General features: G+C 53.2%; 46 protein-coding genes (2 of these 46 only partly in view). 26 read left to right on the top strand and 20 right to left on the bottom strand.

Annotated features, from left to right (window positions below):
• Positions 1-5,370 carry the 5' portion of a family 43 glycosylhydrolase gene (locus tag ACY1JZ_RS13820; RefSeq protein ID WP_462629664.1) on the bottom strand. Its footprint begins 861 nt before the window's first position, so only the first 5,370 of its 6,231 coding nucleotides appear in the window; its start codon is at positions 5,368-5,370; its stop codon lies off the left edge, out of view.
• A 434-nt stretch (positions 5,371-5,804) separates the two neighbouring features.
• On the opposite strand from ACY1JZ_RS13820, the gene ACY1JZ_RS13815 reads away from it, so the two are divergent.
• Both ACY1JZ_RS13815 and ACY1JZ_RS13810 read left to right on the top strand, forming a co-directional pair.
• Complete coding sequence (locus ACY1JZ_RS13815; protein ID WP_462629663.1) at positions 5,805-7,868, top strand: methyl-accepting chemotaxis protein; 2,064 nt, start codon at positions 5,805-5,807, stop codon at positions 7,866-7,868.
• A 330-nt stretch (positions 7,869-8,198) separates the two neighbouring features.
• Positions 8,199-8,390 (top strand): sporulation protein Cse60, encoded by a 192-nt coding sequence (locus ACY1JZ_RS13810; RefSeq protein WP_270165679.1) that lies wholly within the window; start codon positions 8,199-8,201, stop codon positions 8,388-8,390.
• 204 nt (positions 8,391-8,594) lie between these two features.
• On the opposite strand, the gene ACY1JZ_RS13805 is transcribed toward ACY1JZ_RS13810, so the two are convergent.
• Entirely contained in the window at positions 8,595-9,074 is a 480-nt protein-coding gene (locus ACY1JZ_RS13805; RefSeq protein ID WP_462629662.1) for a DUF4188 domain-containing protein, read from the bottom strand.
• Positions 9,075-9,113: 39 nt separating this feature from the next.
• On the bottom strand, positions 9,114-9,746 hold the full coding sequence (locus tag ACY1JZ_RS13800; protein WP_462629693.1) for a TetR/AcrR family transcriptional regulator: 633 nt from the start codon (positions 9,744-9,746) through the stop codon (positions 9,114-9,116).
• 232 nt (positions 9,747-9,978) lie between these two features.
• Here ACY1JZ_RS13800 and ACY1JZ_RS13795 point away from each other — a divergent pair, with 232 nt between their 5' ends.
• The gene (locus tag ACY1JZ_RS13795; RefSeq protein ID WP_462629661.1) at positions 9,979-11,103 is read left to right on the top strand and encodes a GGDEF domain-containing protein; all 1,125 of its coding nucleotides are present in this window, start codon (positions 9,979-9,981) and stop codon (positions 11,101-11,103) included.
• A gap of 79 nt (positions 11,104-11,182) precedes the next feature.
• Here the strand turns inward: ACY1JZ_RS13795 and ACY1JZ_RS13790 are convergent, their stop codons facing one another.
• The 5 genes from ACY1JZ_RS13790 to ACY1JZ_RS13770 form a co-directional block, all read right to left on the bottom strand.
• Positions 11,183-12,277: a glycoside hydrolase family 88/105 protein gene (locus tag ACY1JZ_RS13790; RefSeq protein ID WP_462629660.1), complete on the bottom strand. Its 1,095-nt coding sequence runs from the start codon at positions 12,275-12,277 to the stop codon at positions 11,183-11,185.
• A gap of 22 nt (positions 12,278-12,299) precedes the next feature.
• Entirely contained in the window at positions 12,300-13,175 is an 876-nt protein-coding gene (locus tag ACY1JZ_RS13785; protein ID WP_270165699.1) for a carbohydrate ABC transporter permease, read from the bottom strand.
• Positions 13,176-13,242: 67 nt separating this feature from the next.
• The gene (locus ACY1JZ_RS13780; RefSeq protein WP_270165701.1) at positions 13,243-14,205 is read right to left on the bottom strand and encodes an ABC transporter permease; all 963 of its coding nucleotides are present in this window, start codon (positions 14,203-14,205) and stop codon (positions 13,243-13,245) included.
• Between the two features lie 94 nt (positions 14,206-14,299).
• Positions 14,300-15,862: an extracellular solute-binding protein gene (locus ACY1JZ_RS13775; protein WP_462629659.1), complete on the bottom strand. Its 1,563-nt coding sequence runs from the start codon at positions 15,860-15,862 to the stop codon at positions 14,300-14,302.
• A gap of 245 nt (positions 15,863-16,107) precedes the next feature.
• A complete protein-coding gene (locus tag ACY1JZ_RS13770) occupies positions 16,108-17,646 on the bottom strand; it encodes an extracellular solute-binding protein (RefSeq protein WP_462629658.1) in 1,539 nt (512 codons plus the stop codon).
• Between the two features lie 139 nt (positions 17,647-17,785).
• Here ACY1JZ_RS13770 and ACY1JZ_RS13765 point away from each other — a divergent pair, with 139 nt between their 5' ends.
• The 14 genes from ACY1JZ_RS13765 to ACY1JZ_RS13700 all read left to right on the top strand — a co-directional run bounded on the left by ACY1JZ_RS13765 (position 17,786) and on the right by ACY1JZ_RS13700 (position 33,160).
• A complete protein-coding gene (locus ACY1JZ_RS13765; RefSeq protein WP_462629657.1) occupies positions 17,786-20,107 on the top strand; it encodes a helix-turn-helix domain-containing protein in 2,322 nt (773 codons plus the stop codon).
• A gap of 322 nt (positions 20,108-20,429) precedes the next feature.
• Positions 20,430-21,026 carry a TerD family protein gene (locus ACY1JZ_RS13760; protein WP_462629656.1) on the top strand — a complete coding sequence of 199 codons (597 nt, stop codon included), beginning with the start codon at positions 20,430-20,432 and terminating at the stop codon, positions 21,024-21,026.
• A gap of 22 nt (positions 21,027-21,048) precedes the next feature.
• Positions 21,049-21,630, top strand: a complete 582-nt coding sequence (locus tag ACY1JZ_RS13755) for a TerD family protein (RefSeq protein ID WP_270165711.1) — start codon at positions 21,049-21,051, stop codon at positions 21,628-21,630.
• A gap of 27 nt (positions 21,631-21,657) precedes the next feature.
• A complete protein-coding gene (locus ACY1JZ_RS13750; protein WP_270165713.1) occupies positions 21,658-22,239 on the top strand; it encodes a TerD family protein in 582 nt (193 codons plus the stop codon).
• Positions 22,240-22,378: 139 nt separating this feature from the next.
• Positions 22,379-23,662 carry a TerD family protein gene (locus tag ACY1JZ_RS13745; RefSeq protein WP_462629655.1) on the top strand — a complete coding sequence of 428 codons (1,284 nt, stop codon included), beginning with the start codon at positions 22,379-22,381 and terminating at the stop codon, positions 23,660-23,662.
• Between the two features lie 39 nt (positions 23,663-23,701).
• Complete coding sequence (locus ACY1JZ_RS13740; RefSeq protein WP_462629654.1) at positions 23,702-24,505, top strand: TerC family protein; 804 nt, start codon at positions 23,702-23,704, stop codon at positions 24,503-24,505.
• An 83-nt stretch (positions 24,506-24,588) separates the two neighbouring features.
• Positions 24,589-25,752 carry an HpcH/HpaI aldolase/citrate lyase family protein gene (locus ACY1JZ_RS13735; protein WP_462629653.1) on the top strand — a complete coding sequence of 388 codons (1,164 nt, stop codon included), beginning with the start codon at positions 24,589-24,591 and terminating at the stop codon, positions 25,750-25,752.
• Entirely contained in the window at positions 25,661-27,142 is a 1,482-nt protein-coding gene (locus tag ACY1JZ_RS13730) for a phosphoribosyltransferase family protein (RefSeq protein WP_462629652.1), read from the top strand. The genes ACY1JZ_RS13735 and ACY1JZ_RS13730 overlap by 92 nt, the downstream gene beginning before the upstream one ends.
• A 47-nt stretch (positions 27,143-27,189) precedes the next feature.
• Positions 27,190-28,314, top strand: a complete 1,125-nt coding sequence (locus tag ACY1JZ_RS13725) for a cysteine protease StiP family protein (protein WP_462629692.1) — start codon at positions 27,190-27,192, stop codon at positions 28,312-28,314.
• Positions 28,311-29,123, top strand: a complete 813-nt coding sequence (locus ACY1JZ_RS13720) for an HAD family hydrolase (protein WP_462629651.1) — start codon at positions 28,311-28,313, stop codon at positions 29,121-29,123. Before ACY1JZ_RS13725 ends, ACY1JZ_RS13720 begins: the two co-directional genes overlap by 4 nt.
• Entirely contained in the window at positions 29,110-30,135 is a 1,026-nt protein-coding gene (locus ACY1JZ_RS13715; protein ID WP_462629650.1) for an ATP-grasp domain-containing protein, read from the top strand. The genes ACY1JZ_RS13720 and ACY1JZ_RS13715 overlap by 14 nt, the downstream gene beginning before the upstream one ends.
• Before the next feature lie 340 nt (positions 30,136-30,475).
• On the top strand, positions 30,476-31,195 hold the full coding sequence (locus tag ACY1JZ_RS13710; protein WP_462629649.1) for a hypothetical protein: 720 nt from the start codon (positions 30,476-30,478) through the stop codon (positions 31,193-31,195).
• A 16-nt stretch (positions 31,196-31,211) separates the two neighbouring features.
• Positions 31,212-32,306, top strand: coding sequence for a toxic anion resistance protein (locus ACY1JZ_RS13705; protein WP_462629648.1), 1,095 nt, complete (start codon positions 31,212-31,214; stop codon positions 32,304-32,306).
• 293 nt (positions 32,307-32,599) lie between these two features.
• Positions 32,600-33,160, top strand: a complete 561-nt coding sequence (locus ACY1JZ_RS13700) for a hypothetical protein (protein WP_462629646.1) — start codon at positions 32,600-32,602, stop codon at positions 33,158-33,160.
• A gap of 64 nt (positions 33,161-33,224) precedes the next feature.
• Here the strand turns inward: ACY1JZ_RS13700 and ACY1JZ_RS13695 are convergent, their stop codons facing one another.
• The gene (locus tag ACY1JZ_RS13695) at positions 33,225-33,533 is read right to left on the bottom strand and encodes a Dabb family protein (protein WP_462629645.1); all 309 of its coding nucleotides are present in this window, start codon (positions 33,531-33,533) and stop codon (positions 33,225-33,227) included.
• Positions 33,534-33,724: 191 nt separating this feature from the next.
• Between ACY1JZ_RS13695 and ACY1JZ_RS13690 the strand changes: the two genes are divergently transcribed.
• A complete protein-coding gene (locus ACY1JZ_RS13690) occupies positions 33,725-34,054 on the top strand; it encodes a hypothetical protein (RefSeq protein WP_500862385.1) in 330 nt (109 codons plus the stop codon).
• Between the two features lie 709 nt (positions 34,055-34,763).
• Here ACY1JZ_RS13690 and ACY1JZ_RS13685 read toward each other — a convergent pair.
• The 6 genes from ACY1JZ_RS13685 to ACY1JZ_RS13660 form a co-directional block, all read right to left on the bottom strand.
• Positions 34,764-35,591: a carbohydrate ABC transporter permease gene (locus ACY1JZ_RS13685; protein ID WP_462629644.1), complete on the bottom strand. Its 828-nt coding sequence runs from the start codon at positions 35,589-35,591 to the stop codon at positions 34,764-34,766.
• Entirely contained in the window at positions 35,588-36,472 is an 885-nt protein-coding gene (locus ACY1JZ_RS13680; protein ID WP_270165737.1) for a carbohydrate ABC transporter permease, read from the bottom strand. Before ACY1JZ_RS13680 ends, ACY1JZ_RS13685 begins: the two co-directional genes overlap by 4 nt.
• A gap of 85 nt (positions 36,473-36,557) precedes the next feature.
• The gene (locus ACY1JZ_RS13675) at positions 36,558-37,862 is read right to left on the bottom strand and encodes an ABC transporter substrate-binding protein (RefSeq protein WP_462629643.1); all 1,305 of its coding nucleotides are present in this window, start codon (positions 37,860-37,862) and stop codon (positions 36,558-36,560) included.
• 144 nt (positions 37,863-38,006) lie between these two features.
• On the bottom strand, positions 38,007-39,152 hold the full coding sequence (locus tag ACY1JZ_RS13670) for a response regulator (protein ID WP_462629642.1): 1,146 nt from the start codon (positions 39,150-39,152) through the stop codon (positions 38,007-38,009).
• 22 nt (positions 39,153-39,174) lie between these two features.
• A complete protein-coding gene (locus ACY1JZ_RS13665; protein WP_462629641.1) occupies positions 39,175-40,983 on the bottom strand; it encodes a sensor histidine kinase in 1,809 nt (602 codons plus the stop codon).
• Between the two features lie 228 nt (positions 40,984-41,211).
• Complete coding sequence (locus ACY1JZ_RS13660) at positions 41,212-42,183, bottom strand: SDR family oxidoreductase (RefSeq protein WP_462629640.1); 972 nt, start codon at positions 42,181-42,183, stop codon at positions 41,212-41,214.
• A gap of 149 nt (positions 42,184-42,332) precedes the next feature.
• Here ACY1JZ_RS13660 and ACY1JZ_RS13655 point away from each other — a divergent pair, with 149 nt between their 5' ends.
• Positions 42,333-42,506: a hypothetical protein gene (locus ACY1JZ_RS13655; RefSeq protein WP_462629639.1), complete on the top strand. Its 174-nt coding sequence runs from the start codon at positions 42,333-42,335 to the stop codon at positions 42,504-42,506.
• A gap of 131 nt (positions 42,507-42,637) precedes the next feature.
• On the opposite strand, the gene ACY1JZ_RS13650 is transcribed toward ACY1JZ_RS13655, so the two are convergent.
• Positions 42,638-43,177, bottom strand: coding sequence for a dihydrofolate reductase family protein (locus tag ACY1JZ_RS13650; protein WP_462629637.1), 540 nt, complete (start codon positions 43,175-43,177; stop codon positions 42,638-42,640).
• A 103-nt stretch (positions 43,178-43,280) separates the two neighbouring features.
• Here ACY1JZ_RS13650 and ACY1JZ_RS13645 point away from each other — a divergent pair, with 103 nt between their 5' ends.
• A complete protein-coding gene (locus tag ACY1JZ_RS13645; protein ID WP_462629636.1) occupies positions 43,281-44,183 on the top strand; it encodes a helix-turn-helix transcriptional regulator in 903 nt (300 codons plus the stop codon).
• An 11-nt stretch (positions 44,184-44,194) separates the two neighbouring features.
• On the opposite strand, the gene ACY1JZ_RS13640 is transcribed toward ACY1JZ_RS13645, so the two are convergent.
• The 3 genes from ACY1JZ_RS13640 to ACY1JZ_RS13630 form a co-directional block, all read right to left on the bottom strand.
• Positions 44,195-46,153 carry an LTA synthase family protein gene (locus tag ACY1JZ_RS13640; protein WP_462629635.1) on the bottom strand — a complete coding sequence of 653 codons (1,959 nt, stop codon included), beginning with the start codon at positions 46,151-46,153 and terminating at the stop codon, positions 44,195-44,197.
• The gene (locus ACY1JZ_RS13635; protein ID WP_462629634.1) at positions 46,143-48,122 is read right to left on the bottom strand and encodes an FAD-dependent oxidoreductase; all 1,980 of its coding nucleotides are present in this window, start codon (positions 48,120-48,122) and stop codon (positions 46,143-46,145) included. The genes ACY1JZ_RS13640 and ACY1JZ_RS13635 overlap by 11 nt, the downstream gene beginning before the upstream one ends.
• A gap of 165 nt (positions 48,123-48,287) precedes the next feature.
• The gene (locus ACY1JZ_RS13630) at positions 48,288-49,124 is read right to left on the bottom strand and encodes an AraC family transcriptional regulator (protein WP_462629633.1); all 837 of its coding nucleotides are present in this window, start codon (positions 49,122-49,124) and stop codon (positions 48,288-48,290) included.
• A gap of 144 nt (positions 49,125-49,268) precedes the next feature.
• On the opposite strand from ACY1JZ_RS13630, the gene ACY1JZ_RS13625 reads away from it, so the two are divergent.
• From ACY1JZ_RS13625 to ACY1JZ_RS13600, 6 genes are all read left to right on the top strand, one after another.
• Complete coding sequence (locus ACY1JZ_RS13625; RefSeq protein ID WP_462629632.1) at positions 49,269-51,293, top strand: beta-galactosidase; 2,025 nt, start codon at positions 49,269-49,271, stop codon at positions 51,291-51,293.
• Between the two features lie 14 nt (positions 51,294-51,307).
• Entirely contained in the window at positions 51,308-52,276 is a 969-nt protein-coding gene (locus ACY1JZ_RS13620; protein ID WP_462629631.1) for a phosphotransferase family protein, read from the top strand.
• 301 nt (positions 52,277-52,577) lie between these two features.
• Positions 52,578-52,976: a hypothetical protein gene (locus tag ACY1JZ_RS13615; protein WP_462629630.1), complete on the top strand. Its 399-nt coding sequence runs from the start codon at positions 52,578-52,580 to the stop codon at positions 52,974-52,976.
• A gap of 21 nt (positions 52,977-52,997) precedes the next feature.
• A complete protein-coding gene (locus ACY1JZ_RS13610; RefSeq protein ID WP_462629629.1) occupies positions 52,998-53,909 on the top strand; it encodes an RNA polymerase sigma factor in 912 nt (303 codons plus the stop codon).
• Between the two features lie 81 nt (positions 53,910-53,990).
• On the top strand, positions 53,991-54,578 hold the full coding sequence (gene clpP, locus ACY1JZ_RS13605) for an ATP-dependent Clp endopeptidase proteolytic subunit ClpP (RefSeq protein WP_462629628.1): 588 nt from the start codon (positions 53,991-53,993) through the stop codon (positions 54,576-54,578).
• A 301-nt stretch (positions 54,579-54,879) separates the two neighbouring features.
• Positions 54,880-55,656, top strand: a complete 777-nt coding sequence (locus ACY1JZ_RS13600; RefSeq protein ID WP_462629627.1) for a TspO-related membrane protein — start codon at positions 54,880-54,882, stop codon at positions 55,654-55,656.
• A gap of 327 nt (positions 55,657-55,983) precedes the next feature.
• Here ACY1JZ_RS13600 and ACY1JZ_RS13595 read toward each other — a convergent pair whose 3' ends face one another.
• A protein-coding gene (locus ACY1JZ_RS13595; RefSeq protein WP_462629626.1) for a methyl-accepting chemotaxis protein crosses the window boundary here: on the bottom strand, positions 55,984-57,671 show its 3' portion. 433 nt of this gene lie beyond the right edge of the window; only the last 1,688 of its 2,121 coding nucleotides appear in the window; its start codon lies off the right edge, out of view — the gene reads right to left on this strand; it ends in the stop codon at positions 55,984-55,986.

Below are 57,671 nucleotides of genomic sequence, written 5' to 3'. Positions count from 1 at the left end.
TGCTTCGGATAAGCTAGCCATCTCCAGTTGAATTTGAAGCTCCTGCAGCCCTTCCGCTGCACCAAGCTGCTTGGCCAGCGCGTCCAGCGCTAACCGCGCGGCTGGCAGGCGATAGCTACCCTTGGCAGTACGAAGCTCCAATGTTGCTCCGCTATCAGCCATTTTCTGCAGCAATTGACCGTCAAGCTGGCCTACAATGCTATGGCTGTCATCTGCCACTGGGATCGCAATGATCGCTTGCTTGCCATACTTGGCGAGTAATGACGTTACCTTCTCTGTATCCAGTTCAACTTTCGTGACCGTCAGGCCATCTTGTGTGTACGTCGTTGCCTTCCCTGCCTGTTCCGCGACACCATTGATCTGCAGGGCAGCCTCTTGGGTCTGCGGTGTAGCTGGCGTCGATGGTGTCGACGGTGTCGACGGTGTCGACGGATTCGATGGTGTCGATGGGTTCGATGGGTAGTAGCTTCCGCCTCCAGCTCGAACCGTTAACGCCAGCTCGGCTTTCCGCTCGCTGCCGCCGGCCTGCACCGTCAAGATCAGCTTGCCTTCGCCCGCTGCATCTCCTTTGATGGTAACCGTGCTGCTGTCGCCACCCTTCACGATGCTGATTGCACCCTCGGCTGTCCAACGATAGACAGGAGATGTCGCATCCGCAGGGGTCATTGTCGAGCTTACAGTCAACTGCTCATTCACCATCAGCGCTGCTGCCCCGCTTGTGATGGTGACCGATTCCACCGGTACCACGACAGGACCCGTATCCGCCTCGGTGAAGGTCCAGTAATCGAACTTCATCAGATGGGCTGAGCCTGTACCCTTGAATAACATAAATACGTTATGAACCCCTGTTACCCTGCTCACCTCGGTTCGCAGCAGCTCCCAGTCCTCGCCGCTTCCCGCCGGAACCTGCAATGTCCCGATCACTTCTCCAAGCGGGCTGTCCAGCCGCAGCTCGATCGTGCCGCCTGCTGCTCCAGCGATATTCGCTTCGAAGGCAGCGGCGCCTTGGTCGCCAAAGTCGACGCCAGATACCGCCAGCCAATCTCCTGGTTGAATATCGGTCACCTGCAGATTGGTGCTGCCTGACGGATGTCCCGGCTGGCTGGAGACTTCCGTGGCCACGCCTGCATGCCATGCGATGGTCTCCGCCTCAACTCGCTTATATGGATTCAGACTGGCGATCTGTGCGATGCCCTCCATATCCGCCTTGATGTTCTTCATATCGCCGTTGCTATAGAACTCTACCTTGTTAATATGAGTCGAACGATACCCCTTGCCATCACCCAATGCCGCCTTTGCTACAGTCTGGGCATGGTATGTGATGTACCACTGGTTATTGAACTCGAAGATCGCATGATGATTATTACCGCCCACACCGAAGAAAACAGACGGGTTCTTCAGGACTGGAGCAACATAAGTGAACGGCCCCATCGGATTGTCACTGACCATATACGCGATCTCTCCAGGCGGCGGCGTCCCTTCTGGATGCACACCAGAGAAGTTGGAGCAATAGGTATAATAATATTTCCCGTTAAATTTATGAATGCCTGAATCCTCGAACATATACGGTGCATCGATCGTACTTGCCGTCCCTACAGTCTCGATCATATTGTCAGCAAGCTTAATTACTCTTGTCGTATTCGGATGCGCGATCTGCTCAGGCGTTGGACTGTTGCCTCCTGGCAAACCGCCGCCGAAGTAGAGATAGCCTGTGCCGTCATCATCCACCAGCACCGCCGGGTCAAACAGCCACACTACGCCAGCGACCCCTGGGGTCTGGTGAGTGATGAGCGGCTTGCCGATTGGATCTACCCATGGCCCGGTCGGGCTGTCCGCAGTCAGGACGCCGATGCCTCCAGCGCCATTGGCGAAGTACAGGAAGAATTTATCCTGGCCGTTAATGACCTTGTGCGCCGCTGCTGGAGCCCAGGACAGGCTCGCCCACTTGGCGGCTCCATTAGGCCCGGCCATCGGGATCGCGCCGTGATCCGTCCAGTTGACCATATCGGCGGAGGAAATCACGGTAAGTGTATTGATTTTGCCATACGTATTGCCGATGATATTGCCAGCGCTGTCATACTCATAAGCATCGCTGGTCATATAGATGTAGACCCGTCCGTCATACACCATTGCATACGGATCAGCCCCGTATTTATGGGTAATGAGCGGATTGGAATAACCCGGCAGCTTGGCAAGCGCACCTGTCTCCAGCTTCTTCAATTCGATGCTGGACACCGCGCTATGGACATTGTAGACCACATTGCCGCCCTCGACCTGAATATAGTCGGTACGCAGCGTAACCGTCTTGTCCTCCGGCACGAAGCCGTTCACCTTCAGCTTGATGACCGCCAACTGATCCGAGCCATTATGGCTGAAGCCGACACCGTCGCCTGCGATTCGCAGCAGAAGCTGATTACCGGTTACGCTGTAGGTTGCTTCCCCGGCGATATTCTTGCCGTTAAACTCCACGCCCGCAACAGTCAGATGCTTCGGAATATGGAAGGAGGCCTCAACCGACTTGTACGTTCCAGCCGGGAGTGCATCCATACTCACAGGCACCTCCACTGGAGCATTGTGCACGCCGATGATGTTCTTCGCATCACCCAGCTTCGCTTGCAGCGTCGCAGGTGAAGCATCACCCGTCAGCTTATCGCCAATGCGGAAATAATCGACATCCACATAACCGCCCGTCGTAATCGTAGCGTAGTTGAACAAGGCGAAGCGGTAGCCCATAAAATGCGGCAGTGTATAGTGCATCTGCAAAGTATTGCCGATGCGCGTCCAATCTGTACCGTTCAGACTATAGTAGAAATAGCCCTTGTCCGTCCGGTTCTTGAAGTCCGCCTCAGCCTTGAAGTAGACCCGATCCTGTGTCAGCGGGATCGTCGCGGCTTCCACTGCCGTTCCCGAGCTGCCATCTACCATCACGATCGCTTTGGCGTTGCCGGACATCTTGACGCCGACATAACCATATTCCTTCTGGAGCAGAGCCAGACCAACATAATCGCCATTCTTCATGCTGCTGACCTCAACAGCCACGCTCGCAGAGCTTTCCGGGCCGAAGGTTCGTTGGCTCAGCGTATTTCTCGCGTCCAGCAGATTCGTGCTCTTTCTGCCTGTAGTCAGTCGCAGATAACCGGAGCGATCCGTCAAGGACCAGTTGCGATTATCCGGGTTATGATTCCACTGCCAGACAAGCGCTAGATTGGAGCCGTTGTAGTCATACTCTCCCACGGCTGTCTTGTCAGTTCCGCCAGGAGGCGTAGCATCCTCGAACACGACATCATCGACATAGAAATCCATCCAGTCCTTCTCTGGTGTCTGAGCAGACGCCCATGGTGTCTCGATGAAGATCAGCGGTTGATTCAGCACCAGATCCTCTGGAATTGTGTACTTGCCCTCAATTGTGCCCCATTGCCCCTTGGTCATCGTTCCCGAGCCCATGACCTTGATCGTTGTCCAATCACCGTCCTGGAAGGCAATGTTGAATGGCTTCGTGGCTGGCAGCTCATCCCCGCCCGTGTATTTCACCTTCGCCGAGAATTTGTAGACGCCCCCGGCCTTCACCTTGCCGGCGATCACCTGCTGCGGCCCTGCACCGGTTGCTTTGCGGTTACGAACGAGCAGGCTGCTCGTACCGCTATACGCCTCAGCCGATGTCACCTCTACTGTCGCGCCCTCATGCCCTGTCCATGGCTCCGCTCCGTTCTCGAAGTCGCCATTGACCAGCAGGTTCGAGTCAGGCGTCATGTCCGTCAGCGATACCTCGTCCACATAGAAGTCCATCCAGTCCTGCTCCGGTGTCTGATTGGACACCCATGGCGTCTCGATGAAGATCAGAGGCTGATTCAGCACCGCATCCTCCGGGATGGTATACGTGCCCTCAATCGTGCCCCACTCGCCCTTGGTGACGGTACCGGAGCCCATAACCTTGATCGTTGTCCAATCACCATCCTGGAAGGCGATGTTGAATGGCTTCGTGGCTGGCAGTTCATCCCCGCCCGTGTATTTCACCTTCGCCGAAAATTTGTAGACGCCGCCCGCCTTCACTTTTCCGGCAATCACCTGCTGCGGCCCTGCACCGGTTGCCTTGCGGTTATGCACGAGCAGGCTGCTCGTACCGCTATATGCCTCAGTCGATGTCACCTCCACCGCTGCGCCCTCATGCCCTGTCCACGGCTCCGCTCCGTTCTCGAAGCCGCCGTTAACCAGCAGTTCCTTTCCTTGTATCGCTGCCGCAGCCATCAGGCCGGCATCCAGCTCCATCTGCATGGTGTCTGCCTGCACTGACTCCTCCATCGCTCTAGCAACGGTTGGAGGAGATGCCTCAAGAGCGTTCCCGGACGTTCCTATCCGTTGACTCTGCTGATAGAACTCGTCCGAAGCGACATAGAGGCTCTTGGAAGCCGTTCCGATCACAGGCATTTCCAAGGATGTCGGCACCTTGCCATCCACACCGAACACCGGCCAGTTGTCCTCCCATTTCACCGGCACCAGATAAGGGATACGCCCGACCGCTCCGCGGTCGCCGAACAGCAAGCCATACCATTTGCCGTCCTCGGTATCGATCAGACCGCCCTGTGCGATGCCCTCATGCGCCAGTGCAACCTTCCCTGTGTATTCGCCATCGATCGTCGATGCCCGGTGAACGAGCTGGGTGCGCATTCCGCCAGTCGGCCAAGTAATCGTGAACACATAATAGAAGCCATTGATTTTGTGAATATGCGCGCCTTCAGCCTTCAATCCAACATTAGGCCCCGCCACCAGGCTCGCATCAGGAATGATGACTTTATTCATTCCGCCCGGCTTGATCGCGGTTGCATCTGAATTCAGCTCAATGATCTTAATATCGCCACCGCCGTACACCATATAGACTCGCCCGTCATCGTCGAACAAGAGCGACATATCATGATAGACGCCATCCAGCGTAGAGGATCTCCATGGTCCCTGTTCTATATTTTCTGTCTGATAAATATACGTCTTGCCCGTATCATAGGAGGCGAAGGCGACATAATATGTCCCGTCGTGATACCTCAGGCTGCTTGCCCAGGAGCCTTGCCCATAGTTGCTCTTGCCGTTGCGGAGCGTCTGCTCATCGTTATCCGCCAGCAGATCATACACATAGTTGACGATTTCCCAGTTGACCAGATCATAAGACTTCATGATGGGAACACCTGGATTCATGTGCATCGTTGTGCTGGACATGTAATAGGCCTGTCCCACTCTGATAATATCCGGGTCAGGCACATCCGCCCAGATGAGCGGATTCTCCAAGGCTTCGGCCGTCTGCTGCGCAGTCAGCACAGCGCTGGGGATCAAGCCTATAATGAGCGTCCATGCCAGCAATGTAATGGCCATTTTTTTCAACATCCTGTTCCATTCCTCCCTAAACTTCCTTTGGTATATGGGCTTGCATGGATCATTCTATTGAAAACGCAATCATTACTCCATATGATTTTTTATCAGAAAAGTTCTTTATTTTATTTAAAAATATGATAATTATGAAAATTATGTAACTTTAAATTAGCAGACCCATTTAGCCTGCATGTCAAATTTATTGTAGCAAGCGCTTTCTAATTAACAACCTGTCAGATTATAGCTCTTCACATCCTGTTGAACACGCTACTACCAACGGCCATGCGAAGTAGAATCTCTCGTTTGCAGAAAAATAATTCAAAAGACCTATATTTTTAGAGCGTTTACAATGAACTTCGACAAAAAAATACATGTTATAGTATTAATGTACCATTATACTTATCGTTTTTATGAGCTTGTCCATCATTTTTACCTAAAGGAGATGACGTATGAAGAAGAAAAAAATGAAGTTCCCCCAATTGAGAATTTTCAGTATCGCGAACACATTGGCTGTTGTGCTGCTGGTCAACATCATCGTTGTCTTCTCTCTTCTAGGAACGATTCTGTACACCTTCACCTCACAAATGATCAAGTCGCAGCAAGAGACACTGCTGCTGACGAAGACACAAGCTACCGTAGGCGAATTCGACGCCTTCTTCAAGGAAAAGGGCAGCTTAGTCCAGCAGATGGCTACGAATCAGTTGTTCCGCCGCTACATTGAAACCACCGCTTCACCCGAACTTGCACTATCCTCCCCTTACGCAGCAGAGACGCACGCTACACTGGCTGCCATTGTGAAGGCGGAGCCATCTTTTGCTGATGCATGGGTGCTCAGCATCGAGGGCAAGGGCTTCTGGCTCCTGCATAATGGCACGGCATCCAACGCAAAGTTTGATGTCGCCTCACGCCCGTATTATGAACCGATCATGGCTGCCAAGGGACTGTACTTTGCCGAGCCCTACGCTGATGTGAATACGGGGGAGCTGCTCATGGGCATTTTCTACCCCATCACGGGCGATGATGAACAAGTCATTGGCTTTGTCGCTGTCGACATCGCATTTAAAGACATTCCCTCCATCATGAAGAGCTACTCGCTCGGGAGCAGCGGTTATTCGATGCTCGTATCCAGAACGGGGGACATATTGTATCATCCCGATGAGAGCAAGGTGATGAAGGAAAACCTGATGACAATGACTGGCGATCTCGGCGAGCTTGGCACAAAGATTATGGCCGGAGAAACAGGCGTCAGCATGATCGAGGAGCAGGGGGAACGACGCTACATTGGCTACGGTACCAGCGCAGATACCGGTTGGGTGGTCGCCTTGACAGTCAGCGAGCGCGAAGCTTTGGCCGCTCTTGACACCTTTGGCTGGATTGCCAAGGTAGGGTTCATCGCCGCAGCGCTGCTTCTCGTATTGGCCTGCTATATTACACTGCGCTACATATTAAGAGGTATTCCTCAGTTGCTCTCCAGGATCAAGCAGATTGAGGAGGGTGATCTGACCGTTCAATTCGATAGCCGCTCACACAATGAGATCGGACAAATCGGACGCGGGGTCGGCAGTATGGTGCAGCGGCTGTACGGGATGATTCAGATGATAGGCAGTACAGCCCACACGCTGGATCGTTCATCGGAGGAACTGAAATCCATCTCCTCTGCTACAGCATCGACCATGAACGATACAGTCATCGCCATTCATGAGATTGCGAACGCGACCAACTATCAGTCGGGTGAAACCGAGCACATCTACCGCAAGACGGCCGAGCTGTCTGCTCAGATCGACGGCATCGCCCAAGAGGCGCAGTCGATGGTAGAGCGCATGCAGCAGTCCGCGCAGCAGAATGATCAAGCTCTGGCTGTCGTTGAGGCGCTGTCTCAGCGAGCAGAGAGCAACAAGGGGGCGACGCAGGCCATCTCCGCGATTATTCATGAGATAGATCAAAGCCGCACCGAAATATCGGGATTCGTAGAGACGGTGCAGCAGATCGCACAGCAGACCAACCTGCTGGCGCTCAATGCTTCTATTGAAGCGGCACGCGCGGGAGAGCATGGCCGAGGCTTTGCCGTCGTAGCAGCAGAGGTGCGCAAGCTTGCAGAACAGGCCGCTGCAGCGACAGAAGAGATCAGCCGGAAGGTTCGCTTCATCGAAGAGAAGACCAGGCTATCGGTTGAGCACACGGCCACGGGCCTCCATATTGCCGAAGAGAACGCTCAGGCAGCAGAGCACACCCGACAATCCTTCTTCCAATTCAGCAGCGACATCGAGGAGTTGGCCTTGCGCATCCGCCAAATTAGCAGCAGCACATCCGTTATTCATCAGCATAAGGATGAGATCATGCAAGCGCTGGAGGTCATCTCCTCTACGACGGAGGAAAACTCTGCCTCTACAGAGGAGGTAAGCGCCAGCACGCAGGAGCAATTGGACAGTATCGAGAAGGTGGCCGAGCTGTCTGGGCAGCTTAGCGGCATCTCGAAGCAGTTGCAGCAGGAGCTTGGCCGCTTCAGAATCTAGCCAACGGACCGCCCGCCGATTATGCATCCGCTAAGGCGCAAGGAGCGGGCTTGCCCGTCACATTCATAGCGGCTGGCCGCACAGCGGAATCAACAGCGCGGCTCCCGTCAGTCCGGTCCGTCGCCTTGCTGCCTTTCTCACCTCCTGAAATGGTCATTGCACAGCAAAAAAATCGCCCAATTGCCACGTCCGACGGGCATCGGCAGGGAATCCAGCATCCCGGTGCGGCAAACAATATTTAGAGTTTGTACAAATCGCTTTTATGTGCTAGAGTTGCATTGATGAAGTAGCTGTAAACTGCTTCCTTTAGCACGATGGGGTGGTGATAAAATGATTCAGGTGAAAGAATTTGTGGACACAGACTCACGTCTGGCAGAGAAGTCTGCAAATGAGTTTCTGGCTACGCTGGATGAGCATCAGGTAGTTGAAGTTTGCTATGGCAGCTTTATTAAGCAAAATCCGAACCAGCTCAGCTCACAACGCAGCTCGATTCTGGTCGTGTATAGAACGGGCAAAGCATAGCACTATTTTCTCCCCATCATCCGTGAACAGCGAAGATCGTCCCACGACGGTACTGCTGCTCTACGGGGGTGCACTCATGGGATGCTTAGGGTGACGCTTCGCTTACAGACAAACACCGCAGACGGGTCGGCCGCTGCGGTGTTTGTTGTATAGGATCGGTTGGGCCCTGCAACTGGGAGCACTCGCCTTCGAGTCCAGCAGCGCCTACTGTCTGCCCAAGCGCCCGGCTGCCGTCCGCAGCCTGCCCCCGGCGGGCACATGCTCTGCATCTGTAGCTCCAGCAAGGCCAATCACTGGCATATTATTGTACACACACTCATATTGCCCTTCAGGAACAAGATAGGTCTCATGATAGATGCCGACCGCGCCGCTCCCTCTAGATCGCTTATTGAAGCTATGCCACGCGCTTGTATGGAGCATGCTGTTGCGTGCATAGTGCTCCAGCGCTTCAAACGACCGCCAGTACTGTACCACCGTCACTCCCCTCCATGACAGATGAACCGTCGCATGCATAAAGCCCGACTCCGGTTGCTCATACAGCTCCTTGATCATCGGCCCCATCGCCTGTGCGACTGGCAGCCACTTATGAATCGCCCACAGCTTGTTCACCCGCATGCCGATGATAAATACGGCGAAATCTCCCTTGATCTGTGCCGTATAACGCCCGGCAATGACTTCCCCCATCGCGTCCTGCCTCCCCTTCTCTCCCATCGCGTAACGAAGCTATTCCTTCAAGAGCCGCAGATGAGCATCATAGCATGCCTTCACATCGTTTCCCTCATACATGCGGAGCGTCAGGAAGGAGCCATAGAAGATAGTAAACAGCACTTGCACGGCTACCTCCACCTCGATCCCCCTTCTCAGCTCACCTGCCCGCTGCGCCTCGTCCATGGCCTGCCAGAACGCCTCATACATGCTGGGCACAGCAGCGGCCTCCCCCTCCTGCTTGGGAAAGAGCAGCCGAATCTCTGCCCGCTCCAGCGGCGGCATCGCAGGATGTCCCTGCATCCCTGCCAAAAAGGAAATCAAGCTGGGCATGATGCCGGCATGGCTGGCGCTCTCGATGGCTACCTGGTCAAACAGATGCTCAATGGCGGCAAAGCCCTCCAGCCGCTGCGCTCGGATGTCCAGCAGTCGCCGTGTCAGCCAGATGCGCATATAATAGACCAGCACATCATTTTTTTGCGAGAAAAATTTGAAGAAGGTGACACGCGACACCTCGGCCTCCCGGCAAATATCCTCTACCATAACCTCGCTAAAGAGCCGATGCTCAATCAGCTTCAGACTGGCCTCGTAGATCGCTAGCTTGCTGCGCGCCTTCTTCAGCTCTCGCAACGAAATCTCTGCTTCTGGCATCAAACCTTCACCCTCCACAAAAATGAACTTATGTACATATATTAACTCAAGTTAATTATTTTCGCAAACCGAATATAATACTCACTTGGCAATTCGATACTTGTACCCGTTATGTATATTCAAATATTTGAAATGGTAACAATCTTAACTTCATGTTTCAAGCAAACTCGCCTATAATCATAGAGATGAGAAATGCGACAAGCGACTCTACTAAGTCAGTGTGGTGAACAAGATGTCCAAGAGCACCTTCAGCTCAGATGAGCACATTGCCAAACAATATATATGGGTGCGCAAAATACTCGTTGCCTATTGGGTCATTATTGCTGTACATGGGGGAGCACAGTTGCTGTCTTATTGGTTTCTGTCCTATAATGCAACTCCCTGGCATTTTTATATCCATATTCTGCTCCTGCCGACATTGGCAATGGGGGGCATTACCCTGCTTGCTCAGTTTCTTCATCGTCGCTACCACCTCCTCGGCTTCTACAGCCTGTTTATTGCCGGAAGCATCATCTCGCTTACTATCATCTGGCTGAACTACGACATTCGTATCATCACCGGGACGCTGCTGCTCCCTGTCTTCACTTCAGTGATCTTCTTTAACAAACGGCTTACCTTGTTCTCGGCTACTCTTCAACTGCTCGGATTGGGAGTGCTCATGCTGGATTCGAGCTTCAGAGGCTATCTGAGCGGGTTCGACATGGTTGCTATTCCACTCTTTCTGTTGCTCGGCACGTTGCTCACCAATATCATCCGCATCAGCGGTCAGGAGCTGCTGTCGGATCTCCAGTCGACACTGCTAGCCAAGCAGGACCTGATTATCCAAAATGCATTGATGGTCAAGCTCGCCACAACAGATGCGCTGACCCATCTGTACAACCATATCTCCTTTCATGAATATTATCAAAAAGCGATTGAATATGCCGATTCGGTTCCGTTCCATCTGGCTCTGATTGACATTGATAATTTCAAATCCATTAACGATACATACGGGCACCGCACAGGGGACATCATTCTGGCACGCGTAGCCCATATGATTCGGGATCACATCGGCCCCCATGATATTGCTGCCCGTTATGGCGGCGAGGAATTTGCACTGCTGCTGTTCGAGAAATCGTTCGAGGAGGCACATCAGACGGTGGAGCACATTCGCGAGCAGCTCTCGCAGCTTCATCATCACGAGCTGCTTGGCGGGGTCGTTACGGTTAGTATTGGACTTCACAGCTACACTACGCCGCTGAACAAGGAGCAGCTATTTGAGATCGTGGACGGCTATCTGTATGCAGCGAAGCGATCCGGCAAGAACCGCACCGTCACCTCTAATGCTGCCAGCCCGTTGGAAGCCAAGGCGCCTTAATGCACACAATAAAGAGTGCCTCGGGCGCGCACACTCACGCACCCGAGACACTCTGGCTTCCACGCGATATAAACTTCCTTTATTGGCTCCTCGCGCGATCAAGCTCCACACAAGCCATGACGAAGGCTCCCACACCGTGCAGGTCATTCTCGCTGGTCGGGCGCGTCACATAATTCTGATAGTCCCCTGCCGACGTGCCGATACAGATCTTCGGCAGCACAAACTGCCCGTCAGCATCGAACTGCACCGTCTGAATCAGTCCTTCATAGCCCTTGATCGCCGCAGCCAGCGCCTCTTCCCCGGCAACCCCGTACTGCACGGCCTTGGCGATGCCGTACACGAACAAGCTAGAGCCCGAGGTTTCCAGCCAGTTGTCCGGCTGTTCCCCCTTGTCTACGACCTGGTACCATAGCCCGCTCTCTTGATCCTGATAGCGAACCAGCGCCTTCACGAGCGCTCCCAGCTCTGTCAGCAGCGCAGCACGCCCCGGCTCCTCCTGTGGCAGCAGCTCGATGAAGCGAGCCAGCGACAGCACATACCAGCCGAGCGAGCGCGCCCAGAACTCGGGCGAGCAGCCCGTCTGCGGGTTGGCCCACGGCGTCTGCCGCTTCTCATCCCATGCATGATAGAGCAGCCCTGTCGCTTCGTCCTTCATATACTTGCGCATGAGCGACTCCTGATGCAGCACCATCTGCCGCAGGCTGTCGTCGCCGTATGCATTGGCATACTGGAGGGCGAATACACCGCCCATGTACAGCCCATCCAGCCACATCTGATAGGGGTACTTATCCTTATGCCAGTAGCCGCCCTCCGAGGTCATGTTCAGCGTATCGAACAGCCGGCGCAGCTTATCCGCGGCGATCCGATAGCGCATATCGCCTGTGCGCTCCTCCAGCCGGAACAGTAGCAGTCCCGGCTGGATGGCGTCCAGCTCATCGCGTGCATAGTAGAAATTCCCTTGCTCATCGATCAAGCTGTCTACGTAGCCTTGGATATATTCATCATACCTTGTCTTCCATACTTCTCCGGTCAGCAATTCCATGCCGCATAGGAATACCCCTTGATGATAATGCCATCGTCCTGCCGGGGGCAGCTCCTGCGGCATATAGGCCGCCATAATCGCGTCACACGCGGCCTTCGCCCATTCGATGGGTGTTTTTACAGCCGTTTGCATCGTTTACTTCTCTCCTTCCCCATTACCCTTTGATGGAACCGAGCAACGCTCCCTTGGCGAAATGCTTCTGCAGGAACGGATACACGCACAAGATCGGCAAGGTCGCCACGACGATAACGGCCATCTTCACACTCTGGTCGGGAGGAGGCACTTCGCCGTCGAAGGAGGCGCCGGAATCCATACCGCTCGCCAATACAACGATTTGCCGCAGCAGCACCTGAATCGGCCATTTGTAGCTGCTGTCCAAATACAGAATGGCGTGCATATACGTATTCCAGTAAGTAACCGCGTAGAACAGCGACACGGTCGCAATCGCCGGAAGCGATAGCGGCAGTACGATACGGAACAAAATGCCGAAATCATTGCAGCCGTCAATCTTGGCCGACTCCTCCAGCCCTTCAGGGATATTCTGGAAGAAGTTGCGCAAAATGATCAGGTTGAACGCGCTGATCGTCACTGGCAGCACGAGAGAGGCATACGTATCAATCAGCCCCAGCTCCTTGACGACCAGGAAGGTCGGAATCAGACCGCCGCTGAACAGCATCGTGAAGACAACCATGAACATAAAGAATCTTCGTCCATCGAGGTCCTTGCGCGACAATCCATAGGCCATCAGCGAGGTGATGAACATGCTGAACAGTGTCCCGAACAGCGTCACCCCGATTGATACTGTCATCGCTCGAAAGAGCGTATCTGTAGAGAAAATAAATCGGTATGCATCCAAACTCCATTCAGTGGGAATCAGGACGAACTTCTTAATGGCCATCTCGGCGCTGGTCGTGAATGAGCCGGCCAGCACATGCACGAATGGTAGCATGGTGACGATCCCGATGATCGCCAGCAATACATAATTGACTATAGAAAAAGTGCGTCCGGATAAACTGCGATCCTCTACCATTTGCTTTGTTCTCCTTTCGTATGGCGGCTAGGGTGTGTCTTCAAACTCCGACGCTAAAGCTAAAGCCCTAGTACACGCCGTCCTCTCCCATTTTCTTCGCGAGCTTGTTGGCCAGCATGACCAGCACAAGACCGATGAACGATTTGAAGAAGCCGACCGCGGCACTATAGCTGAATTGTCCTTGCTGGAGACCTGCCGTGTACACATACGTATCGATAATTTCCGCCACACTACGGTTCATGGAATTAAGCAATAGGTAGACGTGCTCGAAGCCCAGCTCCAGAACATCACCAATTTTCAGAATCAGCAAAATAATTATGACACTGCGAATCGCAGGCAGCGTAATATGCCACACCTGCCGTAAACGTCCGGCGCCGTCGATGCGCGCCGCCTCATATTGGGTCGGGTCAATCGATGCGATTGCCGCCAAATAAATGATCGTGCCCCAGCCTGCTTCTCTCCAGATCACCTGCATAATATACGTTGGCCTGAACCACTCCGGGCTCAGCAGGAAATTGATTTTATTCATTCCAAGCATACTGACCAGTTCATTAATGATACCGCCGTCCATCGTAAGCATGACATAGCTGATCGAGACAATGATTACCCAGGACATAAAATGGGGAATGTACACCATCGTCTGAATCGTTCTCTTGAAGGCAGATGACCGCACCTCATTCAGCATCAGTGCCAATACAATCGGGATTGGGAAAAAGAAGAGCAGGTTCATCCCGAACAAGATGAGCGTATTGGACAAAATATTCAAAAAGTCCGGCTCGGTAAACAACCGCTTGAAATGCTCGAAGCCCACCCAGTCGCTGCCGCTGATCCCTTTATACGGCTTATAGTTTTGAAAGGATATAATCAAGCCGTACATCGGCAAATATTTAAACACAACGAAATAGAGCAGCCCCGGCAAAATCATAATATAGAGCAGCTTATTTTTCCAAAGCCGTCTTTTTAACTCGCTAGATGATTTGGGAGACCTCGCCGATTGCAGCTTCTTCTCAAGAACGACAGCTTCTTCCATACCCATACTTCCTTTCTGCACCAAAATCTTCGCACATGCTGCAAGCATCACGCGGCCGGAGAACCCGACCCGGCCACGGCCTGCTTGCGTTCATTTATTTTTTGTAAGCTGCGTTGAACTCCTCGATAATCTGGCTTCCGCCGCGGCTCTTCCACGTCTCAATCGCTTGATCGAAGCCGGCCTTATCAATCTGACCATAGATATATTTGTAGGTTGCGTCAGTAATGATGTCTTGCAGTTGCAGCCCCTTCTCGGTATACGTAGCCGAGTCCAGCGGCGCAGTCGGGTCATGAATGGCATGCTGCTCATTGGTGATGATCAGCTCTTCCGCTTTGATCCGCGAAGGCAGGGAATAGTAGCCGTCATATCGACCGTTGGTCTCGACCTCACCGATTACACTATCCTTGAAGCCTTTGACCTCGCGCTCGATCTTATCCTTGTCATCCATTTCCTTGGCCTTGCCGTCGATGACCTCATAGTGCGTGCCCTCGATCCCCCAGAACATCAGGTTGGACGCTTCTGGCGTCATCTGCTTGTCGAAGAAGGCCAGCACCTTTTTCAGCTCCGCTTCATCCTTGATGGCGGATTTAGGGAAGACTACGACATTGTTATAGCCAGGCAGTGCCCAGATTCCGTATTTGCCCGATGGACCTGTGATCAAGCTATTGACATCCGTTACGGCTGTCGGTACGTTCTTGGTCAGATCCTTGTCCAGCGTGCTGACATCCTGCATCGAGCCAATATAGACGCCTGCCTTGCCGCTGGTGAACAGACTAATCTGGTCGGTCTTGCTCGTTGCCGCGAAGTCCTGGTTCATGTAACCAGCCTCGCGAATCTTCTTCATGTAGTCCATCGTCTGGACGTACTCATCGAACATGAACTCTGGCAGCAGTTGTCCATCCTTCTCGCCCCAGTTGTTCGGCGTCTGGAAGTACGAGGACAACGTCTTGAAGGCGCCATAGACGAGATCATTGCGATCCGCCAGCCCTACCGTATTTTTCTGTCCATCGCCATCCGGGTCGTTCTCGGTGAATTGCTTCATCATCTCGAACAGCTCTTCGGTCGTCTTCGGCTCAGGCAAGCCCAGCTTATCTGCCCAGTCCTTGCGGTAGATGACTCCCTGACGCGCCAGCGGGCGACCAATATATAGGGTATACAGCTTGCCATCCACCTTGGTATTGTTCAGCACCTGCTCCTTCAGCTTGCTCAGGTTCTCATACTCGGACAGATACGGTCCAATCTCCCAGAACTCCCCATCACGGATCGCTTCCTTCAAGTTCAGGAAGGTCGCCTGGTTCTTCAGATAGGTCACCTGCGGCAGCGAGCCCGTGGCGAAGGAAGCGTTCAGCTTCTCCTCATAGGTATCAGCCGGGAAGAAGTTGTAGGTCAGCTTCGTATTGGTCAGCTTCTCCAGCTCATTCTTTATCGTATCCGGTGGCGTCTCCGCAATATTTAACGGCAGCATGATCGTAATCTCGGCTGGCGCCTCATTCTCCGAAGCTTCCTCCTTAGTTCCCTCGGAAGCAGCAGGCTTGTTTCCTTCCGTTCCCGTACTTCCAGTATTCGTTGTCTTGCCGCCATCCGAAGAGCATGCTGCCAGCATTAATGTACTGATCATCATGACACTCAGCAGCAGCGGTACCGATTTCTTTTTCATACAGCGTTGACCTCCATTTTTGTAAATTTAAACGCTTGCAAAAGACTGAGGTGCCGAACTGTGCGGCTTCGGCACTCGCGGCTCCATATTCACATCGTAAGGCCGGCTATTCGTTACGTATACAATCATTTGCTCATTCTCACAGGTTAGGAAGCCAATGATCATCTATATCGCGCCCATCTGAGGTGATGATTATTGCCAGACTGTCCAAGTGGGCAACGATGAGCGCAAAAAAGCCCTCCCCATCATCTAGGGGAAGGCTCTGTGGCTGTGCTGTTGCGATAGTAGGCCTCTGTCAGCTCATTAATAATCTGCTCGCCGCCTTGGCGGCGCCATTTCTCCACTTCCTTCTGGAACCCCTCCTCATCGAGCTGGCCCAGAATATAATTGTACGTCGCATCTGTAATGATCTTGTAGAGCACAGCCCCCTTCTCATCCGAGGTCGCCGATTCCAGATTGACAGTCGGGTCTTTGACAATGAACTTTTCATTGTCCTGACTCAACTGCTCCGCCAGCTCCATCAACTGCTCTCCCTCCTGAATCGGCAGCACATTGGGATTGCGCAGATCGGCGATCATCAGCGGACGCAGCGGATTGACCTCATTAACCCTGAGCTGAGCCGCACGCTCGGGCAGGATGACCCCGCTATCTCTAAGCTCATAGTGCCTGCCTTCGTATCCGTAGCGCATCAGATTGCTAATGTCCTTGTCCATCGTCCGGTCAAAAAAAGCCAGGATGGCAAGCAGCTCCTCCTCTGTCTTGATCGCCCGCTTGGAGAACAGATACAGGCCATTATAATTCGGTATCGACCAGACCCTGTACCCCTCCGGCCCTGCTATGCGGTTGACGATAATCAGTTCTGCGTCTGGATGGACGCTCTTCGCCTCCTCCGACAGCCGCTGCGCATCCGTCATACTGCCAATATAGATGCCTGCCTTGCCCGAGATAATCATATTGCGCTGAAGCTGCTTGCTCGTCACAGCAAAATCCTGATTCACCAGCTTCTCTGTGTAGAGGCGCCGCATGAAATTCATCGTCTCTCTGTAAGGCTGTGTCTCAAACTCTGGAATGAGCTCGTTGTTCTCGATCTTCCAGTTATTCGGCGTGCCGAAGTAAGAGCTTAGCGTCTTGAAGGAGCCATAGATGAGATCATTGCGGTCAGCCAGTCCGAACGTGTCGTCCTGCCCGTTGCCATCAGGATCGTCATACGTGAAGCGGCGCATCACCTCGTACAGCTCCTCCAGGTTTTGCGGCACACCCAGTCCAAGCCGATCGAGCCAATCCTTGCGCAGGATGATGCCTTGCCTGGAGGAAGGGCGCTCCGTGTACAACCCGTACAGCTTGCCATTCACCGTCGTCTGATCCAGTATATTCATGTCCAGATGCTTCAGGTTATCGAAATCCTTCAGGTAAGGACCAATCTCCCAAAATTCGCCGGCACGAATTGCGCTCTTCAGCGACAAAAAGTCTGTATGCTTGACAAATGTCGCCTTCTTGAGCGAGTTGGTGGCGAGTGACATGGTCATCTTATCACTGTAAATCTCGTCAGGCACCCACTCAATCTGTAATCTCGTTTCCGTCAGCTCCTCGATGTCGCTCACCAGCTTGCGATCTGGCTGATTCGGAAAATGCAGTGGTGCCATAATGGTGATGAGCGGTCGATCCTGATCAGCGATCGCTGCTGACTTATGCTGATTACTGCAAGCTCCGAGCACGAGCAGCAGTCCAATCAACAGTAATAGTAAAGCAGGTAATCTACGAGCATGTGTCGAAATGAAGTTCATAGTGTTCCTCCCTGGCATAGCTAAAATATCGTCAAAGATCGTCATGATCTGAGCTGATGATTATTGTGGTGCGAGATGATTATTGTACGGATGGAGCCGATTTGAATATAATAGGCAGTACTATCTGCAGAAGGTTGTGATGCTGTCCATGCGCTCTCTAAGCTTCCTAAGCAAAATGACCATATTTGGCTTCATATTAAGTATTATACCAGTAATTTCAATCGGTGTATTTTCCTACGTCACTTCCTCTGAGCAGATTCAAGAGCATGTCAACAAGGGCAAGCTCCAACTGCTCGTGCAAATTAATGCAAATGTAGAGCAAATCCTGCGAACCGTCAATCATACATTGAACCAGGTTGTCAATTCATCCGTGATGAAGCGTGCGTGGAATGAACAGCTTACCGTCAACGACTTCATCTTGTATGACGATCTGCGCAAGGAAATTCGCAACATGCAATCCTTCGACACACGGGTCGAAGATGTTGTGCTGTTGAACCAGGAGCAGGATTGGCTGATCAAAAACTCCGGTATCTATCGCAGCGATACGTACCCGTACCTGGAGCAGCTTCAGCAGCTATCCGAGACAGTCGAGGATTCCTCCTGGGTACTAACGCCCAGTTATTGGTTTTACACGGAAGAAAGCGCTAACAATGCTAACTGTGATTATACTGTGAGTCTCGTAAAAAAGCTACCCACCACCGGGTTTGAAAAACGCGGGCTAGCGCTCGCAAATATACCCACCTGCAACCTGCAGGATATGATTCAGTTCGATACGGACGAGACATCGCTGGTCATGCTGCTGGATGAGCAACAGCGCATCCTCCTCCATCCTGACCGCCTGATGATCGGCAAGCCTGCGAGCGCCGCAGGCCTGGCAAGCAGCGAGGAGCTGAGCGGCAATTCCGGCCAGTTCACAACGATGCTATCCGGGCATATGTATGCTGTTACCTATTATAAGTCTGAGTTCAATGGGTGGATCTATCTTTCTACGATCTCCATCGACAGCCTGACGAAGGAGACGCACAAGATCGGCCGCTACACGCTCTATGTATGCATGGCGCTGCTGCTGGTCTCCATCCTGCTGGCCTGGATCGGGTCACGCCGAATGTACGATCCGATTCAGAAGCTGGTGACGCAAATCACCGAGCTGCTGCCGGAGCAGCATCGCAAGCGCAATAATGAATTTCAGATTATCGGCGATCATGTTCAACAGCTATTCCAGTCCAAATCTCAGTTGGAGCAGGAGGTAAGCCGCCATCTCATGCAGGTGCGGGCCTTCTATCTGATCAAGGCGTATCAAGGGCATGCACGCAAGCGAGAGCTGCGCGAGCAACTGGAGCAGTATGGCTTTGCCCAGCAGTTGCAGCAATGGAGGACGATGGCAGTCATGACGCTGCAGATCGATACGCTGGAGCATACCCACTACGAACAGCAGGATCTGGAGCTGCTGCTGTTTGCCATCCACAATATCATTGAAGAGATGGTCGATAATAGCAAGCGGCTGGTTCCTGTACTCATCGACACGACGATCGTCACGTTGATCGGCAGCTCGGACAGTGAACTGGATTCCTTCAACACGCAGCTCTATAGTATGACAGAGCAGCTTCAGCAGAAGATCATGTCTTATCTGCACCTGCAGGTGAGCATCGGGCTGAGCTTGCCATTTGACTCGATCGAGAACGTGGCGGTTGCCTATCGGGAAGGGCTGGAGGCCTTGAAGCATCGCCTGAAGCTGGGTGAGGGCATTATTATTCAGTATGAGCAGCTTGATTCCGGCAATCATTACTTTCACCTGAGCTATCCGCATCAGATCGAGCTGGAGCTTGTGGATGCCATCAAGCTGGCGGAGGCTGGCAAGGCGCGTGAAGATCTGCACCGCTTCCTTAATTCGATGTTCAAGACGGAGCTGGCGCCACAGGAGTACCAGATTCCGCTGATGCGGCTGCTCAACAACCTGCTGGTTGTCGCGCAGGAATCGCGGATTCATCTGAGCCCGTCGCAGCAAGGCGAGCGCACATTATTCGAGGAGCTGCTGCGGCTGACTACAGGCAGCGAGATTGAAGAATGGTTCTGGGCGCGCATCATCCAGCCGATGGTGTCTATCTTCAGCAACCGGCAAAATGAACAGTATCATAATATTTCAGAGAAAATCATTGAGTGGATTCACCAGCATTATGATACAGACCTGACGCTGGAGGAATGCGCCTCGCGCCTGCATTACAATGCGAACTATCTTAGCAGCGTATTCCGCAAGGAAACCAACTACTCCTTCAGCGAATATTTGTCCGCCTACCGGTTCAATATGGCGAAGAAATGGCTGACCGAGACCGATATGCCAATCAAGGACATCGCCTCGCGCCTGAGATACAACAATTCGCAGAACTTTATCCGCTCCTTCCGCAAGCAGGAGGGCATAACGCCGGGTCAATACCGCGAGAGCCAGAACGCCAAGCTGCGTTAAGTCCCCTCTCCCGCTGCCTCCCGATTCACTATGGGACAGCGGGAATTTTATTCCAATCGATAATTTGCATAATTTCGTTGAAACTTTGCGACAGCAACCATCGTAAATATAGGCATGAGCGACATGCTGTGCCAAACTTCGATAAAAAGACAGTGTTCCGAACGAAATATCCGTTGCTGCAGCCGGATACGCGCGCTGTTTTCATTTATTGTTGATACTGCGCTCACAAAAGAATGCGATAATTGTAGAATAATTGCGGATTTTGCTAGAAATCAATATAATAAATGAGAAGTATAAATTTGGAAAGGAGGAGTATACATCCATGACAATCTCATTGGTAAAAGGTCAAAAGGTTGATCTCACCAAAGGAAATGCCGGATTGACCAAGGTTGTGGTAGGACTGGGCTGGGACCCGGCTGATGCTGGACGAAGCTTCTTCGGCTTCAAGAAGGCCAAGGCCAATATTGACTGCGATGCTTCAGCACTCATGCTCGATGCTCATGGCAAGCTGGTTAGCGACAAGCATCTGATCTGCTTCTATAATCTCAAGAGCCCCTGTCGATCGGTGGTACATACTGGAGACAACATTACAGGGGATGGAGACGGAGACGACGAGCAAATTATTGTCGATCTGAACCGAGTGCCTGCCGAGGTAGAGCGTATTTTGGTTGTTGTCAATATCTATAACTGTGAAGCGCGCCGCCAGGATTTTGGCATGATACAATCCGCTTTTATTCGTGTGTTTGACCCTTCCTCCAATAACGAATTAGTACGCTTCAATCTGACGGATAACTACGCCGGCAAGACGGCCCTGATCACTGGCGAGCTGTACCGCCATCAGGGAGAATGGAAGTTCAATGCAATCGGCGAGGGCACTCACGCCCCGCATATTGATATACTCGCCAGACAATACACCTAATCCTAGAAAAGAGGGACTCACTATGGCAATTAGCTTGCAAAAAGGACAAAAAGTAGACCTGACCAAAACCAACCCCGGCTTGACCAAGGTCGTTATCGGACTGGGCTGGGACACCAACAAGTATGATGGCGGAAAAGACTTCGATCTGGACGCCTCGGCCTTCTTGCTGAACGGCGGAGGGACGGTTGTCTCCGATAACGCATTCGTATTCTATAACAACACCAAGAACGATAACGGCTCTGTCCTGCACACCGGCGACAACCGGACAGGCGAGGGCGAGGGCGATGATGAGCAGATCGTTGTTGATCTGCCGAATGTGCCTGCCAATATCGAGAAAATCTCGATCTGCATTACCATCCATGAAGGCAAGGAACGCGCTCAGAACTTCGGCCAAGTATCCAACGCCTTCGTGCGGATCGTCAATGAGGCAAGCGGCACAGAGCTGATCCGCTACGATCTGGGCGAGGACTTCTCCGTCGAGACGGCGATTGTTGTTGCAGAGTTGTACCGTCATAGCGGCGAATGGAAGTTCAGCGCTGTCGGCAGCGGTTACCAGGACGGACTGGCGGGACTGTGCCGCGACTTTGGCCTGCAAGTCTCTTAATCTGGATATAGAAGGAGAGGAAAGTCTATGACTATCAGTCTTGCCAAGGGCCAGCGCATCGATCTGACCAAGACCAATCCGGGTCTGAAGAAGGTCGTCATCGGGCTGGGCTGGGACATTAACAAGTACAGCAGCGGAGAAGACTATGATCTCGACGCCTCGGCCTTCCTGCTTCATCAGGATGGACGAGCCAAGGGTGCTGAGGATTTCGTCTTCTACAATAATCCCAAGACACCTAACGGCTCTGTCGTTCATACCGGCGACAACCGGACGGGCGAAGGCGAAGGCGACGATGAGCAGATCATCATTGACTTCTCGCTGATCCCGGACTCTATCCAGCGCATCGGCATCACGGTTACCATCCATGATGCGGCAGCGCGCGAGCAGAACTTCGGCCAAGTATCCAATGCTTTCGTTCGGGTGCTGGACGAGCTGTCCGGCCGTGAAATATTGCGTTATGATCTGGGCGAGGATTTCTCCGTAGAGACAGCAGTTGTCATCTGCGAGCTGTATCGCCAAGGGACAGAATGGAAGTTCCAGGCGGTAGGCTCCGGCTTCTCGGGCGGACTTGCGGCGTTATGCCGCAATTATGGCCTGGACGCCAGCTAATATCTCTTTCGCTCCGGTTGCTGCCGCGTGCTCTTGAACAGAAGGCATGGCAGTAACTGGAGCTTTGTATAAGCCTGCAGGTATGGGAGGCCGCCCACCAGCGGCACCAGCCGGCAACACTTGAGAGGTGTGGAACAACATGACAGTATCGTTGATCAAAGGGCAAAAAGCCGATGTAACCAAGGGCAAGCCTGATCTGCACAGCATTATCGTCGGCATGGGCTGGAACAGCGGCGCATCCATCGATATTGATTTTTCCGCGTTCCTCCTGGGCGCTGGCGGCAAGGTCACTCAAGATGAGGATCTGATCTTCTACGGCAATCCGGCAGGCGGAGGCAGCTCCGTCAGACTCTCCACCAGTGAGAAGCGCTGGGGCGGCTCGGATAAGGAGCAGGTCACACTGGAGCATAGAGCGATCCCCCAGCAATACGAGCGCATCGCCTTTACACTAACCATCTATGATGCCGATGCTCGCCGCCAAAGCTTCTCCCAGGTGGATGGGACGTATATTCGCATCATGGACGCCGCCACCGGCGCTGAGCTGCTTCGATTTGAGCTGGGACAGTCCGGTTCCGTGGAGACGGCGATTGTGGTCGGCGAGTTATACCGCTATAACAACGAATGGAAATTTAACGCGATCGGCTCCGGATATACCGGAGGGCTGGGAGCATTATGCAATAGCTTCGGCATTGAGGTGAAGGATGATGCGAGCTCGGCTTCATCGAAGCCACAGCCTGGACAACCACCAGCTCCGCCCGTTCCGCAAGCAGATGCTCCCCCTCCAGCTCCTCCGGTCAGGCAGGAGGCTTCCCCTCCCCCACAGCCTGTCCAGCTTCAGAAGATTGAGCTGAAGAAGCGCGGCGATACGATCAATCTGCAAAAAAATTCAGGCTCGCTGGGAGAATTACTCATTAATCTGAACTGGAATCAGAAGAAATCCTCCGGCTTCTTCGGAAGCAAGCGCATTGATCTCGATCTCGGCTGCTTGTTCGAGATGAAGGATGGACAGAAGGCTGTCATCCAGGCGCTGGGCAATGCCTTCGGCTCGCTTCGCAACCCGCCTTATATTGCGCTAGACGGCGATGACCGCACTGGTTCTGTCTCTACAGGAGAGAATCTGAGGATTAACGGGAGCCATATTTCAGAGATCAAACGAATTCTTGTATTCGCCTTTATCTATGAAGGAGTATCCAAATGGACCGAGGCGGACGGTGTCGTAACGATCAAGCAGAGCCACGGACCGGATATTGTCATTCGACTGGATGAGCCAGACAACCGCAAGCGCATGTGTGGCATCGCCATGATTACCAATGTCCGCGATGAAACCTTCAGCGTGGAGAAGCTCGTCCATTATGTGGAAGGCCATAGACAGCTTGACCAAGCCTACAATTGGGGGCTTAAATGGGTCGCTGGCTCCAAATAGAAGATATACATGGGAAGTTAATTTAGAGGAGGAAGCACCTTGTCGGATTTTTTCCGCAGTTTTATTGAAAACTTCAGCAATTTCTTTGACTGGAACACGATCGTCACGACGTTAAGCGATCCGGTTAGCTGGGGGATTATCGGTACGCTCATTATTCTGGAAGGATTGCTCTCGGCAGATAACGCGCTCGTGCTCGCCGTGATGGTCAAGCATCTTCCAAAAGAGCAGCAGAAGAAGGCATTATTTTACGGTATTTTGGGTGCTTACGTCTTCCGTTTCCTAGCCATCGGTGTCGGAACCTTCCTGGTAAAGATCACCTGGGTGAAGGTCGCTGGCGGACTCTATCTGCTATGGATCGCGCTTAGCAATCTGTTCGACCTTCAGTTCAAGCTGGCGCGAGTCGGCGGCATTCCTCTCCTTCCCTATATCGGCAAGAAGCCTAGTGAGGACGATGAAGTGGTCAACAAGGGCATGGGCTTCTGGCGGACTGTGCTCGCTGTGGAGATGATGGACATCGCATTCAGCATCGACAGCGTATTGGCTGCATTTGGTGTAAGCGAGCAGCTATGGGTACTGTTCCTGGGCGGCATTCTGGGCGTCCTGATGATGCGCGGCGTTGCTCAAGTATTCCTGAGGCTGATTGAGAAGTTCCCTGAGCTGGAGAAAGCAGCCTTCATTCTGATCGTCATTATCGGTGTGAAGATGATCGCTGAGGCGCTGGGCGCGCACATCCCTCATTATCTGTTCTTCTCGCTGCTGATTATCGTGTTTGTCGGCACGATGATTCTGAGCGTAATGAAAAAGAAAAAATCCGAAGACCATACCAAGGGCCATTCGATGTAAACTGCATAACTCTCCTGCACGGAGAGTTATTTTAAATTCGGATCTATCTTTCGCTGCACAACTGATAGACAGGGGATAGCATAATGCGCTACTTTAATTATTTATCCAGGGATGAAGAGGCCGATATTTTTCATTTGCCGCCACAAACCTTTAACAACACCACAGACAAGGAGCATCTGGCGCTGGCTGTCGGTGCCGCGCTGTACATGCCCGCTACGCGCCAGACCATCGCAGAGGATCTGGCCTCCTCCAAGCTGAAGGGGGTCGCCTCGGTCGTGCTTGATCTGGAGGATGCGATAGGCGACGAGCAGGCTGCCGAGGCAGAGCATTCTCTAGTCCTGCAGCTTCATCGACTCGCACTGTTGCTGGAGACCGGCAAGCTGGATAACGAGCATCTGCCGCTCTTATTCATCCGTGTCCGCTCCCCCGAGCAATTGGATCGAATGATAGAGAGCATCGGCTCTTGCATGAAATGGTTGACCGGACTCGTATTTCCCAAATTCAATGCAGAAATCGGTGAGCGCTATCTCCTGAAATTGCAGCGTTATAACGAGCTTAGGCCATTACCGTCGCCTGTGCTCTACGGGATGCCGATTCTGGAAACCTCTGAGGTGCTATACCGCGAATCGCGTCCAGAGACATTGCGCGCCATTAAGCTGCTGCTTGACCGTTATCGGGACTATATACTGAATGTGCGGATTGGAGCGACCGATTTTTCCAGCCTGTTCGGCCTCAGACGAAGCCCGGACATGACCATCTATGATATTCATGTCGTTCGCGATTGCATCACGGATATTGTGAACCAATTCGGCCGAATGGCAGATAATTATGTGCTCTCCGGTGCGGTATGGGAATATTTCTCCCCTACCGGAGCGTCCGATGCCTTCACCGAGGGGCTGATTCGGGAAGTGAAGCTGGACAAGGAGAACGGGCTGGTCGGCAAGACCATCATTCACCCTACCCATATCGGCCCGGTACAGGCCTTGTATGTGGTCACCTTTGAGGAATACGCCGATGCCACAGCGATTATTGCGGGCAATACGGGCTGCCAGGGCGTGCTCAAGAGCCAGCACAACAACAAAATGAATGAAATCAAGCCCCATCTCAATTGGGCAGAACGAATAATGAAGCGATCAACAATATATGGGGTGCTGAATGAACGACAAAACTTCACGGCTCTCCTCGGCACTGCCGGACAGGAGCCGCCACATTTACAACGTATTAGAGGAGTTGGAGGTCACTATTGACGTCCATAGCAATCCGTGCGGCCTGCCGCTCGATGCGTTGTTCCGCATGGCAGCACGCTTGAACAAGAAGCGCAGCTTCCTGTTCGTCAGCCGGGTTCTGGGCAAGCATATCCCCGTGCCGCCAAGTCTGTCTCTGCTCGCTGGAGCGGCACTGGCCTGTCTGTATGGACAACAGCATCGCCAGGTTGAAGAGATTGCCGCAGCGTTCATCGACCCGCATCAAGCGGGCGCGGTCTACCGCCGGATACGGCAGCACAAGCTGACCGTGAAGGAGCCGCTGTTGTTTATCGGCTTTGCCGAGACAGCTACCGCGCTCGGACATAGCATGTATGACATGTTTGACGGGTCGGTACGCTACCTGCATACGACGCGCGAGATGCTAACAAGCCGCGAGCCGGTGATCAGCTTTGAGGAGGAGCATTCCCATGCCACCTCGCATCGCTGCTACCCGCTGGATGCCCAGTTTCTATCCGGTGGGGAGACGGTGGTGCTGGTCGATGACGAGCTCACTACCGGCAAGACCGCATGCAATATCATCTCCAGCCTGCACCAGCGCTGTCCGCGCTCTCGTTATGTCGTCGCAAGTCTGCTCGACTGGCGCTCGGAGGCGGACAAGCAACGCTTTCGCGAGCTGGAGCGCACACTTGGCATCACCATCGAGTGCGTAGCGCTCGTTCAGGGCGAGCTGACTATATCCGGGGCACTCAGCGAGGAACAACTGAAGGCCTTGCTGCCGACTACGCTCAACAGCCTGCCGGACGCTCCGCTAGCCGGACAGGTGCAGCGACATGACATTGGACGCTTCTTCACTCATGCTGAAGCGGATTCCCCCCGTGCTCTCGCTTACTCTATCGGTGCAGCCTTGAATCATCATGAGGCTGGCGCGGCACCCGCCCACAGTTCCCTGCCTCCACAATCGCCCGCTCCCTATCTGCAATGGACAGGCCGATTCGGCCTCGATGCCACCGGTCAGCAGGAGCTGGACGAGCAGTTGGAAGCAGCCGCTGCCTGGCTGCGAGGCTTGCGCCGCGGGGAGCGGCTGCTCTGTATGGGAACGGGAGAGTTTATGTACATTCCGATGCGGATCGCAGCGCTGCTGGGCCAAGGTACGATGTACCAATCCAGTACCCGCAGCCCGGTTCACCCGCTAGCGCACAAGGACTATGCGATTCAGAATGCCTATCGCTATCTGTCCCCTGATGATCCACAAACATTGAATTATATGTACAATATCAGCCCTGGGCAATATGATGAGCTGTTCGTCTTCATGGAGCGAAGCATCGGGGAAGCTCAGGAGGCTCCATTCGTGGAGGCGCTGCGGGCTACACGCATCCCTATGATCCATATCATCTATTGCAGCCGGGAGCCTGACGCGGAGGTGAGCGCATGAACAAGTCGTTGAATGAAGACCGTCCCACTCCCCTCGCCCTTGCACACATGACAGCAAAGACGGCTCCGCTCACTGGCAGCTATTCGGCCGAGGATGTGGAGTTTCTGCTCAAGGATCTGAGCGAGGTCAAGCTGGAGCGACCCACGGAGGATCGCGAGGAGGCATTGCAGTCCGGGGTTCATTATTCCGAGATGCTGCCGGTGGAATATCAGCCATCGGAGTCCTATATCCAGCTCTTTCACCAGACGCTTGCGGCCACGTCGCGCAAGGTCGCGCTCGCCGCGGCTGCCTGCGCTGAGCTGATTATCGCCAAGCGCGGATACAATACGACCATCGCCTCGCTGGCCCGCGCCGGCACACCGATCGGCATCCTGATCAAGCGGTATATCCGGCAGTTGCATGGCCGGGAGCTGCCGCATTATAGCATCTCGATCATCCGTGGCAAGGGAATCGACGAGAATGCCGTCCATTACATGCTGGGCCGCCATCCCGACCATTCGATTCAGTTCGTTGACGGCTGGACTGGCAAGGGTGCCATTCGTCAGGTGCTTACCCGCGCTTGTGCAGATTTCCAGGCGCGCTACGGCATCAGCCTGAACGATGACCTGGCTGTACTCGCTGATCCAGGCTGCTGTGCGGAGACGTATGGAACCCGGGAAGACTTCCTGATCCCGAGCGCTTGCCTCAACTCCACCGTATCCGGTCTGATGAGCCGCACGGTCCTGCGAGCCGACCTCATCGGGCCACAGGACTTCCACGGCGCCAAGTTCTATAAGGAATGGCTGGAGCAGGATGTATCGAATCTGTTCGTTGACCGGATCGCGGCTCACTTCGAGGAGGTGGCGCAGGAGGCTCGGGAGCTGGCTGCCGCCAGACTAGGCGATCCCGCGCAGATGGCGGTGACCTGGCAAGGCATAACCTCTATAAGGCGGCTTCAGGAGGCTTACGGCATCGATGATATGAACCTGGTCAAGCCGGGTGTAGGCGAGACGACACGGGTGCTGCTGCGGCGGGTACCATGGAAGATTCTGATCGATAGAGCCGATAATCCCAATCTGGAGCACATCATGCTGCTGGCTCAGGATCGCGGCGTCGCTGTGGAGATTGACCCGCAGTTGGAATATTCATGCTGTGGCCTGATCAAGAAGCTGAAGGGAGCGGCGAACGAATGATCTTTGCCAGCGATCTCGACCGCACCCTGCTCTACTCGCTCCATGCGCTGGGAGGCTCACTTCCCTCCTACCCGGTCATCGTGGCCGAGCAGGCCGAGGGGCGCGCCATTTCCTATATTAGCCGAACGACGGCTGAGCTGCTCCGTGACCTGGAACGGCAAGCGATAGTATTCATTCCTGTAACGACCCGAACCATCGCGCAATACAGCCGCATTCAATTTTTCGCGACAGAGATGGTTCCCAAGTATGCCATCGTGAGCAACGGCGGCAATGTGCTGATCGAAGGCACGCCCCGGCAGGAATGGACGGAGCATATTCATCAGCAGTTGGCTAACTGCGCCCCTGCTGCGGAAGTGGACAACCTGTTCGAGCGCAGCTTCGCCTCGCCGGACTGGACCGTGAAGCGGACGCATTCCGACGAGCTGTTCTACACCGTGCAGTTGGTACGCGAGCGCTTGCCGGATGGGCTAGACCGTGAGCTGCAGACCGCGCTGCAGCCGTTGAACTGGACGGTGTCGCTGCAAGGACGCAAGCTGTATCTGGTTCCTTCCTGTGTGAACAAAGGGGCTGCACTTCGTTACATTAAGACGCTTACGAGCAGACCGCGAGTGGCAGCGGCTGGCGATTCCCTGCTCGATGAATCACTGTTGGCGGAGGCCAGCTTCGCCCTAGTCCCCAGGCATGGTGAGTTCAAGCAATATTATGGAGATCATTCTCCCTACCCTTATACCGAAGCAGCGGGCATGGATGCCGCTCATGAATTGATTACACGGGCAATGGAGTGGTTCAATACGTATGCATACAATTAACATCTGGTTTAACCGCTGGTTTTCGGTAGCTTATCATTATATGAACATGCTGCGGGACAATCCGGACGGACGACCTGTCCGCCTGTTCGGTACTCATCCTGATCTGGAGCATATGTCCCTTCAGGCCTGCGATGTCAAGGAGGCAGAGCCGGAGGTAACAGGCGAGGCTTACATTGAGTTCTGCCTTGACTTCTGCCGAAGACATCATATTCATGTCTTTATTCCCCGTCTGCATCTGCTCGACATTGCCCGCCATGCGGAGCGGTTCGCTGCGATCGGAACTTCGGTGATGGCTTGTCGTAATATTGACCTGCTGGAGCGCATGATGCATAAGGATCAATTCTACGAGCTGGTGCAGCGCACCGGTGCGGTTCCAGTTCCCGATTATGAGATCGTCAGGGATGCCGCCGGATTCAAGGCCGCCTACACGAAGCTGCAGGAGAAGGGACATCGTGTGTGCATCAAGCCGACCTTGGCTGAGGGAGGCAAGGGCTTCCGCGTGATCGTCGATCACAAGCAGCCGCTCACCGAGCTGTACGATTGGGTCAATCACCGGATGACGTTGGACGAAGCGATGCAGACCTTGTCCTCGGCGGAGCAATTCGAGCCGCTGATGGTTATGGAGCTGCTGCCAGGAGACGAGGTCAGTATTGACTGTGTCGCAACCGCCGAGGGCGAGCTGCTTACGGCGATTCCGCGCCGCAAGCTGCCTGGTCGCGTCTATCTGCTAGAGGATAAGGATGAACTGCTCGCTATCGCGTCACAGGTAGCTGCCAGTTGCCGCATTCCCTATGCGTATAACATTCAAGTAAAGTATAATCAAGCTACAGCCAAGCTGCTAGAGATTAATCCGCGTCTTTCTGGAGGCGCCTATCTGTCCTGTCTGTCTGGTGTCAACCTGCCTTATCTGGCTGTACAAGCCGTGCTCGGCCATGAAGTCGCCAAGCCCTCGCCAGAGCTGGGCATCCGTGTCAGCTATGTGGAGCAGCCTGTGCGACTGCGCAACGTCTAGTCTAGCCAAGCGCCGAGCCTTCCAGCGACGGCCTGTATGGCTGACCTAGGGGGCAGGGGGCAGCATGAGACGAGCAGCATACTCACAGCCAATCTGTGCAACAGTGTATGTCAGGTCACCCGAAGCGGATGGCGGATGGGAGCTTGCGTCGCTCAGATAGCGCGGTCAGGCATGGCAAGCACGGCCGCGAATGAGAGACATCAAGCAGGCAAGCATGTACAGGTGCGACCTCAGCAGAGTAGCCGCAGCCAGCAGGCCGTAACCGGAAGGAGTATTGCGGCCCAAAGGATGCGGCCCAGAGGATGCAGGCAGTGGCTTGGTTGAACGGGAGGTGAACAGAATGCAGCAATACCGAATTCCATTAATCGTCTCGGCAGCAGGCTACCCTGTCTCCTTGCTGCTGCTCCTATGGCTGCCTGTGCCGCTCGTGCTGCTGGCACCCGTGCTATTATCGCTCGTCAGTCTAGGCATAGCGGGCTATATTCACCGTCAGGAGCTTAGAGCCGTGCGGCTTGAGGCGGGAGTGCTTCCGCCAGTGCCCGCATCCGCAAGCTCCTCTGCCCCGCCGCGGGGAACCAGCGAGGCTGCCGGGGCCATCCCGCCCGTAACGGAGGGACACTCCCCCGCTGCGGAACGATCGGCATATGATTCGCCTGCTCCTTCCGCAGAGTGGGAGCCTGCGCTCGAATATATCGCCGTTATCGAGGAGAGCATCATCTCGGAGGGGCAGAAGAACACGCTCGATAACGAGATTGTCGAGAAGACGCTGACACTGCTGGCACGAATCGCAAGGCTGGTGCCTCAACTGCAGGAGCTGAACGACAGCAGCATCAATCATAATATTCAAAGGCTCATATTCAAGGATTTGAACGGAGCTATCAATCCTTTTTTGAAGCTGAGCGGTGAAGCAAAGCGCCGCAACCGCCGTCTGCTGCTCGATGGCATTAAGGATATTAATTCCAAGCTATCCTTGTATGTAGAAACGATGGAGCAGAAGGATCTGCTGGAGCTACAGACTCGAATGGAGCTGATCTCCGAGCGGTACCGGACAACAGATTAACAAGGAGGTTTTATAGATGGCAGCAAATCCTTTGGTTCGCATCAAGGAGGAAGATACGGCCAAGATGGAACACGAGGCGATACAGCTCATGCAGAGAGTATCCGCCGCGGACAGTATGGAGCTTGAACCACTGATGGATCAGATTGGCCGAATGGGTCAAAAAACGATGGAAAAAGCCGGGCAATCGCTGGCGATGCTCGATCGACCGGTCAAGGAGCTGATGTCGGGCAAGCGTGACGAGATTCCTAATAATATATTAAAGCTGCGCAGCGAGATCGAATCGCTCAGCAAGAGCAAGCAGCTTGGCTTCCTGGATCGTATGCTGCGTAAAACAGCGCTCAAAAACTATGTATATAAGTATCAGTCCGTCAGAACGAACGTTGACGCTATCATTCAATCCTTGCGCCACGGGCGCGATACACTGCAAGAGAATGTCGTCTACATGAAGAATCTGAAGAAGTCGTCCATTCAAGAGGTATACAACCTGGAGCTGCGTATTGCTATGGGCAACAAGCTGAAGGCGCTATTCGAGCAGGAGATGGCCAAGCCTGAAAATGCCGACCGCATCACTCATCTGGAGAAAGGGCTCCGCAAGGTCGTTACCCGTGTTCAATCGTTCACCGAGATGATCATGCTATACCAGCAAGCCATTGCGGGCGCCGATATTATTAATGACAATAACGATAAACTCATCGACTCTGTCGATGCCACCATCGATAAGACGCAGCATCTGTTGACCGTATCCGCGATGATTTCCATGGCGCTTGACGACCAGCTCAAGACAATTGATGCCGTCAATTCAGCTAATGCGACACTACAGCATATGTTTGAAGAGAATTCTCGTCTGCTGAAGGAAACGACGCAGAAAACGACCGAGCTGATGGGCAAACCGGGGATGCAGATGGAATCGGTTGACCGCGCGATGAGCGATCTATATACAGCGCTGGATCTGTACGAGCAGTCCAACCGCAGCATTATTCAATCGGCTAACGAGCATACGAAGCGCATGACGGACATTAACCAACAGCTTAGCCAGCGGCTCGGCCTGTCCCAGGGCAATACGGCATCCTTGCCTTCAGCCGAGCAGCCGCTGTCCAGCTTTTTGGAATAATCTGCGCCCCCTCGCATACGAATGATAACGCGAGGCTTGAAGCTCATCCCACCTGAAGGCAGCAGCAAGCTTCGCGTAAGCCGTTCTTGCGGAGGTGCGTATGCTTGGGGGAAATTGCAGCAGCACTGCTCATTGTAACACTGCTGATTATTGCCGCCTCAGAGCGGGCGGATAGCATCATCTGCCCACGCTCAGAGCGTGCGCCCGATTCGGATGGCGAATAGCCCCCGCCGGGCCACTGGCATGGAGGCTTGCTGGATGATCGGGATAATCGAAGCCTGGGAGTGAGGACCTTGCAAGAATTTGAATACGAGCTAAAGACGGACAACTCCATTAATCTGCGATACTATTATGGGGACGAGTGGTTTACCTTCACGCTCTACCACAGCGAGCAGCACTGGATTCTCCATCCTTTTGAGGGCATGCTGATCCGTAATGCCGATATTTGCCGCCTAGTCATGACAGAGCTATTCCAGAACAAACGATTCCAGGTCATGCTCGCCCGCGAGAATATTACCCTGGCTTCCATCCGTTCCTCCGTGGATCTGGAGCGAGAGGACGGCTACATGGGGGTGGATGACCGCTCAGGGGGATCGGAGCATGATGGTGATGAGCTGGATCAGTGGATTCAGTACCATACATGGGATGAGATGGTGCAATTCGAGAAGGACTTGATCGAGGAGCGGCTGACCGTGTACAAGGAGATTCTACGCCGTATGTTCATGCAGGACATGTCCCCTGCCGACGAGGAATTTCGCAATGTCCAGCAGATGATTCGCACCTATGAGGAGGCTCATCAGCAACTGTCCTCTCCAGGAGACTCCTTCTTCGACTTCAACAAGCGCAGATTCTAGGCTGGAGCCACCTGCTCCAGCCTTTCCTATGACGACAGCAATCCTCCCTGAGCATTTTCCGTACTCAAGCATGATGACGATAGTCAATCTCCAGGAAGCGCTCAACTTCTGTCTCCCATCTATCCTGCACGAACTTTACATGAATCGGATGCGCATTATAGGCGTCGTATTCTTCCTGATTGGCAAACTCCATAGCAAACCCGTAATCATAATCATTCTTGGGGCTGACCTGACGGTATACTCGAAAGTGCTTGACAACGGGAATCGCTGTTAGCGCCGCCTCCCCATCTTGCAAGAAGCACTGCTCTTCCTCCGATCCTGCAGGATGCTTCAATGTAAATATAACGGAATGCAATATCCATTCTGCTGACATCGCCTATCCTCTCCTATCTTCGATCTGTGTTCTTTTCCTTAAAAATTATACCAGAGCAAATTCGGATTGTATTCCTTCACTTCCTAAATTCGCCTTCCCCTCATTTATCCAATCGAGGAATGAAATATAAACCTTGGGTAGATACTAAGCCCGTACCATCACAATATGACAACAAAGGAGCACGCTAACCAGTGAATCAGAATCTTTCAAGCCAAATTCAACAATGCGAGCAAATCCTGCACCAACTGATGAACCAGACGCAGCAAGCGAGCCAAAACTATCAGCAATTGCTGCAGCAAGAACAGCAAAATGCCGCTCGCTTGGACGAGCTGGCTGCGCGCGAGCGTCAAGCAGCACAGATCATCCAGCAAGCGCTGCAAGGACACCAGGTAGCTATGCAGCAGATGCAGCAGGCTGTCCAAATCTGCAATCAACTGGAGCGCATCGAGCAATCCCAGATGAGCTATGGCGCGATGAATGCCACCAACCAGAACAGCTATCAGCCAAGAAGCTTCCAATAAAGAGCGACTAATCACTCCTCTTGCGCCCTGTCCCTACAACACCGCATTCAAGGGAGAGGTTCAGCCCGTAGACGGCTCGAAGAGCCAGTGACCCTATCACTGGCTCTTCGTCATACCGGGTGCGCATAGCTGTCTGGGGACATTCTGGATAGCCCCTCACAATCTAATCATCGTAGCGACTTTAATCCTGAAGTCTCCTATGTCGAGCAACCATTGAGGAGTAAAGAATCAGCATTAATACCATTGTGAAAGGAATGGAGCTGGGCTGATAAAGTATCCAGCTCATAGCAACTCCAATAATTAGAATGGATAAAACGAATATGCTGCTCACATAGTTTGGCCTTTTGGAGCGTTTGAAGATATAACGAATAATGAGTACAGCGATAACTGCGTAAAATGATATAAGGGCAAAAATACCTAGTAGTGCAATTGCCATGGGGGGCATATTTGACACACTCCTTCAATAGCTCATTTGACATTAAATAAAAAAATTAATTAATCATAGCTATGCTTACTATAATATACGATAGTATAGCAGCTCTAACAACCAATCTTCATGAATCGTATCCCTCAATCAAAAGGTAACCCCCTGCGTTTCAGATGTAAAACTCAATAATACAGTCTATTGTAGCTGGGCACGCCGCCCGCAAAAAAAACGCCTGATTATAAAAATCAGACGTTCCTCATTAAGCTATGAATCATCAACCTATCAGCCCTTGACAGCACCAGCAGCGATTCCCTTGACGATATGCTTTTGCATAATGATAAAGAAGATGAAGATCGGCACCAATGTAACAATCGTAAGTGTCATGAACATCGGCCAATCAACGGTAAATTCGCCTTTGGCTTTATAAATTTGCAGAACGAGCGTCGACTTGGAGGTGGAGTTCAAAAACAGCATCGGCGCCAAAAAGTCATTCCATATCCACATCGTCTGAAAGATGATACTTGTAATCGTAATGGGTTTAAGCAGCGGAAAGATGATCCGCCAGAAGATGCCCCCTATACTACAACCATCAATGACAGCCGCTTCGGGCAGCTCCCGCGGGATCGACTTCATATAGCCCATCATGAGGAAGAAGACGAACACCGAGCCGCTCATATACAGAATGATCAAGCCATATATTTTGTCGATCAATTGCAGACCACTCATTAGTTGGAATAACGGAATGAGAGTCGCCTGGAACGGAATCATGAATCCGGCGAGCAGATAGAGCATAGCAAACCGTGTGAATCGATTCGTATTGAATACAACCGGGTAGGCCGCCATCGCACCAATCAGTACAATCAACAAGACAGAACAGACGGTGATGGTCAAGCTGTTCCAGAAGCTGAGCAAGATCGAGGTCTCCTCGAACACCTGAACATAGTTGCTAAAGATCCACTTCGAAGGGAGCGCCATCGGGCTCTTCGCGGCATCCTGCATCGTCTTGAACGTGTTGACAATAATCAGATAAAACGGGAAGAATGCAATCAATCCGGCAGGGAGCATGAGCAGGTCTAGAATCCATAACCGTTTATTATAGCTTTTCGTCATTGTAGCCCCTGCTCCCTTCGCTGCATAACTGTAACCTGGAAGATCGCAATCGCTAACACGATGAGGAAAAAGACGATCGACATCGCCGATGCTAGTCCATACTGTGTCTCCGATATTCCCCTTAATACGATAACCTGGGTGATCGAGTACGTCTCATAGCCAGGCCCGCCCTTGGTCAAGGCAAATGGAATCTCGAATACCTTGAGTCCTCCGGTAAGCAGCAGCATCACGCTGACCGTCATCGCAGGCGCGAGGAGTGGAATCGTGATATATCGGATCTGCTGAAAACGGCTCGCCCCATCGATAGAGGCCGCTTCATAATAATCCTTCGGAATGGATTGCAGAAAGGCCAGGTATAACACGGCATGCCACCCTGTTATCGCCCATGTGGCCACAACGATCGTAGACAGCTTCGCCAGTAACGGATCGGACAGCCATGGCTGCGGACCGATGTTAAACAGCTCTCTAAGCACCGTATTCAGTACGCCCGACCCAATCGGCGCCAGGATAAATCCCCAAATATAGGCAAGCAGCAGACCGCTTGGGATGGACGGGAAGAAAAAGATCGCGCGATGAATGTTTCTTGTCAGAAACTTCTGGTCCAAGATCATCGCGAGCGGAATAGCTAACAGCGTAACCAGGATCGCCTTGCCAAACGTAAAAAATAACGTATAGGAAATGGCGGATGTAATCGCATCATCACTAAAAATCCGCGCATAGTTTTTCAAGCCTATAAAGTCATACGCTTCCGTATATCCGTCAAAATTTGTAAAGCTCAAAAAAAACGATTTGATCAGCGGATAGATCGTAAACACGGAGTATATAACCAGAATCGGAAGCAAAAACATTTGAAACTGTAGTTGACGAGCAAATTTAGTCATTATTTGCCTCCTTTGAGACTTTGATTACATCGTTGAGGAGGGAGGGTAGCCGATTTCTATCCCCTCCCCTGTTCATCATTGCCGATTATTTATTTTCCATTTCCTGCAGCTTCTTATCCAATGAAGCCGTTGCTTGCTCCGGTGTGATTTTGTTTACTGCGATATCCTGGATGGAGACAAGGAACTGGTTGCGCAGCGCTTCTTGATGTCTCTCCCACGATACCATCGGCAAGTAAATCTTTCCTGCCATCAGCCCGTCGTTATAGGCCGGGGCATACGCCGGGTGGACTTTGGTTTCATAGCCGTGGGCAGTAATGATGCCGCCTGTACCTTCCTCGAATTTCTTCAGCCCTTCTTGCGTGGACATATACTCCAGGAACAGCAGTGCTGCTTCCTTGTTTTTCGCTTTGCTGTTAACAGCGAAGCCTACACCAGGAGCACCGTTGTAATATTTATTGCCGGGCTCTTTTCCTGGGATCGCCATAATTTCGAACTCAATGTCGGGATTCGTCTTCTCTATGGTGGAGATATTCCAAGGGCCGCCAGGGAACATCGCCACGTTGCCCAGGGAGAACTCGTTCATCACCTGATCGCTTGTCAGACCGATCATGTCTGGCGTCAAAATTTTATTATCGATCAGCCCTTCCTTCCACATCGTTAACACTTCTGTCCAGCCCTCAGCAAATGTTGCCTCGCCCTTGAACAGCTTCTCGTCGAACGCCGGGTCCTTCGACAGGACATTGCTGCCGAACATAGCGGAATGAATAATCGTAATATCATGCATTCTGTCATAGAGTGGAATGATGCCCGCTTCTTTCAGCTTCAAGCAGATTTGGATGAACTCATCCCATGTTTCTGGCAGTTGATTGATGCCGGCCTGTTGGAACAATTGCTTGTTATAGAACAAGCCGCCTGCCCATCCGCTCTGCGTGAAGGCATACGTTCTGCCAGCTTTACTCAGCATCGGTTTGTTGCTGTCCAGCATCACGGACATGAAGGGTTCGTCCGTCAGATCCAGTGCGTAACCGCCATCGATAACCTCATTACGATTCTCTGCGGCGATGATGAAAATATCAGGTGCCGTATTCGACAGCAGCATCGTCTGAAGCTTGGCAATATAATCTTTTACTGGTGGTGCGAATTGAAAGTCGAATGTAATATGCGGATACTTCTCTGTGAAGCCGTCGATGACAGGCTTCATCTCTTTTTCATTGTTCCAGGAAAGAATGCTTAGCTTGACCGGTTTATCTGCACCGTTACCCTTTGTCGCACTGTTGGTCTTGCCTTCATTACCGCCTGTTTGGCCCGTATTGCTGTTACTGCCGCATGCAGCGAGCACTGAAGATAAACAAAGGATCGTGATCAAAAGCATCAGAGACGTTTTCTTCATGTTTGACTAACCCCCATGTAATCTTTTTGTCATAAGCACTTGGTTGTAAGCACTTACATGTAGAGTATAATATGGACTCCATTCAATCTGAATTCATATTGTTGCATCATTTATTGTCAAATGTTGCACGGACAGCCTATCCCATTAATGAGGACGAATTGAGGATGCCCGGTACTCTTTCGGCGTCACGCCGAAATGCTTTTTGAACGCGCGGCTGAAGTGGCTCTCATCCACAAAACCGATTTGCTCCGCAATGTGATTGTTTCTCCAATTGGTGCCGACGAGTAGCTCGGCGGCTTTGTTCATCCGCACCTGGACTACATACGCCCAATAATTCACCCCGAATTCCTGCTTGAACGCACGACTTAGTTGATACTTGTCTATATCGAAGCGGTCTGCCACGGATTGCAAGGATAGATCCTCCCGATAACAGTCTTCTACATACGGCTTCACCCGTCGTACAGCCTCCCGAAGCTTGGAGCCATTCTCCGAAGCAGGTGCTCTTAGCTCTAGCATACTCTCGGTAATTAACTGTGGCAGGAATGCAGCATCCTGGGCAATGGAGCTGATGCCGACAGACAAGGCGTGGGAAGGTGTTAACTCCGCCACCCTTCCCATTACAGCTTCACTACCTTCTCGCAACTGCTCGCTAGACAGATCGTCTCCTCCCCCGACTAGCACCACTTGCTCCTTGCGGCTCTTACAAGACATCATGCAGTAGATGTTGATGTTCGATCGTTCCTGCAGCAGGCCGGAATAATCATACTCCGCTGGTTGACCGTCCTCGAATGTCACAATAGCATACCGTTCAATGGCCAGAAATTCCATGCAGTCTCGCAAGGTCGTGAGCGAATCTGCTTCGATCTGTCCAGCGTATATCGTCCGCTCGAGTTCACTGCGAATCATTTTCTGGGCATCTGATATGCACTCTTGGATCAACTCGCGCAAGGCCTCCCTGAGCAATCCAGCGTCGACTGGCTTTAACAGGTACTGGGAAACATGAAGTCGAAGCGCTTCCCTGGCATATTCGAATTGATCATACGCACTTAAAATAATGGTCCGCGGTATTTTGTCCCTATGTTGTATCCGCTTTAGCGAGTCGATCCCGTTAAGCAGCGGCATATGAATATCCATGATCATCAGATCAGGGCGGAAGGTTTCGATCATGCTGACGGCTTCCTCTCCGTTATATGCATGCTGCACCTTCGTAAATCCTAGCTCCTTCCAATCCATCACTTTATCTAAATATCGATGCAAAGATAATTGATCGTCCACAATAAGCAATTTCACGCTCGCTACCTCCCCATAGCTGTTACATTCTGGGTAATACGACATACACGGTTGTAAATTCCCCTTGCCTGCTCCTGATTTTCAGCCCGTAATCTGGCCCGAATTTCAGACGGATGCGCTGATTGACATTGAATAGACCGATCCCATCCGGCTGAAAGCCTTGCTGGCTCAATTGTCTCGTCAAGTGACGGGTCCTGCTTCTCGATATTCCTTTTCCATTGTCCTGAATAACGATCAGGATTCCTTTCTTGACGCTCATTACCCTAATCGTCATCCTGGCTGACTGCGGATTCTCGCCAAACCCGTGAATCACGACGTTTTCTATGAGGGGCTGCAGGATCAGCTTGATTGTTCTGTACCTGAGGATGGACTCGTCCGGGATCAGAAACTCGATGTCTATGCGATCGTCATATTTTTTGTTCACAATATAGAGATAATCTCTCACATTCTGAATCTCTTGCTCGAGCTCCACCATCTCTTCCGATTGCTTCATGGAATACCTGAGCAGACTGCTCAAGGACAATACCAAATGGTTGGAATCCTCCGTGCTGCCGCAGACGATTTCCGTTTGCAGCAGTTGCAGTGTGTTGAATAGAAAGTGCGGATTGATCTGGGACTGCAGCGTCTTGAGCTCTACCTCCTTCAGTGCAATGTCCGATTGATAATTTTGTTTGACCAGCGTTTCGATCCGAATAACGAGTTCCCTGAATTTGTCGCTTATCACATCCAGCTCGCGATACCTATATTTATTCCTGATGATATAAATATTGTCTTCGCCAATCTTGTCCAATGTGGAGAGCAGTCGTCCAAATGGGCGGGATATTCGGGCGGTGTTCAAGATGGAGATGAGGAGGTTGAGCAGCAAACAAAGATAAATGAAACCGGTTAAATTGGACTTCAGTGATTCGGATTGCCCTCTGATGACGGACATCGGAATCGTCGAGATCATTCTCCAGCCCTGAACGGCGGTCGGGTGGAAGATAACCAGCGTCTCGTTCCCGCCCAGCTCGGTAACGAAGCTTCCTGAATCGCTGTCATAGATAAGCTGGATACCTGAGAAGTCGAGCCTGGTCCCGATGGCACTACGATCCTTGTGGGCGATGATGGTCTGCTCATTATCGATCATGAAGATGCTCTCGTTGTTTTGATAGGAGCTGAATTCAAACATGCCGTTGATCTTGGCCAGGTCCAGGTTAGCAATGACCGCTCCGATCGTTCTATAGGTATAATCTTTAACCGGCAGAGCAATCGATAACGTCGGCTGATTATATCTTGAAATATTATTTTCCAAGTAGTAATCCTGCTTATGGAGACCCAGCGTAATGAATCCTTTGTTGGGCGTATCCGAGATGGCCTGCCTGAACCAGGATTGTTCGGTGAAAGGATAATCCCATCGAAGGGATTGCCTGCCATCCAGGTTGTTGACGTAGCCATTTTTGCCCAATATCAGCACATCACTGACCATCGACTGCAAGGAAGATACGTTAAATGCAACCTCAGCGATATTCCTCTCATGCTGGATGCGCGCCTCGACATCCATTTCCCTGCCTGGATTCATCATGCCGACAACCGAGTAATGGCCCGTTAACAGAACGAGCGGACGGGTCGCTTCTTCCAGATTAAAGCTCAGTCCGCGCGCGGCTTGCTCCATGACCTTGTAGCTGGATTGCGTGACTTCCTTGGTCAGACTCTTCGTTGAGTCCCGGACGGACAGCAATCCCAATAACAATAACAGGAGGATGTTCACAATTAAATAGGAGAACATGATCGTTCGAATGATCGTTTTTTTCGTTAAGGAACTGATCAAGAATCTGACGGCATTGTTCATCATTCTGTCCCTCTTTCAAGCTAATGGTTGGGCTCATCTCTAGAAAAAGAATACCTCCCCCTATCTCCACGTGTTGAGTGCGCCACCAACACCGCAAGATATGGGAAGGTCTTGTTTTGGTTTTATAATATAAAACCATGTTTTAAAATATCGTTGAATCAATGATAGCAAATCCTAATTACGAAGTCCACCCTCTGTGATCACCGCAACTCAACGACTTGTGTCCCTCTATCACGAACTGGTTACCTGTCCTCCGTTGACATGAAGCACCTGCCCCGTTACATAACGCGAGTCGTCAGAGGCCAGATATACAAACGTCGGAGCGACCTCAAATGGCTGGCCTGGCCTGTTAAGTGGCGTATTTGTACCGAAGATGGCATTCTCGTCAGCGGAGAAGCTGGCAGGAATCAAGGGGGTCCAGATCGGCCCAGGCGCAATAGCATTGACGCGTATTCCTTGCCCGGCCAGACTATTCGCCAAAGCGCGTGTAAATCCGACATTGGCCGCCTTGGTCGCCGTATAGTCGATCAGCTTCTTCTCGCCCGCATAAGCAACGACAGATGCCGTGTTGATAATCGAGCTGCCGGCCTGAAGATGAGGCAACGCCGCCCTTGTTGTATAGAAATGAGAATAAATGTTCACCTTGAAGGTGTCGTCAAATTGCTCATCAGTAATATCCAGCAGACTGTTCTGCTGGAACTGGATGCCAACATGATTGCATAGCACATCCAGCCTCCCAAACCGCTCTACGGTGAGGCCAACAATGTCTGCACAGTGCTGCTTGTCGCGCAGATCGCCGGGCAACAGCAGACAGTTGTGCCCCAACTGCTCGATTCTCGCTCGGGTTCTGTTCGCATCTTCATCCTCATCCAGGTAGGCAATCGCAACATCTGCCCCTTCCTTTGCAAATGCGATGGCCGCCGCTGCCCCCATGCCGCTGTCTCCACCCGTTATCAGCGCTACCTTCGACGTTAGTTTTCCGCTCCCCACATAATTCGGATTTTCAACAATAGGCCGCGGAGCCATCAGACGCTCAACGCCTGGCTGGCGCAATTGCCGCTGCTCAGGCACCACGAGCGGAATATCCTCATAGCGCGTAATTTGACCATAATAGGGGACTTGGGGATATGGGGTTAGCACCGAATGCCGCTCGAATTGCTCTTGACAAGCTTCAAGCTCAGCAGCTTGGTCCTTCCTGTTCATAGCTGGCCTCCTGCTCCATTTTTTTCACTATATGGAGATTGGGCTCCAGCCGTGCCTGATCTCTTCCCACTCCGCTTTTTTTCTGTCGGACTGTCTCGCGCCGGGCCGAAGGGACGTAGGCTATGAAAAAGCAAAGGAGAATCCACTACATGCACAATCTGCAATTTTATCCTGAAACACAACTGCTGCTGCTGCCCTCCTCGGACGAGAAGGTTCACTTGCTCTACGATGACAATCGCTATTCCTTCCCTCTTCCGCTCATCGGCCCGCGCCCTCCCTTCTATTACAATCCGCGCTATCGCTTCGAGCTGCCGAGATTGTAGATGGCATAAGGAAACAGGGGGCCCCGCTTTATAAGCGGTAGCCCCCTGTCCCTTCCTGGCACCACGCTGCCAAGCGGCGCTTGGCAGCGATACGTCCATCATTCATCCCACGCCCTATTCAATCGATCACTTCAATCCTTGCCGTTATCCACACTGTAGCGAAGCATCACAATCTGACCCATCTGCTCCATATCGCGCAGGCGGAAGCTGGTCGGGACGGTGCCTTGCGGGAACAGCGGAATACCGCCGCCCAGAACCTTGGGAATCACCGCCAGATGCAGCTCATCCAGCAGCCCCCTCTCCATAACCGAGCGGACAAGCTCACCACCCCCGACGATCCACACATCGCCTCTCGTTGTTGCAGCAAGACTAGGAATCAATCTGTCGAGCGCCTCGTCGGTAAACACGGCATGCTCCGTCCTCTCCCGCCTGGTTGTGGACAACACATAACAGGGCTTGCCTGCATAAGGGAAGGTCTCAGACAATCCGAGCACCGATTCATAGGTTTTGCGCCCCATGACCAGCGCGCCTATCGTCTCGTAAAAATTCGCATAGCCGTTATCCCCGCCGTCTCCCTCAGCCTCCTCCAGCCAGTCCACCGCACCATCCTCGCGGGCAATATATCCATCCAGGCTCATTGCAACATACAAGATAACTTTATTCATTTTCATTTGCTCTCGCTCCCTTCTGCACTGTATAATACCACTTAATCACGACAAATATTGACGTAATTCATCGATTATCTTCAAACAGCATACACAGGGGGAAGAACAAATGAACAAGCGGCAGATGGCGATTATGGCGATCATGGATTCGCGCACCAAGTTTACGGCCAGGGAGCTGGCAGAGCGGTTTCATGTTTCCGTCAGAACGATTCAGCGCGATCTCGATTCCTTGCAGCAGATCGGTTTTCCGCTCTATGCCGAATTGGGAGCGCATGGCGGCTACCGGGTGCTGAAGAACCGGATTTTGCCACCTCTCCAGCTTACACAGCATGAAGCGCTCGGCTTGTTCCTGATGCTGCAGGTCTTAGAGAACATCAGCGATTTTCCGTTCTCCTCTATCCGTGCTCATCTGTCTGACCACTACCTCGCATCATTGCCAGCAGATGTAAAGGATACGGTCGGTGCGCTCCGCGATTATGTCGTCTTTCTGCAGCAGCAGGCGACCCCGCCTTCGCCGTGTACGACCGAGGTGCTGCAGGCCGCGATGGAGCGCAAGGAGTTGTCCTTCGACTACGCTGCTCCGTCAGGGCGTAAGCAGGTGCGGGCTTTCCCGCTAGGCCTGTACCTGGAGCATGGGCTGTGGTACATGCCCGCCAGCAATAGGGGGCGAATCATTCTCTACCGCGTCGACCGAATGGAACGGGCGATGATCAGCGAGACACAGTGCATGGAATTGCCCACGCTGCGCGAGTGGCTGGATAAGCCGGAGTCGCGGCCGGGCAAGCCGGTCGTACTGGAGTTCACATCTTTCGGAGCCCGGCTGGACAACAGCTTCTCCCTGCCGCCCGAGGGCGGCCAGTGGACAGGCCATGTCCCCCCCGAGGAGCTGGACTTTCTCGCACGCAGATTGCTGCAGTACGGCCCGCATGTGAGGGTGGTGGAGCCATGCGAGCTGCGGGACAAGGTGAGAGACCTGCTGCGCCAGGCACTGGATCACTATGAGGACGATTGAGCAAGACACGCTTATTCCATCTTATAATTTTCCTGCGGGGGATTATAGATATACTCGCTATCGATCGCATTCGCCACATAGCGCTTGCCGAATAGCAGATCATATTGCAGCAGACGGAAGTCATTCACTAGAGAAGCAGCCTGATCCGGGATTTTGGAATACAACTTCTCCTGACTATCCGCATAGAGCGGCCCTGTCATCCCCGGAAGCTCCCGCGCCAGACGAGCGCCAAGCGCGAACTGCGCGGGCTTCTTCATCTGCAGGCTATCCAATATAACCGAGCCCAGAAACGTGTTGCTCAGCACAGGATAGACCTGCCTCTCCATCGCCAGATTGCTCCATGTAACGAACGGGACACTGCGCATCCGCTTCCGCTCCTCCAAGGACCAATCTGCTGCCTGAGGACTGGAGATGAGTCCGCCCTGTACATAGACAGAATATTCCGCTCCTAGCATCGGCAGATGATCCCCATAGAACACAATGATGACAGGCTCATTGGACTGCTCAAAATATGCAATCAGTTGCGCCAGGGCGTTGTCCGCATCACGCACGCCTTGAGTATACGTCTCCAATATCTGCCTTGCTTCCTCGGTCAGTTGCCCCTCAACCTGCACCTCATGCTCTTTGTAGCGCTGCTTTGTGTATGGACCATGATTCTGCATCGTAACCGCATAGATGAACATCGGCCGTTCGGATGTCCTCACCTCGTCGATAATATGTTCCGTTACCTCCTTGTCCGAAATATAGAACCCTCTCATTTGTGGATTTTCAAAGCCTGTCTTGCTCCTGAAGCGCTCGAAGCCTAAGGATCGATAGACCCGGTTGCGACTCCAGAACCAGCCATCATACGGATGGATGCCCATACTATAATAACCCTGAGATGCGAAATAAGAGGCCAAGGAGGGCAAGGAATCGCCAATATACTGCTGGTACGGGACTGCGCCCTGTGGCAGCAGACTCATCGATAGACCAGACAACACCTCGAACTCCGCATTGCTGGTTCCTCCACCGAATTGGGGAGACAACAGGTTACCAGAGGTGAACGACTGTTGCAGCTTCCGTACCGTTGGTATCGGGTCCTCACTGAAGGTCACCTCCGGCATCACCGTCGGGTCCCAAAATGCCTCGTTCATAATGAAGATGACATGAGGTCTTGATGGACTTGCCAGGCCGTTATCCATATCTGCTCCATCTGGCTCCATACCATGAGGTGAAGCCTGCTCCTGTGCAATCACTTGGGCGATGCGTGACATCTCCTTATCGCTGTACCCATCTGGACGCTCAATGATGGAATGCTTCACATTCATTATAAAAGCAACCATCAGCCCGTTGTCCGCATAGGTCTTCTCCTGATTCCATACGATTTCTTTATAGCCGAGCTGCCTTGACAGGCTGCCCGCCCACCCTGCCTGTACCCCAACACCGTACACCAGGCAGGCGGCCAGCACACCCAATACGAGCCGCGTCGGCCATGACATCGATAGCTTGGGTACGATCAGGCGCAGCAGGAAGACACCAACGATGCCGAGCAGCAATACGGACAGCTTGGCTGCGCTTGAGAAGCTGGAGATATACGGGAATATATTGAGTCCCTCTTTATTCTGCCGGAGATCCCATGGAAAGAACGGCTCCCCGATGAACTTTAATTTGAAATAACTGATTAATGCCATCAACGTTACCAGCAAGGACATCAGACCGGCCGCCCAGACGATCGGGCCCACGATGGCGTAGAGGAGTGCCAACAAACTGAAGTAGAGCACGTAATTGAATAATGCCACCTGGCTATGATCGGTTAACCATTCGAATGCTCCCGTCAGGGAACCGCGGTGCAATGTCTCCGTCACGATCATCAGACAGAGCGGAAGCAGCAGCAGCAGCGCTGCAATCGTGCCACGCCTTCGCAGTGGGCTTCCCTCCAGCAGGCGGTGCAACACAGCACGCCCCTCAGACATCCGTCTATTAATCATCATGCCGCGTCCCCCCTTCCTTCTCGCTTAGTCGCGAGGCATGCCTCTTCTCCCAGTAATGCTCCGAATATTGGGCATACCGCCGCAGCACATCATCTATGACGAGGAATACCTCTCCATTCTTCAATGCCGACGAGTCCTCGATAACCTCCAGCGTTTCGGCAGACAGCCAGTCTTGATCGACATAATGCTGCACCGTCCAATTGCGCTGATCCACTCCCATGGTAGCAGCTAACATCTGAATCGCCCGCTCCAGTGAGAGCGGAAGCTCCTTCATCTCCTCCTGTCCAAGCCCCTCCACAGCTAAAACAGGATCTCCTGCAAAATGATCAGGGAAAGCGCGTTTCAGCTTGGGCGTATAACCAAGCATGCGCATCACATTGGAATATTCATCCAATTTGAAACCTTCATTATTATAGCCCCCCGTTGCAAGTAGCAGATCGATTGCCGTGAGTAAGCCGCGGGCCGCCCTATGCTGCAGATAGCTCGGTGTATCCACAGCATGCATCTCCAGATCCACACCTTGCTCTACGAGCAACCCGCGGAGCTTGGCCATCGCTTCCCTTGTTTGCGATAGCTCCCGCACCGTAACCCCATCCCGAATCGACATCGCGGCTGCCACTCCCGCCGCTTGCCCCGTCGCCATGCCGAGCGGCACAACACGAGCGCTGCCATGAGCCATGGAATGATAGCTTGCCGAACGGCCAACAACGAGTAACTGATCCACCTGAAGCGGGACGAGCGCACGGAACGGTACACCGTACTGAATCGGCTTCATCAGGATGTATCCGGCATCTTTAGAGCCTGTGCTGTGCAGGTCGACCTGATACGAGCCATACGCTATGGCGTCATAATGATCACGATTCTCCATCAGATCGTAAATCGTCAGATAGTATTCTCCCATGATATGGCGGCTTTCCCGCACATACAGCTCCTCCGCTACACCTGCGTATTCCACCGGCTGGAACTCGGGGACGCTCTGCCTCATGTATTCAATGAAGCGCGGTGCCTCCTGCTTGCCAAGCTCATAAGCTTCTTCACGCGATCTGGAATCTAGTGGATCAACACCGAATATCATCATCGCATTAATCAACGCAGTTCCGTCTGCCTGGCGACCGATATTCAGTGAGCGAACACGTATTCGTTCCGGGTCGGAGGCGACATAGTCTGCTGCCTCAGGAAAGCCCCAGATGGTCGTGCCGAACCGTCCACTGCTCTCTCGCTTGCCGAAGGAATCCCATACGTCATCCGTTATGCCTTGAATCTTAATGACCAGAGTGACCGCCGTCCTCGCTTCCTTATTCCCCATGTCCTCTCGTCCAACCATAAATGGGGCGCCAGCCGCGGCTGCAATATCTGCATCCTGCGTAGCGTCGATAACGACTGGAGCATGATAGCGCTTCACGGTTCCATCCGGGCTGACAGCTTCGATTCCCGTTACCTGCCGCGTCTGCCCCTTGCTCTCCACGATCGGCTTCAGCTCCCCGGCTCGCATGAGCAGTTCGATATTCGGTTCGTTCTTCACCATTCGATAGAACACCTTCGCTGCTGAGCTCGTATCGAAGGAGGTGCCCTCGACCTGATCCAGCCATTCGCTGAATAGCCCTTTATTAAGCACCTTTAAATCAAACGGCAACAACGGCTTGATCGGCGAAAGGTTCAAATCCAGTGTATTCAATCCTCCCAGCGTGAACAAGCCGCCCAGGCGGTCACGATCGCGTCCCTCCACCAACAGCACCTTCATGCCATTGCGCGCGGCAGCAATGGCGGCCATAACCCCCTCCGGGTCTGTACCCGCAACAATCACATTGTATTCTTCATGATCCACAGTTGTATAACGGTCTACGTCCATCGCTTCCAACTGCTCATTTCTCTCCAGCTTCTTCTTGCTCTTCGTATCAGGTCCCAACCATATAATGATTGTACATAATGCAAGGAGTGACATAAACAACAAACCCAGCTTCATCTTCATATATGCTCCAGTTCTCCTTCAATGATGATAATGAATGTATCCCATTGTAGAGAACTGGAATTAACGCCCGCTGTCCGATTGCTTACCAGCATCCTTCAAAACGCCTTAAATATATCTTAATACTTGCTGCACCAATATTCAGATTCTCGCTGCACTGCTTGAGCTCTAATGCAGATTGCGGAATTGCTCGGGCGTCATGCCGACTGTCCTGCGAAACGTAGCGACAAAGTGGCTCACATCCCGAAAGCCTACTTCGCCTGCGATGCGGGCGACGGTGCACGCGCTCCCCCCGATTAGCCGTTCCTTCGCCTTGCGTAGCCGTACATGAATCAAATATCCGTAGGGCGACACGCCAAAGGTCTGATTAAACAAGGTACTTAGGTAGCGTCCCGATATGCCGAGAACAGCCGCTAGATCATCAAGACCAATAGCTGGATTCCCATAGTGCTGCTCCATCCATTCAATAAGCGGCTGTAGCTTCTCCACATTGCGCTGTACCGACGTATTCTGGTGCAGCCGCCCGAATTTGCTCAAGGTGCCCAAGAATCGGTACGCATCGATGGAGGCCTCCAGGCCGAACATATCGACAACTGATTCCAGTCGCTCCAGCATCGACAACAGCAGTGTGCCACAGATGGAATCCCGTTCCCAGCGAAAGAAAGCCGCCTCCTGCATACCGAGCGATGCCAGCATGCTTGGCGCGGCGATCCCGCCGAAGGTAAGATACATCGTCTCCCACCGCGCAGAGGAGGCCGCGTAGCTGTGCGGCACTCCTGGCGGCAGCAGGATGCCGCTATGCTGCGGCAGCGGGATGCTGTGCCCGCCAAGCGACAGCTCCCCCTCCCCTTCCATCGTCTGCAGCCAGTGATAGAGAGGAAACCCCTCTGGACGGCTGATCGGCTCCTGATCGTCATTCAGCCCGATGCTCTCGACGATGATTGGCAACGACTGCTCGGCAGACAGCGAGAAGGCAATCCGCCGATGCGGCCATAGCTGAGTCATACGCTATACCTCCTTGTTTGTGTTCCGTATTTTTATATGGAAGGTCGATAATTTTATATTTATACCGTTTTGTAAAAGGCTTACAATATGACTATATAATTATACCCCAATCTCAATCTATATGGATAAGGATGTGTTCATTCCATGATTAACACAGCATTACCGAAAATCTGGTACGGCGGAGACTATAATCCCGAGCAATGGGGCCCCGAGGAACGGGCAGAGGATGTCCGCATGTTCAAGCTCGCCGGCATCGATGTCGTCACCTTGAACGTTTTCTCCTGGGCTATGACACAGCCTGCCGAGGACATCTATGACTTCAGCGGCCTGGACGCAACGATGGACAGAATGCATCAGAACGGAATCTACGTCTGCCTTGCTACCGGCACCGGTGCGCATCCGGCCTGGATGGCGCGCAAATACCCGGATGTGCTGCGCGTCGACTATCAGGGTCGCAAGCGCGCCTTCGGCGGACGCCATAATTCATGTCCGAGCAGTCCAACGTATCGCCGCTATTCACAAGCGATGGCGGCGAGGCTGGCGGAGCGCTACAAGCATCACCCGGCACTTCTCATCTGGCATGTATCCAACGAATACGGCGGCTATTGCTACTGTAGTGCATGCGCCGTGCAATTCCGCAACTGGCTGCAGCAGCGCTACAGCTCGCTAGAGGCAGTGAACCGCGCATGGAACACCCGCTTCTGGGGTCATACCTTCTACGAATGGGAGGAGATTGTCCCGCCTAACGAGCTAAGCGAGGAATGGAGCGGCAACCGGACCAATTTCCAGGGCATTTCACTCGATTATCGCCGCTTTCAGTCCGACAGTCTGTTAGACTGCTACAAGCTCGAGTATGACGCGCTCAAGGCCCAGACACCGCACATTCCGGTGACTACCAATCTGATGGGACTGTACCCGGAGCTGGATTATTTCAAATGGGCTCAGCATCTGGATGTCGTCTCCTGGGATAACTACCCCTCCCTGGATACCCCCGTCAGCCTGACCGCCATGACCCATGATCTGATGCGCGGCCTCAAGGCCGGGCAGCCATTCATGATTATGGAGCAGACGCCGAGCCAGCAGAACTGGCAGCCCTATAACTCCTTGAAGCGTCCCGGCGTCATGCGCCTATGGAGCTACCAGGGTGTGGCGCGCGGGGCCGATACGGTCATGTTCTTCCAGTTGCGCCGCTCCGTTGGCGCATGCGAGAAGTATCACGGCGCTGTCATCGAGCATGTCGGTCATGAGCACACCCGGGTATTTAGAGAATGTGCTGCGCTAGGAGCCGAGCTGGAGGCACTGGGCGATTCACTGCTGGACGCTCGCGTCCCTGCCAAGGTGGCCATCGTGTTCGATTGGGAGAATCGATGGGCGATTCAACTGTCGAGCGGCCCGTCCATTGCACTCGACTACGTGGCCGAAGTGCACAAATACTACAAGGCCTTATTTGACCAACATATTCAAGTTGACATGATTGGCGTGGAGCAGGATCTGACCGGCTATGATGTGGTAATCGCGCCCGTGCTATACATGGTGAAGCCCGGCTACGCCTCGAAGCTGGAGCAATACGTGAGCGCCGGGGGGGTCTTCCTGACCACCTTCTTCAGCGGCATCGTCAATGAGAACGATCTGGTCACGACAGGCGGCTACCCTGGCGAGCTGCGCAGGCTGCTTGGCATCTGGGCGGAGGAAATCGATGCGTTGCTGCCCGGTCATACGAATGAGATTGTGCTCCAGCAGTCATGGGGTGCACTTGAAGGGCGCTATGAATGCGGCATTCTGTGTGATCTTATCCATGCGGAGGGCGCAGAAGTGCTCGCATCCTACGGCACTGATTTCTATGCGGGCATGCCTGCTGTAACGGTCAACACCTTCGGTCAGGGTAAAGCCTACTATATCGCCTCCAGCCCGGACGAAGCCTTTCTCAGCGGCTTGCTGCGCAATCTGTGTGCAGACAGAGGCATTCGCCCGCTTGTCGAGGCGACTGAAGGTGTGGAAGCGGCTGTACGTGCGAAGGATGGGCACGAGCTGCTGTTTCTGATGAATCACCGTCCAGAGTCTGCCAAGATTATGCTGCAAGAGGGCAGCTATCTGAACATGCTCACTCAGCAGACTGTACAGGGAGAAGTGGAGCTATCTGGCCGAGATGTGCTCATTCTAAAAAAATAACGGAGGTGGCTTCAATGAACAGTCTCACCAAGCGCTGGCTCACCCACGAAGAGCTCGCCTCGATCGTAACCAAGGCATTCGGCAGCATCTCTCTGCTCACGTATGATGAGCTGAAGGAAGGGTTCTACAGCTCGGCGTATGCCCTGTCGCTGAGTGACGGCAGACGTGTCGTATTGAAGGTGGCTCCTCCAGACAACGTGACGCGGATGAGGCATGAGAAGGATATTATGCGTGTCGAGGTTGAGGTCATGCGCATGCTGAAGCAGCAGACGAATCTCCCCTTCCCCGTCATCTATCTGTATGATCGCAGCCTGGACATCATCGATAGTGACTACTTCCTGATGGAGCATCTGAATGGCCAGCCATATCACAAGCTCAAGGACCAGTTGACCGAGGAACAGCAAGCCGCGATCGAGCATCAGCTCGGAACGCTGAACCGCCGTATCAATGCTCTGGAGGGTCCGGCCTTCGGCAGCATCATCTTCCCGGAGAAACAGAGCACAAGCTGGCATAGCGCATTTATGATGATGGCGGAGGATGCCTTGCAAGATTGCGCGGATGCTGCTGTCGAACTTCCGGCGCCTATCGAGACGCTGCGGCAATATTTTGTCGATGGCAGGGAAGCGATGGCGGAGGTGCAGACACCTTCTCTGGTGCACTGGGATCTGTGGAATGGCAATGTGTTTGTCGATGAGCAGACAGGCAGCATCAGCGGACTCATCGATTGTGAGCGGGCCTTCTGGGGAGACCCTCTGATGGAATACTACTTCCGTCCATTCGAGAGCTCTCCCGCTTTCCTGCAGGGCTATGGCCTCCATCCACAGACAACTGCCGAGCGGGAGCGCATGCTGCGATATGATCTGTACCTTTATCTGATCCTGCATGTGGAAGGCGTGTTCCGCGGCTATAATAATCCTGAGCATCAGCAGCGGGCGCTGGAAAATCTGCAGCAGTTCTGGAGTCAAATCTCGCAGCAGACCTGACAGATCGACTCCGCGATCTCGCTGCTTCACTGTCTATGCCAAGCCGTGCGCTCCCCGCTGCTCACGGCCACGCCGTCCGCTTCAGCTCTGGGCATGTATGATGCCCAGGGCTATTGGCGTTCCCGGCCTCTGGCTTCTCTTAGCAGGCGGACAGCCTTCTTATCGCCGGTCATTATGCACCGACCTCCAGCATCAGGCTCATGAGAGATCATGTCGAATGCTCAGGAGAGAGCTTGTCGAATAGCAGACATGAAATCGATGCAGCAATCTGACAAAATTCGCACCCGTAGTGAGGGAGAGCATGTCGAATAGCGATGGAAACGTTGGAGAGCGAAAATGGCGATTGGAGCGCTGGATGCGGATGGAGAGCGAAGAGGGGCAGTTGGAGCGCTGGTTGCGGATGGAGAGCGAAGAGGGGCAGTTGGAGCGCTGGTTGCGGATGGAGAGCGAAAATGGGCAGTTGGAGCGCTGGTTGCGGATGGAGAGCGAAAATGAGCAGTTGGAGCGCTGGTTGCGGATGGAGAGCGAAGAGGGGCAATTGGAGCACTGGTTGCGGATGGAGAGCGAAGAGCGGCAGTTGGAGCGCTGGTCGCGGATGGAGAGCGAAAATGAGCAGTTGGAGCGCTGGTTGCGGATGGAGAGCGAAGAGGGGCGATTGGAGCGCTGGATGAGCGGGGATGGCTTGTCATGGAGCAGATAAGAGGGCGGGATACATAAGAGGGTGCGCGTTCAACTGGCGCTGCCAGTTACGGTGCCATGCTCAGCCAGCGTATCCTTTATGCCCGTGTATTCGTTGTATACTATAGAGACCGATGAATACGGGTGCCGCAATCGTTCGGCTGGCCATAGCCGGATCGCTCGCAGTGCAGCCCCAAGGGCGGAGGAATCGTGGATGACAATAACCCCATATAAGCGTGACCTAGCATGGAACACAATAGAGCCATTGCGTTCTGCCGTACTGTATAAGGAATTGCTGAGCTTTTGCCGAAGATTAACAAGATCCAAGGAGGAAGCCGAAGACCTGGCTCATGACGCCTGGGTACGGGCGCTGAGGCGGCCTGAGGGTGGGGAGAACCATCCTCAACCGATGGCCTATCTCAAGCGGATTGCCAAAAACCGCTGGACTGACCTTGTTCGCCGTCAGTGTCATTATGAGCAGAACGTCGCGCCGTTAATGATGTCCGGCTTCATTCCCACATCGCAGGAGCCAACAGATGCTCCCCACAGCGTGGAGACGGCCGTGAGGCTGCTGGTGAGGACACTATCTCCTGTACAGCGTACCATATTTTTGCTGCGTGATTGCATAGGACTGACAGCCCCGGAGACTGCGGCGTTGCTAAGCACGACAGAGGGCGCTGTCAAGGCAGCGCTGCACCGCGCCCGAGGCGCGCTGGCTAAGAGCATACGGATAACAGAGGAAGCCCCTTGGGAGGAGAGCAATGTCACTGAGCATCATGAAGAGGCAATGCTCGTACTCGCTTATTGCCGGGCACTGCAGGTAGAGGACGTATCGCTCATTGCCAGGCTGATGAACCATCCGCAGCCGGATATGGCGGTGCTGCTCGGCCAGGCTGCGATTTACGCCCACAGAGTCCGCAGATCAGTTGTACCGAAGTCCAGACTGGCGGCATAACCGCGGCTAGCTGGAGCTTGCGAACCCATCGTACATTGGTTCTCTGACCATATTCTGCAACTGTCCAGGAGGAGAAGCCTCATGAATCTGATGCCCTACGTTGTCGAGCAAAGCAGCAAAGGCGAACGAAGCTATGATATTTATTCCCGGCTGCTGAAGGACCGAATCATTATGGTAAGCGGGCAGATACAGGATGAGATGGCGAATTCCATCGTGGCTCAACTGCTGTTTCTCGCTGCTGATGACCCCGAGAGAGATGTTCAGATGTACATTAACTGCCCCGGCGGCTCGGTGACAGCGGGATTTGCCATCTACGATACGATGCAGCATATACAGCCGGATGTATCTACGATCTGCACAGGACTGGCCGCCAGCTTCGGCGCGTTCCTGCTCGCTGGCGGAACCAAAGGCAAGCGCTGCGCACTGCCTAACAGTGAAATTATGATCCACCAGCCACTAGGCGGTGCCCAAGGTCAGGCTGCCGATATTATGATTCATGCCGACTGGATCTTGAAGACGCGCGAGAAGATCAATCTTATTCTGTCCGAGCGTACCGGCCAGCCTGTTCAGAAGGTAGAGCGTGATTCCGACCGCGATTACTTCATGAATGCCCAGGCCGCACTAGACTATGGGCTCATCGACACCATTATTCAGCGAGCCAAGCCATAGCACCACAGGCTGAAGCCACCGATAAAGCTTGCATCCTCCTATAAACTCCAGCATGGAGCAGAGGCCCCTAACAGGCGTCTGCTCTTGCCTTTCCCCTTCCACCGTCTTATTCCTTGAGTCTCAAGCCAACCATTCATATTCCAGACGCACTGCACATATATACTTGTGGTAACGGCTGCAGGGCTGCCTGTTAGCTCGGCTTTGTTGCAAGTGATGTTTAATTGGAGATCGTTTAGGTGAAGGTGTTAGTGGAAGGCTGGTATTCAGCCCAAAAATGGTGCGCAAAAGGAGACAAAATCGCATGAACAATAACCCTTATCGCTATGCCAATGCCTTGGTATTCGCTGCTGTGATCGCCGTCAATGCGCTCGCACAGCTACTCCCGATTAATGGGCTGACAACTGGCGAGCTGTCTGCACGCTACCCCGTGATGATTACTCCCGCTGGCTATGTCTTCTCGATCTGGAGTCTGATCTATCTGCTGCTGGCAGCCTTCATCGTGTACCAGTGGCGCAAGCCAACCCGCAGCCGCGACACTGTTGAGCTAATCGGACCATGGTTCATCCTAAACGGGATGTTGAACATCGCCTGGATATTCGCATGGCATTATGAATATGTGACGGCATCGGTAACCATCATGCTCGCCCTGCTGCTTAGCCTTATCGCTATCTACACCCGAATTCGCCGCTCCACCCAGCCCCCCACAACCGGAGAGAAGCTATGTGTCTATCTGCCCTTCTCCATCTATATGGGCTGGATCAGCGTCGCCACCATCGTCAACATCACGGTATGGCTATATGATAAAGGCTGGGATGGCTTCGGCCTATCCGGTGAAGCCTGGACTGTCATCCTCCTGATCATCGGTACGCTGCTGGCCATCGTAATCGGCTTTACCTTCCATGATCCGGCATATATGCTCGTGTTCACCTGGGCATTTGTCGGGATTGCCGTGAGGCAGCAGGAGGGACCGCCTGTTGTGTACTGGGCGGCACTGATCGCTGCGGCCGCTATCCTCCTGCTCGCACTGCTGCTTCTGCTGACACGTCGCCCCTTCACGGCAGCTTCGCGCCAGCCATAGATAGATGGGCCGAATAAGCAGCTTGCAGAGCACCTAGGTCGTGTCTGAAAACCCGTTCAAGGGCATCTCTTCCCACCTTTCCGCCCCATGCTGCGTTGCCTTTTCTTGACGTACCCCCGGTACGCCTGCGAAAAAGCGCCTTGCCTGGAACGAAAATTCGGCCAGATCTGATCCGTTCAGAGTGTTCAGACACGCCCTAACAAAAAGCCGTCCGACACAGGAGAATGAACCACCTGTGCCGGACGGCTTACTCAGTCTCCGTCCATGCTTGCCCGATATGCTATAACCAGCCTGGCCTTCAGCCTATGGCAACGGTAAAGCTACGGCTCAGCCCTTTCCCTTCAGCACGAATCGTCCCAGATCGTCCTGAAGCTGCTGAGCTATCATGCCTAGTCCCTGCGCCGAATTGTGAATCTCCTCCATGGAGGCCAACTGCTGCTCAGCAGCGGCTGCCATCGACTCGGATTCGGACGACGTGCGCGTCGATATATCGGCGACTTCGCCGATCGCGCTGGTCACTTCCTCCATCCCCGCAGAGATCTGCTCCGAGGCCGCCGAAACCTCCTGAATCTGATCATTCACCTGCCGTACAGCCTCGATCATCACACCCAGCGTCTCCGAAGCCCGACTAATGGCTTGCAGCCCCTGCTCCGTCTCCGAATTCATCTGCTGCATCGACTGTACCGTCTCCTGCACCATAGATCGAATGTCCTCTATCAGCTCGGAGATTGTCTGCACCGAATGTCTGGTCTGATCCGCCAGCTTGCCGACCTCCTGAGCGACAACTGCAAAGCCGCGGCCATGCTCGCCCGCACGGGCTGCTTCAATATTGGCATTCAAGGCTAACAGCCGCGTCTGGCGTGCAATGTCCATAATGGCCGTTACGATCTGCCCGATCCTGGTCGAATTCTCGTCCAGCCTTGTAACAATCTCCTCGGATTGAACGGCCGAGGCTTTAATTGTATTCATCTGGCCGACTACACCTTCCAGCTCACTCTCTCCCTCCCTCGCGCTCTGGGAGGCTTTGACAGCCATCTCGGCTGCCTCAGATACCGCCTCGGCGATCCGGTTAATGCCGCCCGCCATCTCGTTCATCACCGTAGCGGTCTCTCTGGCTGCCTGGCTCTGCACCTCCGTGCCCTCCGAGACGCCCTGGATGGAGCCGGAGACCTGCTGCATCGCCATCGTCGATTCCTCCGACACGGCTGTCAGTTCCTGAGCCGAGGCCGCCACCTGCTCAGCCACCTCCTGGTTCCGCCTCAGCAGGTCATTCAATGAATCCCCCATCACGGTGAAGGAGTCGCCCACCTGCTTCAGCTCATCTCGGGTGCTCAGCACAAGCGTCCGCGAGAAATCACCGTTCGCCATAGCTTGCGCTTGCTCCTGCAACTGCTTGACCGTCAGTTTAACATTACGGTAGAACGCCACATAGAACAGAGCGACCAGCAGCAGACAGAATAGTGTAATGCCGACCAGTGTATTGCGGTAGCTCACAAGCACGATCTCACGTTCGCCCAGCATATGATTCAGTTGATTGGGGAGCAGCAAGGAGAACTCGGTTAGCTGTCCAATGAAGGTCACGCTCTCTTCATAATAGACAGCCGAGGATGACTTGATCTCGGACGTGTACAGAATCGCCTCATTCACCTTGTTCGTCAGACTAGCAATGACACTAGAGCTCTTGTCGCCTGCCCCCTTCAGTACATCCGTTAGCTCCGGGTTGTACGTATATGCGTTAGATAACGAACGCTGCATGGCCTGATCGGCTGCAATCAGATTTTCCCTGGCTACGCTTAGCTCCACCCGCTCCGTATCCGTCAGCCGCTTATTAGTCAGCACATCATGACCCGTAGCTTGGAGGGTGTTCGATGCTTTTATAATATCCGGAAATTCTTGAGTGAGAACAAAGACCATATAAATCGAATCAATCTGCGTATCCAGCGACAAGCCTGATTGATCAGCGACAAGGAGCATGTATTGCAGCAGGTCATCAAGCAGCGTCTCGTAGCGGGTGC

The organism is Paenibacillus sp. J5 (assembly GCF_054955055.1).
The sequence above is the reverse complement of the archived record's forward strand: the minus strand, read 5'-3'. Positions and strand labels throughout refer to the sequence as shown.

Excerpts from the sequence above, each read along its gene's own strand:
- ACY1JZ_RS13810 (WP_270165679.1), top strand. The coding sequence starts at position 8,199 with ATGATTCAGGTGAAAGAATTTGTGGACACAGACTCACGTCTGGCAGAG.
- ACY1JZ_RS13635 (WP_462629634.1), bottom strand. The coding sequence starts at position 48,122 with ATGAAGATGAAGCTGGGTTTGTTGTTTATGTCACTCCTTGCATTATGT.
- ACY1JZ_RS13625 (WP_462629632.1), top strand. The coding sequence starts at position 49,269 with ATGATTAACACAGCATTACCGAAAATCTGGTACGGCGGAGACTATAAT.
- ACY1JZ_RS13615 (WP_462629630.1), top strand. The coding sequence starts at position 52,578 with ATGTCGAATAGCGATGGAAACGTTGGAGAGCGAAAATGGCGATTGGAG.
- ACY1JZ_RS13685 (WP_462629644.1), bottom strand. The coding sequence starts at position 35,591 with ATGACGAAAAGCTATAATAAACGGTTATGGATTCTAGACCTGCTCATG.
- ACY1JZ_RS13630 (WP_462629633.1), bottom strand. The coding sequence starts at position 49,124 with ATGACTCAGCTATGGCCGCATCGGCGGATTGCCTTCTCGCTGTCTGCC.
- ACY1JZ_RS13620 (WP_462629631.1), top strand. The coding sequence starts at position 51,308 with ATGAACAGTCTCACCAAGCGCTGGCTCACCCACGAAGAGCTCGCCTCG.
- ACY1JZ_RS13770 (WP_462629658.1), bottom strand. The coding sequence starts at position 17,646 with ATGAACTTCATTTCGACACATGCTCGTAGATTACCTGCTTTACTATTA.
- ACY1JZ_RS13755 (WP_270165711.1), top strand. The coding sequence starts at position 21,049 with ATGGCAATTAGCTTGCAAAAAGGACAAAAAGTAGACCTGACCAAAACC.
- ACY1JZ_RS13795 (WP_462629661.1), top strand. The coding sequence starts at position 9,979 with ATGTCCAAGAGCACCTTCAGCTCAGATGAGCACATTGCCAAACAATAT.
- ACY1JZ_RS13650 (WP_462629637.1), bottom strand. The coding sequence starts at position 43,177 with ATGAAAATGAATAAAGTTATCTTGTATGTTGCAATGAGCCTGGATGGA.
- ACY1JZ_RS13765 (WP_462629657.1), top strand. The coding sequence starts at position 17,786 with ATGCTGTCCATGCGCTCTCTAAGCTTCCTAAGCAAAATGACCATATTT.
- ACY1JZ_RS13640 (WP_462629635.1), bottom strand. The coding sequence starts at position 46,153 with ATGATGATTAATAGACGGATGTCTGAGGGGCGTGCTGTGTTGCACCGC.
- ACY1JZ_RS13750 (WP_270165713.1), top strand. The coding sequence starts at position 21,658 with ATGACTATCAGTCTTGCCAAGGGCCAGCGCATCGATCTGACCAAGACC.
- ACY1JZ_RS13815 (WP_462629663.1), top strand. The coding sequence starts at position 5,805 with ATGAAGAAGAAAAAAATGAAGTTCCCCCAATTGAGAATTTTCAGTATC.
- ACY1JZ_RS13600 (WP_462629627.1), top strand. The coding sequence starts at position 54,880 with ATGAACAATAACCCTTATCGCTATGCCAATGCCTTGGTATTCGCTGCT.
- ACY1JZ_RS13675 (WP_462629643.1), bottom strand. The coding sequence starts at position 37,862 with ATGAAGAAAACGTCTCTGATGCTTTTGATCACGATCCTTTGTTTATCT.
- ACY1JZ_RS13660 (WP_462629640.1), bottom strand. The coding sequence starts at position 42,183 with ATGAACAGGAAGGACCAAGCTGCTGAGCTTGAAGCTTGTCAAGAGCAA.
- ACY1JZ_RS13760 (WP_462629656.1), top strand. The coding sequence starts at position 20,430 with ATGACAATCTCATTGGTAAAAGGTCAAAAGGTTGATCTCACCAAAGGA.
- ACY1JZ_RS13695 (WP_462629645.1), bottom strand. The coding sequence starts at position 33,533 with ATGTCAGCAGAATGGATATTGCATTCCGTTATATTTACATTGAAGCAT.
- ACY1JZ_RS13725 (WP_462629692.1), top strand. The coding sequence starts at position 27,190 with ATGACAGCAAAGACGGCTCCGCTCACTGGCAGCTATTCGGCCGAGGAT.
- ACY1JZ_RS13705 (WP_462629648.1), top strand. The coding sequence starts at position 31,212 with ATGGCAGCAAATCCTTTGGTTCGCATCAAGGAGGAAGATACGGCCAAG.
- ACY1JZ_RS13665 (WP_462629641.1), bottom strand. The coding sequence starts at position 40,983 with ATGATGAACAATGCCGTCAGATTCTTGATCAGTTCCTTAACGAAAAAA.
- ACY1JZ_RS13790 (WP_462629660.1), bottom strand. The coding sequence starts at position 12,277 with ATGCAAACGGCTGTAAAAACACCCATCGAATGGGCGAAGGCCGCGTGT.
- ACY1JZ_RS13780 (WP_270165701.1), bottom strand. The coding sequence starts at position 14,205 with ATGGAAGAAGCTGTCGTTCTTGAGAAGAAGCTGCAATCGGCGAGGTCT.
- ACY1JZ_RS13800 (WP_462629693.1), bottom strand. The coding sequence starts at position 9,746 with ATGCCAGAAGCAGAGATTTCGTTGCGAGAGCTGAAGAAGGCGCGCAGC.
- ACY1JZ_RS13720 (WP_462629651.1), top strand. The coding sequence starts at position 28,311 with ATGATCTTTGCCAGCGATCTCGACCGCACCCTGCTCTACTCGCTCCAT.
- ACY1JZ_RS13785 (WP_270165699.1), bottom strand. The coding sequence starts at position 13,175 with ATGGTAGAGGATCGCAGTTTATCCGGACGCACTTTTTCTATAGTCAAT.
- ACY1JZ_RS13735 (WP_462629653.1), top strand. The coding sequence starts at position 24,589 with ATGCGCTACTTTAATTATTTATCCAGGGATGAAGAGGCCGATATTTTT.
- clpP (WP_462629628.1), top strand. The coding sequence starts at position 53,991 with ATGAATCTGATGCCCTACGTTGTCGAGCAAAGCAGCAAAGGCGAACGA.
- ACY1JZ_RS13710 (WP_462629649.1), top strand. The coding sequence starts at position 30,476 with ATGCAGCAATACCGAATTCCATTAATCGTCTCGGCAGCAGGCTACCCT.
- ACY1JZ_RS13745 (WP_462629655.1), top strand. The coding sequence starts at position 22,379 with ATGACAGTATCGTTGATCAAAGGGCAAAAAGCCGATGTAACCAAGGGC.
- ACY1JZ_RS13730 (WP_462629652.1), top strand. The coding sequence starts at position 25,661 with ATGAACGACAAAACTTCACGGCTCTCCTCGGCACTGCCGGACAGGAGC.
- ACY1JZ_RS13715 (WP_462629650.1), top strand. The coding sequence starts at position 29,110 with ATGCATACAATTAACATCTGGTTTAACCGCTGGTTTTCGGTAGCTTAT.
- ACY1JZ_RS13805 (WP_462629662.1), bottom strand. The coding sequence starts at position 9,074 with ATGGGGGAAGTCATTGCCGGGCGTTATACGGCACAGATCAAGGGAGAT.
- ACY1JZ_RS13655 (WP_462629639.1), top strand. The coding sequence starts at position 42,333 with ATGCACAATCTGCAATTTTATCCTGAAACACAACTGCTGCTGCTGCCC.
- ACY1JZ_RS13775 (WP_462629659.1), bottom strand. The coding sequence starts at position 15,862 with ATGAAAAAGAAATCGGTACCGCTGCTGCTGAGTGTCATGATGATCAGT.
- ACY1JZ_RS13645 (WP_462629636.1), top strand. The coding sequence starts at position 43,281 with ATGAACAAGCGGCAGATGGCGATTATGGCGATCATGGATTCGCGCACC.
- ACY1JZ_RS13680 (WP_270165737.1), bottom strand. The coding sequence starts at position 36,472 with ATGACTAAATTTGCTCGTCAACTACAGTTTCAAATGTTTTTGCTTCCG.